Raw genomic sequence first — 46,265 nt, 5'->3', positions numbered from 1 at the left:
GGGCGCCCGGGGGGGGGGGGGGGGGGGTTTGTGGGGGGGGGGGGGGGGGGGGGGGGGGGGGGGGGGGGGGGGGGGGGGGGGGGGGGGGGGGGGGGGGGGGGGGGGCCCGGGCCCCCCGCCCCCCGCCCTCTCCGCTAGCGGGTGACCGTGACCCGGTCCCCCTGCGTGACGCCGTTGACCATCACCGTCAGCGTGACCGTCCCCGGCCGCAGCCCCGTCACCTCGCCGGTGGCCGGGTCGTACGCCGCGATGTCACTCCGGTCCGCCTCCCGCGGCGGGCCGATGTGCAGCCGGTCCGTACCGGACCAGTCCGCGCTGACCGGCCAGGCCACGGGCACCTGCCGTGTGCCCTGCGCGACCGCGGCCGTGGCCGCGGCCGAGCGGCCGACGCGCACCTCCTCGGGCGCGGTCACCGCCAGCCCGTCCACGTGCGGCCTGGTCTGCACGGACACCCAGTCGGGCAGTCCGCGGTACGGCGCGCGCCGCGCCTCCTGCTGCTCGCCGGCCGTCACCTGGTCGACGCCGATCAGCGACCAGCCGGAGAACCCGCCCTCGCCGGGCGGGGTGGCCGGGGCCTTCCCGGAGTTGCCGTTGATCAGGTACGGCACCCCGTCGACGTGCTCGGCGTGGAACGTGCCGACGTGCCCGCCGACGAACGCGGCGCCCTTGCCCGTACGGGCCCGGAAGTCCGCCAGCCAGTCCTCCAGCACCCGCGCCTCCTTGCGGTCACTGAGCTGGCTGGCGCGCTGCGCGGTCGGGTCGCGCGGCGGGACGTGCTGGATCACGGTCACCGAGCGCACCGACGGGTCCTCCGCCGCCGCCTCCAACTGCCGCTTCATCTCCGCGATCTGCGGGTAGCCGCCGCCGCGGAGGGTCAGCGAGGAGGTGTCGAGGGTGAGGAAGCGGGTGCCCTTGTGGTCGAACGTCCGCTGCGCGGGGCCGAATTCGGCGACGAAGTTGGCGACGGAGCCGCCCATCACCTCGTGGTTGCCCGGCACGTAGTACCAGGGCACGGCGTCGCCCAGCTCCTCCTCCAGTATCCCGCGGGCGAACGTCAGGTCCGCGGGCGAACCCTCGTCGACCAGGTCGCCGTTGATGACGAGGAAGTCCGGCCGGGCCGCCCTGATCTCCTGCAGCGTGCGCCGGGTCTGCCGGACGAGCGCGCTGTCCGGCTCGCGGGCGACGAACTGTGCGTCGGACATCACCGCGTACCGCCAGTCCCGGCCCGCCGTCCCGGCACCGGAGTCGATCAGCGGATCGCGGTGCGCCGCCGTGCGCGGCAGGTCGGCCTCGGGCGGGCTCTGCGCGGTCAGCTCGTCGATGACGACCTCGCTGCTGTACTGGCTGGCGGGCTTGGCCTCCGCGAGGTAGAAGCGGAAGACCGACAGCGGGTACTGCGTGCCCTCCGGCACCTGGAAGACCACCTGCTTCCAGCCCTGCCAGGTGACGTAGTCGCCGCGGAGTATCAGGTCGGCGCCCGCACCGTCCTTGAGCTGGAGCGACGGCCAGGCGCCCTTGCCGTCGCCCTTGATCCACAGCCCGAAGCTCAGCGGCTGGCCGGGGATCTCGATGCGCTGCGGCGGCGTGACGTAGGCGGCGCGGGTGGCGGTGGACTGGGAGAAGTCGTACGTGATCTTCATCCCGGCGCCCGTGTGGCCCGCGGGCTCCGGGGCGAGCGAGCCGGTGGCGCGGGCGGTGGAGAACTTCCAGTCGGCCGCGTTCCCGAAGTCCGCCAGCACGCTTTCGGTGAGGCCGACGGTGAGCGCGACGTGCGTGACCTTCCCCTGCACGGTCGCCTTGAGCACGCCGGAGGCCGTCGGCTCGGTGGTGCGGGCCCGTACGGTGAAGCCGCCGCTGCGTTCGTCCGGGGCGACGTCGAACAGTGTGCGGTCGTAGTCGAGGCGTACGTCGGCGGGGTCGACGGGGGCGCTGGCACCGTGGGCGTCGCGGCCGACGATGCCGAAGGCCGCCGCGTCCCCGGGGGCGGCCAGGCCGACGCGCTCGCTGGTGGGCGTGATCCGCTCCAGCCTGTCCAGGACGGTCAGTTCGATGCTCCCGGCCGCGCCGCCGCGCCGGGCGGTGACCTTCGCGGTGCCGCCGCGGCGGGCGGTGAACGTACCGTCGCCGTCGACGCCGCCGACGTCGCCCCGGTTGCTGGACCACGACGGGCGGCCGGGCGCGGGGCCGTACGTCTCGTCGTAGCCGGCGGCGTCGAGCTCGCGGGTCAGGCCCGGGAAGACCCGGTCGGGGTGGCCGCCGGGCACCGGGTCGACCCCGGGCGCGAGCGCGGGGTCCGCGGCGGTGGTGACGCGGAAGTCCTTGAGCGTGCCGCTGCCGCCGGGGGCGGTGAACGCCAGGCCGTTGGGGACCTCCCGCTCCTCGCCGTCGGACGGGGAGTTCTCCACGAACCGCTCGTCGGAGCCGGGCGCGCGGGCGACGAGGGTGGAGGAGCCGCCGCCGTCGAGGTTCAGCGCGTCGTACGCGCCGAGGGCGTCCATCATCTTCGCCAGCTGTGTGAGCGTGACGCCGCCGGCGTCCGCCTGGCGGCCGTCGACGGTCAGCACGTGCATGGTGCCGCCGTCCTTGGAGAAGCCGACCGCGGTGCGCGGGGCGGCGGTGTTGTTCGGCCGGCCCTCCCAGTCCTGCGGCACGCCGTCCTCGACGAGGACGCCGCGGCCGCCGACCGCGGTACGGGGCACGGAGCTGCCGTCGTCGGTGCGGACGTCGTACTCCACCTGCACCGCGTCGCCCGGCCGCAGTTGGGCGAGGATCTTGGCGCCGGTGTCGCGGCCGACGAGCACCGTGGTGCCTTCGGCTATCGCGCCCTTCCCCGGCCCGGCGGTCACCTCGGCGACCTTGCCGTCCCGCACGGCGGCCTCGGTGACCTCGGTGGCGCCGTCGACGGTCATGGCGCGGTCGGCCTCGCCCCACTGGGCGTTGTACGCGCCGATGCCGTCCGCGGGGACGTTGGCGGCGTTGTGGCCGCCGAGCGGGTGTGCGCCGTCCGGGAGGGTGAGGGTGCCGTCGAAGTAGAGGCCGAGCACGCGGCCCGCCTGGTCGGGGCCGACGCCGACCGCCTCGGAGACGCCCGGCGCGGGCGAGTGCGTCGGGCGGCCCTCCTCGACACCGGGGCCGAGGGGGGCGCCGGTCTCGTTGATGTCGAAGAAGTCGGCGTTGATGGCGGCCACGGTGGTGCGGCCGGGGCCGGGGTCGTGCTCGGCGGCGAGCTGGGAGACGGAGGCGCGCTCGGAGACCTTGCCGCCGAGGTAGTCGACGCGGGTGCCGGCCCCCAGGTCGACGCTGAGCGCGTCGGCCTTGAGCCACTTGTCGGTCTCCAGCCGCTCGAAGGAGGTCAGTTCCATGCCGGGGGCGACGGGCCGGGAGACGGAGGCGATGTCCATGCCCTCGCCTGCCGGTACGGACACCGCGCCGGCGGCCCCGGCCGGGGCGGCGGGCCGCTCCTGACCGACGGCCGCGGGGGCGCCGAGGAGCAACAGGGAAGCCGCCGCTGCCGCGACGGCCCTGGGTCGGAAGGGTTTACTGCGTACTCCCGCTCTGAGCACGTTTTCTCCTTGGAAGGACACGGGAACGCACGCTTCTTGCGCACGGCGGGCCACAGCCTGGCAGTGGAGAGTGGTCTACACCAGAGGGCGCGCGCAAACTCCGACCGAACAATTGCCGCCGCCGGTCCGTCATTTGAGATCGTGTCAGGAAGGTCCGTCCCAGGTGGGACGGTGGGCGGGCGTGTCGCGCGACACGCCCGCCGCGTGTCGTCCGGGTGTCAGCCGCGCCGCTTGGCCGCGGTCTTCTTCGCCGCCGCCTTCTTGGCGGGTGCCTTGGCGGACGCCGTCTTGGCAGCCGCCTTCTTGGCCGGCTTCTTGGCCGTCGTACGCCTGCGGGCCGGAGGCGAGTCGCTCACCCGGTCGCCCAGGATCTCCCGGAGGAACTTCCCCGTGTGGCTGGCCGGCACGGCCGCCACCTCCTCGGGCGAGCCCTCCGCGACGACCAGGCCGCCGCCGCTGCCGCCCTCGGGGCCGAGGTCGACGACCCAGTCGGCGGTCTTGATGACGTCGAGGTTGTGCTCGATGACGATCACCGTGTTGCCCTTGTCGACCAGGCCGGTCAGCACGCCGATCAGCTTCTTGATGTCCTCGAAGTGCAGCCCGGTCGTGGGCTCGTCCAGCACGTACACCGTGCGGCCCGTCGAGCGCTTCTGCAGCTCGCTCGAGAGCTTCACCCGCTGTGCCTCGCCGCCCGACAGCGTCGGCGCCGGCTGGCCCAGCCGCACGTACCCGAGTCCCACCTCGTTGAGCGTCCTGAGGTGGCGCGCGATCGCCGGCACCGCCTCGAAGAAGGACAGCGCCTCCTCGATCGGCATGTCCAGCACCTCGGCGATGGACTTGCCCTTGTAGTGCACGTCCAGGGTCTCGCGGTTGTACCGCGCGCCGTGGCAGACCTCGCACGGCACGTAGACGTCCGGGAGGAAGTTCATCTCGATCTTGATGGTGCCGTCACCGGAGCAGTTCTCGCAGCGACCGCCCTTGACGTTGAAGGAGAACCGGCCCGGCTGATAGCCGCGGACCTTCGCCTCCGTCGTCTCCGCGAACAGCTTGCGGACGTGGTCGAAGACGCCCGTGTACGTCGCGGGGTTGGAGCGCGGCGTGCGGCCGATGGGCGACTGGTCGACGTGCACCACCTTGTCGACCAGGTCGTCCCCGTCGACCCGGGTGTGCCGCCCGGGCACGCTCCGCGCGCCGTTCAGCTCGCGCGCCAGGTGCGTGTACAGGATGTCGTTGACCAGCGTCGACTTCCCGGAGCCCGAGACGCCCGTGACCGCCGTGAGCACCCCGAGCGGAAACGCCACGTCGATGTCCTGCAGATTGTTCTCCCGCGCGCCGCGGACGACGAGCTGCCGCCCGCCGTCGACGGGCCGCCGGATCTCCGGCGTCGGGATCTCCCTCTTCCCCGACAGATACTGCCCGGTGACCGACGCGTCGTTGTCCAGCAGCTCCTTGAGCGAGCCGCTGTGCACGACCGTGCCGCCGTGCTCGCCGGCGCCCGGGCCGATGTCGACGACCCAGTCGGAGGTCTTGATGGTGTCCTCGTCGTGCTCGACGACGATCAGCGTGTTCCCCAGGTCGCGGAGCCGGACCAGGGTCTCGATCAGCCGGTGGTTGTCCCGCTGGTGCAGCCCGATGGACGGCTCGTCCAGCACGTACAGCACGCCGACGAGGCCGGAGCCGATCTGCGTGGCGAGGCGGATGCGCTGGGCCTCGCCGCCGGAGAGGGTGCCCGCGGCGCGGTTGAGCGACAGGTAGTCCAGGCCCACGTCGACAAGGAACCGCAGCCGCTCGTTGACCTCCTTCAGCACGCGCTCGGCGATGGTCTTCTCCCGGTCGGTCAGCTCCATCGCACCGAGGAAGTCGGCGCAGTCGCTGATCGACATCGCGGAGATGTCGGCGATCGACCTGTCCTGCACGGTGACCGCGAGGACGACCGGCTTCAGCCGCGTCCCGTTGCAGGTCGGGCAGGGGACCTCCCGCATGTACCCCTCGAAGCGCTCGCGGCTGGCGTCGCTCTCCGCCTCCGCGTGCCGCCGCTTGACGAACGGCACGGCGCCCTCGAAGGAGGTGGTGTACGACCTCTCGCGCCCGTACCGGTTGCGGTAGCGCACCTCGATCTTCGTCCGGTGCCCCTGGAGCAGCGCCTTCTGCGCCCGCTGCGGCAGCCCGCCCCACGGGATGTCCGTACGGAACCCGAGGTCGTCGGCGAGCGCGCCGACGAGCCGGGCGAAGTAGTCCTTGGTGTGGCCGTGCGACCACGGGTGGATGGCGCCCTCGTCCAGCGACTTGTCCGGGTCGGGGACGATCAGCTCCGGGTCGACCTCCATCCGGCTGCCGATGCCCGTGCAGTCCGGGCAGGCGCCGAACGGCGAGTTGAACGAGAAGGAGCGCGGCTCCATCTCCTCGAAGGACAGGTCGTCGTACGGGCAGTAGAGATGCTCGGAGTACATCCGCTCGCGGTCCGGGTCGTCCGCGTCCAGGTCGACGAAGTCGAGGATGACCATGCCGCCGGAGAGCCCGAGGGCGGTCTCGACGGAGTCGGTCAGCCGGCGCTTGGCGCTCTCCTTGACCGTGAGGCGGTCGACGACCACCTCGATCGTGTGCTTCTCCTGCTTCTTCAGCTTGGGCGGGTCGGTCAGCGACGAGGTCTGCCCGTCGACCCGCGCCCGGCTGTACCCCTTCGACTGCAGGTCGGAGAAGAGGTCCACGAACTCGCCCTTGCGCTCGCGCACCAGCGGCGACAGCACCTGGAAGCGGCTGCCCTCGGGCAGCGCGAGCACCTTGTCCACGATCGCCTGCGGCGACTGCCGGGTGATCGGCCGGCCGCAGACCGGGCAGTGCGGCTTGCCGATACGGGCGAAGAGCAGCCGCAGGTAGTCGTAGACCTCGGTGATCGTGCCGACCGTGGACCGCGGGTTGCGCGAGGTGGACTTCTGGTCGATCGAGACGGCCGGCGACAGGCCCTCGATGAAGTCGACGTCCGGCTTGTCCATCTGACCGAGGAACTGCCGCGCGTAGCTGGACAGCGACTCGACGTAGCGGCGCTGGCCCTCGGCGAAGATCGTGTCGAACGCCAGGGACGACTTGCCGGACCCCGAGAGTCCCGTGAAGACGATGAGGGAGTCGCGGGGCAGGTCGAGCGAGACGTTCTTCAGATTGTGCTCGCGAGCGCCACGGACGAGGAGACGGTCGGCCACGCCGGTCGGACCTTTCGTGATGAGCGGCGGGGACCGTCCGGACGGGCGGCACCCCTTGTCAAGCGTATGGGGGTGGCCGCGGAGCTGTCCGCAGCTTTCTCCCATCGAGCCACACGCTAACGTCTGGGTCTGACAACGACGTCCGGCCCAGCATTCCCACCCGCTCGCCACCAGGGGATCCGATGACAGAAACCGCAGCTCACACGTACGACCCCGTACGGGACATGGCCACCCTACGAGCCGCCACCGACAGGCTCCTCGACAACGCCGCCCGGCTCGGGGACGACGCGGTACGGGCGCCGAGCGCGCTGCCCGGCTGGACCCGCGGCCACGTGCTCTCCCACCTCGCCCGCAACGCCGACGCCCTGGTCAACGTGCTCTCCGGCCGCCCCATGTACGCGAGCGCGGAAGCCCGCGACGCCGACATCGAGGCCGGCGCCCCCCGCCCGCTCGCCGAGCAGCTCGACGACGTACGGGCGACGGCGGACCGGCTTGCGGGGACGGCGGCGGACATCCCGGCGGACGGCTGGTCGGCCCGCTGCGAGCTGCGCAACGGCGTGACGGATGTCATGGCCCGGATCCCGTTCCGGCGGCTGGTGGAGGTGGAGCTGCACCACGTGGACCTGGACGCGGGCTACACCCTGGACCGGCTCCCCGAGGAGTTCGTGACCCGGGAGATCGACTTCCTCACCGCCCGCTTCGCGGGCGACGAGCGGGTGACGCCCCTGTCACTCTCCGCTCCCGACGGCAGCACCTGGACCACCGGCGCCCCGCCGTCGGGCGGTGATCCGGTGCGGGTCACCGGCGCCCCGTACGCCCTGATGGGCTGGCTCGCCGGCCGCACCACGGGTACGGGCGTACGCACGGAGAACGGCGCCGCGCTGCCGACCCTGCCTCCGCTCTGAGAAGCTGGCCCCATGTCGTACACGGGCAAGGTCACCGTCGGCGGCGCCGCCGACGTACACGAGCTGACGGACCTGATGATCTCCAAGGTCGCCGTCGGGCCGATGAACAACAACGCCTATCTGCTGCGCTGCCGCGCGACGGACGAGCAGGTGCTGATCGACGCCGCGAACGAGCCCCACACGCTGCTCACCCTCATCGGCCGCGACGGCATCACCTCCGCCGTCACCACCCACGGCCACGGCGACCACTGGCAGGCCCTGGCCCCGGTCGTCGCGGCCACGGGCGCCCGCACCTACGCGGGCCGCGCGGACGCCGCCGACATCGACGTCCCCACGGACGTCCTCGTGGACGACGGCGACACGATCACGGTGGGCCGCATCCCCCTCACCGCCCGCCACCTCGTCGGCCACACCCCGGGCTCCATCGCCCTGGTCTACGACGACCCGCACGGCCACCCCCACGTCTTCACGGGCGACTGCCTCTTCCCAGGCGGCGTGGGCAACACCTGGGGCGACGCGGCGCGCTTCACGTCACTGCTGCACGACGTGGAGACCAAGATCTTCGCCGCACTCCCCGACGAGACCTGGGTCTACCCGGGCCACGGCGACGACACCACCCTGGGCGCGGAGCGCCCGCACCTGGCGGAGTGGCGCGAACGCGGCTGGTGAGGGCGAAGACCTGAGCGGTCGGCCCCCTCGGACCGGCACCGCGCGGGGTCGCGGTGCTGCGCGACGGCCTGCGCAAGCTGGAGGCCGAGGTCGCGGACCGGGAATGGGACGGCCGCTGGACTCTGCCGGCGTTCTCCGTACCGGAGACGCGGCGTGCCGACCGTCACGCGCTTCGGACCCGGCTGGGGTGGGCCGGGTTCGCTCCCCTGCGCAGTGGGCTGTGGGTCTCGCCGGGTACGGCGGACGGCTGCCGCCCGCACTCCTGCCGCCGGAGTGGCCGGGTGTGCGGGCCCAGGAGATGTTCCGGACCTTGCGGGCCGAGCTGATCGGCCCCTCGGACGAACTCGCCGCGGCGTGGCTCGCGACCATCGCCGACGCGGGGGCACAGCACCCTTCGGCCAATGTTTGACACTTCATTGACGGGCGTTACGTAGATGCCTAACTTGATGCGTGCGGGGCCAGAACAGGAGGCAGCATGACTCGCATCAGAGCCGCACTGGCCGCCATCGCCAGCGGCTTACTGATCACCCTCGCCGGAATCGCCGCCCCGGCGTCGGCAACCGCGGCCCAACTCGTCGAGGTAACCGACTTCGGCGATAATCCCGGCAACCTGCGCATGCACATCTACGTTCCGGATTCCGCCCCCGCCAGCCCGGCGATCGTCGTCGCCATGCACGGCTGCGGGGGCTCGGGTCCGGGCTTCGCAGGTTCCAGCGAGTTCATCTCGCTGGCAGATCAGCACGGGTTCGTCGTCATCTACCCGACCGCGACGAAGCAGACGGCGATGGGCAACTGCTTCGACGTGTGGTCACCGGAGTCCAAGACGCACGGCGGCGGCAGCGATCCCGCGTCGATCGTCTCGATGGTCGGCTACGCGGAGCGGCAGTACGGCGGCGATCCCGCACGGGTCTTCGCCACCGGCAGTTCGTCCGGCGGAATGGAGACGCAAGCCCTGCTCGCCGTCTACCCGGACGTGTTCAAGGCCGGGGCGTCGTTCATGGGTGTCCCCTTCACCTGCTTCGCGAACGAGGCCGATTTCCCGCCCTGGACGAGCCAGTGCGTGAGCGGGAACTTGGACAGATCTCCGCAGCAGTGGGGCGACGCGGTCCGGGCCGCGTACCCGGGCTACACCGGTGACCGCCCCCGGGTACAGCTCTGGCACGGCACCGCAGACCCCCTCGTGCCGTACCAGCTTCATGGAGAAGCGGTCGATCAATGGACGAACGTCTTCGGGCTGAGCAGGACCCCGACCTCGACGGACCAGCCGCAGCCCGGCTGGACGCGGGACCGGTTCGCCGACTCAGGCGGGACGGTGCGGGTCGAGGCCATCGGAGTCCAAGGCGCCGGCCACAGCCTGCCCATGAGCGGCATGGCCCGCGCGGCCGTGTCGTTCTTCGGCATCGACGGAACCTGACCGCCTGCGGCCGGGCTTGACGGAGGGGAGCCGCCGGTGCGTCCCGCACTGACGGCTTCCCTTCGCCCTTCGGCGGAAGTGCGACTAGTGACAGCAGGGGCGGGGTGGCTTGGGGGTGGCGAATTCCGACTTCGTTGAGTAGTCGCACGATTACGCGAATAGCCTGATCGCGTCGACAACTGACGAGGGGTGACGCGTATGGGCGCGGGCGGCAGTGAGCAGGCAAGGCACCAGCGGAAAGCGGGAAAGCGCGTCAAGAAGGAGAAGGAGGCGCCGCCGCCGGCCTGGGTCGCGTACGGAAAGCTGGTCAAGCTCCACCGACAGCGTGCGGGCATGACACAGCCCCAACTCGCGGACCTGGTCGGTTACTCGGTGGACACGGTCGCCGCCATCGAGCAGGCCAAACGCCCGGCGAAGCTGGCCTTCACTCAGGGCGCGGAGCGGGAACTCGACGCCCAGGGGACGCTGATGGTGCTCCAGGAGGAGGTGGACCGGGCAAAGCTGCCGGAGTTCTTCCGGGACGTCGCGCTTCTGGAAGAGGAGGCACTGAGCCGGTACGGCTGGGATCCGCTGCTCGTGCCGGGGCTGTTGCAGACGGAGGACTACGCGCGGGCGCTGTTCTCGGCGCACTGCCCGCCACTGGCGGAGGACGAGATCGAGCAGAGTGTGGAAGCCCGCCTCGCGCGGCAGAGACTGCTCACGCGGAAGAAGCCGGTGGAGCTGTGCTTCGTCATCGGCGAGGCGGCGCTGCGTAACCCGGTGGGCGGGAAGCGGGTGCAGCGCGAGCAGTTGGAGGCGCTGCAGAAGCATGCGGATCTGCCGCACGTGGAGATCCAGGTGATGTCCTGGGCCTGCGGCTTCCACCCCGGCCTCAACGGGCCCATGGTCGTGATGGAGACGGCGGAGCACGAGGTGGTGGGGTACGTGGAGTCGCAAGGGGCCGGGTTCGTCGTCTCCGACGCGGACCGTGTCAGCTCGTTCACCCACCGGTATGGAAAGATGCGCTCACTGGCACTGAGCCCCGATGAATCGGCACGGTTCATCGACCGCCTGGCAGGAGACCTATGAGCGTGGAGCAGGCAGCGGACACCGGCAGTTCGCCTGAGTTGGCATGGGTGAAGAGCAGCTACAGCGGATCGGGCGGCGGCAACTGCGCAGAGGTGGCCGTCGCGTGGAAAAAGAGCAGCTACAGCGGGTCGGACGGCGGCAACTGCGTAGAGGTGGCCGTCGCGTGGAAAAAGAGCAGCTACAGCGGGTCGGACGGCGGCGACTGCGTAGAGGTGGCCGTCGCGCCCGAACGAGTGCACGTGCGCGACTCCAAGGACCCCTCCGGCCCCGTCCTCACGGTCTCGCCCGAGGCATGGGCCTCGTTCGTCGCCTTCGCGGCGACCCAGGAGCCCCGCTGACGCGGTAGCTCTACGTGCCCGGTCCCGGACGCCCTCCGGGACCGAACACGTAGAGGGTCTGTGTCAGTCGTCGCCCTTGCCCGGGTGGTGGCCGGCCTCCGCGGGCTCCTCTTCCTTGTCCTTCTGCTCCGCCTCCAGGCGGCGGGAGGCCCGCAGGCTCGTGATCGTCGTGATGACCAGGACGCCGCCGATCACGCTCAGCGAGATCGCCGTGCTGATCTCGGGGACGTGCACCCCGGACTCGTGCAGGGCGTGGAGCACCAGCTTCACGCCGATGAAGCCGAGGATGGCCGACAGCCCGTACGAGAGGTGGACCAGCTTCTTGAGCAGGCCGCCGATGAGGAAGTAGAGCTGCCGCAGGCCCATCAGCGCGAAGGCGTTGGCCGTGAACACGATGTACGGGTCCTGGGTGAGGCCGAAGATCGCGGGGATGGAGTCCAGCGCGAAGAGCAGGTCCGTGGTGCCGATCGCCAGCATGACGATCAGCATCGGCGTCATCAGCCGCTTGCCGTTCTCCGTGATGAACAGCTTCGTGCCATGGTACTTGTCCGTGGCGGCGAAGCGGCGCTCGACGGCCTTGAGCAGCCGGTTCTCCTCCCACTCCTCTTCCTCGTCGGCCGTGGCCTCCTGGATCAGCTTCCAGGCGGTGTAGATGAGGAACGCGCCGAAGATGTAGAAGACCCAGGAGAACGACGCGATCAGCGCGGCGCCCGCGGCGATGAAGGCCGCGCGCATCACCAGCGCGATGAGGACGCCGACCATGAGCACCCGGGCCTGGTACTGCGGGGGGACCGCGAACTTGCTCATGATGATGACGAAGATGAAGAGGTTGTCGACGCTCAGCGACTTCTCCGTGACATAGCCGGCGAAGAACTCGCCGGACGCCTGGCCGTCCCCCCAGATCAGCAGTCCGACACCGAAAAGCCCGGCGAGGACGATCCAGATGATCGTCCAGGTGCCGGCCTCCTTGAGGGTCACCTCATGGGGTTTCCGGCCGACGAGGAAGTCGGTGCCGATCAGGGCACACAGGCCCACGATCGTGAGCACCCACAGGGTCAGCGATACGTCCACTCGTCCTCCGCGGCAGTCCGGCATGTTCAGCGTGATGGTTGCCGGGCGTGCCTTCCACTCGTGGAACCGGAAGCTCACCCCCAACCGTCGACTGTATAGAACGAGCCAAGCAATGGCAAAGTTCCGACCAAGTGTGCAGGTCGGAGCCTATACAGGCCGGGACAGGCGGTACGCGGAACGGCCCGCAGGCGCAGTGCCTGCGGGCCGTACGTGATGCGGGACCGACCCGTCAGCGGCGCAGTGCCCTGCGGGCCGCCGCGACCTGGGCCAGCACCTGTTCCAGCACCCGGCTGCCCATCGGCGCGCGCGCCGGCTCGTACGTCCACGCGTGGCCGATCCAGGGGTCGGCCAGGTGGTCGTCCGGGGTGGGCGTGAGCCGCAGCATGCCGCGCCAGAACGGGTCCAGCAGCGGGCCGTAGCCCTTGGCGTCCTCCCGGTCGGCGACGACCAGCAGGTGCACGCCGACCGACGGGCCCTCGTCCGCGAGATACCGCAGTTGGTTGATGGCGCGGTCGTCGAAGCCGTGCGGGAAGTCGTTGACCACCAGGAGCTGCTGCGCCGGGTCCAGGTCCGGCGGCAGCGCGTCGGCCGCGCCGCTGCGCAGCGCCATCTGGACGAGGTCGATGCGCTGGGTCAGCCGGCTGAGGGTGTCGGTGACGGCCGCGGCACCCTTCGGCGGCGGCTCGGCGAGCACGCCGGAGTGGAGCAGCGGGGTGAGCGCCGTGGTGGCCGTGCCGCCCGGGTCGATGAAGTGCACGTTGAACTCGCCCGCCGGGTGCACCGACAGCAGCCGGGAGGCGTGCGCCACGGCGGTGTCGAGCGCCAGCGCGCGCCGCTCCGCGGAGTCCGGGAAGCCGTGCTCGGGGTCGCCCTCGAGCGCGCCGGGGCCGAGCGAGGAGGTGCCGCTGTCCACCCACAGGCCGCGCTGCAGCGGCAGCCGTACGAGCAGCGGAACGCGCAGCTCCGTGTGCTCGGGCAGGTGGAGGTCGCCGAGGCGCAGGGCCATCGGGGCGTCCTCGGGCACCTCGTACTCGTGCCACACGGGGCTCGCCCAGGAGGCGAACGCGGGCGGCAGCGCGGGCTCGACGACGCCGGCCTCGGCGACGAGCTGCCCGAGGTCGCGGTCGAGGACCTCGCGCGCCCGGTCCACCAGGGTGGAGTGGCGGGCGAGCACCTCGGCGCGCGCGGAGTCGGCGATGGAGCCCATGCGGGCGCGCGGGTCGGCCAGGAGCTGGTCGAGCTCGCGGTCCATCCGGGAGTCGGCGAAGTCGACGGCGCTGCGGTACGCCGCGACCGTACGGGCCAGATCCTCGAACATGCCCCAGACCTGGTTGTACAGCCGCTCCTCCATGCTCCAGCCGGGGGCGTCGCCCGCGACCGGCGCCGCGGGGCCCGACTGCGGGCGGCCGGACTGCGGCGGTACGCCGCCGGCGGCGCTGCCCGCGCCCGCGGCGGCGCCGGGACGCGCACCCGCTCCGGCGCCGGCCCCGACACCGGGGGGCGGGGGCGCCGCGGCGGACGCGGGGGCGCGCGGCGCACCGGACGCGCCCGGCGTACCCGGTCCGCCACTTGAGCCGCCCGACGCGCCCGCGGCACCCGCCGCGGCGCGGCGGGGGTGGCGGTAGTCGACGGGGCCCGCCTGGGTCTGCCGCTCCTCGGCGGCCTGCTGCGGCCGCCTGGCGCCGGGACCGGTCGGCTGGCCGGTGACCGGCGGCGGCGCCGGGGCGACGGCACGCGCCAGCCCTTCGGCCACGGCCCGTTCGATGTCGGCGGCGAGCTGCTGCGCCTCCGGCAGGCCCTGGTCCGCGAGCATGGCGGCGAGTCCGCCCGCGTACCCCTGGCCCACGGCCCGGATCTTCCACGCGTCGCCCCGCCGGTACAGCTCCACGGCGGTGACCGCCGACTCGCTGTCCAGACCGGTGATGACGAACCGCGCGATCGCCGTACCGTCGAGGCCCGTGACGGCCACAGAAGGCGGCGCGATGGCGCCGAAGTTCCGCGGCCCCGGCACGCCCGCGGGCAGCGCCAGCAGCACGTGCACGCGCTCCACGTCCGGCGGGACCGCGTCCAGGTCCACCGCCAGCCGGTGTTCCGCCGCGGCCTGGCCGGGCACTTCGAGGCCCGGGAGCTGCGTCGCACCGGGGTGCGCGATCCGGCCCGGGTCGCTGAGCCTGCCGTCCTGTCCCCCCAGCGTGGCACCCGGCGTCACCGGGCACCCCGCCGAAATCCTGATCTCCACCCGGGTCTGCGGCAGCAGATGGTTCTGCCCGCGGACCAACTCGGCCGTCATGCGGCCCTCCCCTGCACTCGCTGCGGCCGTCGACGTCGCGTCATGCCTCGGAAACCGGTCGTCCCTTCGCCCTTAGAGAAGCGGCTGGATCGACGGCATCAGGTCCTGGAAGGTACGGCCGTTGGCCGGCGAACCGAGGGCGGTCATGCCCCAGCCGGACCCCGTGCGGTGCACCTTCGCCATGATCTGGGCGGTGTACGTGCCGCCGCCGGTGAGCGTGTAGCGCGCCAGCTCCTGGCCGTTGCTCTCGTCCACGAGCCGGCAGAACGCGTTCTGCACTTCTTCGAAGGTCTGGCCGGTGAACGAGTTCACGGTGAAGATGATCTGGTCGATGTGCACCGGCACGCGCTGCAGGTCGACCAGGATCGACTCGTCGTCGCCGCCCTGTCCCGCGCCGCCGACGAGGTTGTCACCGGTGTGCCGCACGGAGCCGTCGTCGCTCACGAGGTGCTGGAAGAACACCACGTCGACCGGCTCCTTGTCGGCGAAGAGCACGGCGGAGGCATCGAGGTCGATCTCGCGCGTGCGCTTACCGAAGAGACCGCGCCGTTCGGCGGCCTGCCAGCCCAGCCCCATGCGGACCGCGCTGAGGCTGCCGCCATCGGACTTCTGCAGGCTGATGGCCTGACCCTTGGACAAGTTGATCGACACGCTGACGTTCCCCTCCTGCTCCGAACGCGCCATGACCGGCGCGCTGCCACGCACATTACGCAGGACAGCGGCCCTGTGCTCCCCCCGGAGGAGGATTTGTGGCGCTCCTGCTACACACCACCGGTTGTGCACTCCCGGACGGCCACGCTCCGCGTACGCCCGGGGGCGCTCCCACGCCCCGCACAACCCGGACCTACGACAGCCCTGCCTCCTTCATCTGCCGGAGCTCCTTCTTCATCTCCGCCACCTCGTCGCGCAGCCGGGCCGCGACCTCGAACTGGAGGTCCCCGGCGGCGGACCGCATCCGGGCGGTCATGTCCTCGATCTGCGCGGCGAGGTCGGCGGCGGGCGTCTCCGTGGGCGCCGCACCGGCCTCGGCCTCGCCGCGGCGGGCGGGCTTCGTCTTCTGCCGCAGCTCCGGCACCGGCGCCTTCGCCGCGGCGTCGGGCTTCGTGGACCGGTAGCCGGAGCCGAGCAGCGCCTCGGTGTCGACCTCCTCGCGGGCGATCTGCGCGACGATGTCGTTGATCTTCTTGCGCAGCGGCTGCGGGTCGATGCCGTGTTCCTCGTTGTACGCGATCTGCTTGGCGCGGCGCCGGTTGGTCTCGTCGATCGCCTTCTCCATGCCCGGCGTGATCTTGTCCGCGTACATGTGCACCTCGCCGGAGACGTTGCGCGCGGCGCGGCCGATGGTCTGGATCAGCGACGTGCCCGAGCGGAGGAAGCCCTCCTTGTCGGCGTCGAGGATGGCGACGAGGGAGACCTCGGGCAGGTCGAGACCCTCACGCAGCAGGTTGATGCCCACCAGGACGTCGTACTCCCCGGCGCGCAGCTCGCGCAGCAGCTCGACGCGGCGCAGCGTGTCGACGTCGCTGTGCAGGTAGCGCACCTGGATGCCCAGCTCCAGGAAGTAGTCCGTGAGGTCCTCGGCCATCTTCTTCGTCAGCGTGGTGACGAGGACGCGCTCGTCCTTCTCCGCGCGCGTGCGGATCTCGTGCACCAGGTCGTCGATCTGGCCCTCGGTCGGCTTGACGACGACCTCGGGGTCGACGAGCCCGGTGGGCCGGATGATCTGCTCCACGAAACCGTCGCCGCGGGACAGCTCGTACGGCCCGGGGGTGGCGGAGAGGTAGACCGTCTGGCCGATGCGCTCCAGGAACTCCTCCCACTTCAGCGGGCGGTTGTCCAGCGCGGACGGCAGCCGGAAGCCGTGGTCGACGAGGGTGCGCTTGCGGGAGGCGTCGCCCTCGTACATGGCGCCGATCTGCGGGACGGTGACGTGCGACTCGTCGATGACGAGGAGGAAGTCCTCCGGGAAGTAGTCCAGCAGGGTGTGCGGCGGGGAGCCGGTCTCGCGGCCGTCCATGTGCAGCGAGTAGTTCTCGACGCCGGAGCAGGTGCCGATCTGCTGGAGCATCTCCAGGTCGTACGTCGTCCGCATGCGCAGCCGCTGCGCCTCCAGCAGCTTGCCCTGCTTCTCCAGCGTCCCGAGCTGCTCGCCCAGCTCGGTCTCGATGCCGGTGACGGCCTTGGCCATGCGCTCGGGCCCCGCGATGTAGTGCGAGGCCGGGAAGACGTACAGACCGTCGTCCTCGCTCATGACCTCGCCGGTCAGCGGGTGGAGCGTGGACAGGGCCTCGATCTCGTCCCCGAACATCTCGATGCGGACGGCCAGTTCCTCGTAGACCGGGAAGATCTCGATGGTGTCACCGCGGACCCGGAACGTGCCGCGCGTGAACGCCTGGTCGTTGCGGGTGTACTGGATGTCGACGAAGCGGCGCAGCAACTGGTCCCGGTCGATCTCCTCGCCGACCTTCAGCGGCACCATCCGGTCGACGTACTCCTGCGGCGTGCCCAGACCGTAGATGCAGGAGACGGAGGCGACCACGATGACGTCGCGCCGGGTGAGCAGTGAGTTCGTCGCGGAGTGGCGCAGGCGCTCCACCTCCTCGTTGATCGAGGAGTCCTTCTCGATGTACGTGTCCGTCTGGGGGACGTACGCCTCGGGCTGGTAGTAGTCGTAGTACGAGACGAAGTACTCCACCGCGTTGTTCGGCAGGAGCTCGCGGAACTCGTTCGCCAACTGGGCGGCCAGCGTCTTGTTGGGCGCGAGGACCAGCGTGGGGCGCTGCAGGCGCTCGACCATCCAGGCCGTCGTGGCCGACTTGCCCGTGCCGGTCGCGCCGAGCAGCACGACGTCCCGCTCGCCCGCCCTGATCCGCCGTTCGAGCTCGTCGATGGCGGCGGGCTGGTCGCCGTTCGGCTGATAAGGGCTGACTACCTCGAAGGGCGCCATGGTGCGTTCGATGTCTGTGACGGGCCGCATGCCCCCACCGTACGACTCTCCACTGACAACGCGGCGCGCGTCGCCCCGGGCTCCTCGCTGACCTGGCCCAATACCGAACAACCCCGGCCCCCGGCCAGATCATTTCCAGCCAGATCGGAGGGGCCGAAAATAGCATAGCAAGCGCTTCCTCAAGCCTGCCACCTGCGCCGACCGGAACCGGCAGGCGTTCACCGCGCCGATATCGGCGTTCAATCTCTGGCCATCCGCGGCCTCGTACTCTGTCGCCTGCCACTGGGACCCTGCGGCGACAAGTGATCACCTCTAGTCGAGGAGACTGCATGCCCTCCCGCACGCTTACGCGCGCGTCCGGCGCTCTGACGGCGCTGGCCGGCCTCGTCCTCACCGCGGCCGCCACGTCCGCCACCGCGACCGCTGCCGAGCCCGCAGCCGACTCCGATTCCGCCGCACCGGTCGTGACCGTCGCGCACCGCGGCGCCTCCGCGTACGCCCCCGAGAACACCCTCGCCGCCGTCGACGCCGCCCGTGACATGGGGATCGACTGGGTCGAGAACGACGTGCAGCGCAGCAAGGACGGCGAGCTGGTCATCATGCACGACGACACGCTCGCCCGGACCACCAACGTGGAGGAGCTGTTCCCCGACCGCGCCCCCTGGAAGGTCTCCGACTTCACCTGGAAGGAGATCAGCACGCTCGACGCCGGGAGCTGGAAGGGCGAGGAGTGGGCCGGCACGCGGGTGCCGACCCTGGACCAGTACATGAAGCGGGTCACGCAGAACCGCCAGAAGCTGGTGCTGGAGATCAAGAAGCCCGAGCTGTACCCGGGGATCGAGAAGGAGATCCTCGCCGAGCTGCGCAAGAGCGGCTGGCTGAGCCGCGCGGCGGTGAAGCACAAGCTGGTCGTGCAGAGCTTCGGCGCGGACTCCATCAAGACCGTGCACGAGCTGCGGCCCGACGTGAAGACGGGCTTCCTCGGCGCCCCCGCGGTGGCGGACCTGCCCGAGTACGCCACCTTCTCTGATCAGATCAACTCCAACCACGGCACCATGTCCGCGGAGTACTACGCGGCCGTGCACGCCCTGAAGGGGCCGCACGGCAAGCAGTTGGAGAGCTACACGTGGACGGTCGACGACCCGGCGCGGGCCGTCCAGCTGGCCGAGTGGGGCGCGGACGGCATCATCACCAACAAGCCCGACCTGATCGCCGAGGCGCTGGCGGGCGCCGGCTTCGGAGTCGCCGCGGAGTAGCGGCCGCGGGCGGTCCCCCGGCACGGACCGGGGCGGCGGGTCGCGGTCAGACACCGCCCGGGCGGCGGCCGCCGCCCCGTTCGAAGTACGCCGCCGCTCCCGAGCCCGCGGGCTCGGGAGCGGCGGCGTCCCCGCCCACGATGCCCTCGTCGGCCACGGACACCCGCCACTCGTTCTCCAGCGGGTCCATGCCGACGAACAGCCCGACGAACACCAGCAGGAGCACGGGTCCGATGAGGATCGGCGCCAGGATCTCCGCCGGGCTCTTGCCGTCCGCCACCGTAGTGGCGGCGTGGGCGTGCACCTCCAGTGCCGCCATCCCCGTGTAGTGCATGCCGGAGACGGCCACGCCCATGATCAGCGCGGCGCCCACCGCCACGCCGAACCGCTTCACGGTCATCGACAGCCACAGCGCGGCGGTGGCGGCGACCACGGCGATGAGCACGGACAGCGCCACGACCGTGCCGTCGTAGACGAGCCGGCCCCTGTCCATCTTCATGCCCGCCATGCCCAGGTAGTGCATGGCGGCGACGCCGAGCCCGGTGACGATGCCGCCGGTGGTGAGGGCGAACGCGGTCCGGCCGAGGTAGCCGACGGTGAAGACACCGATGCCGACGACGACGATCGCCACACCGAGGCTCGCCAGCGTGATCGGCACGTCGTAGTTGATGTGGACGGAATCCGCCGTGAAGCCCATCATCGCGATGAAGTGCATGGTGAAGATGCCGGTGCCGATGGCGACCGCGCCGAGCAGCAGCCAGCCCGCCCGCCGCGCGGGCTCGACGGTCAGCGCGCGCATGGTGCAGCGCAGCCCCAGGGCACTGCCGACGGCGGCCATGACGAAGGCGGTGGCGGGGGTGAGCAGGCCATGCGTGAACCCGTCGACGGGCACGGGGGCAGCGAGCACGGAGTGACTCCCGGGGCGACTGATGGGTCTACGGATCTGTCGACAGATGTACAGGGCAACCAGAGTGAATCGTAGGTCTGTGCGAGTCGCGACCGAAATGTTTCCACCGCCCGCGGCGCAGCCGATACGCAATCGGTACGCGGCCGATTCGCCGCATGGGACCGGCACCGGGGCGGGGCGCGGACGCGGGCGGTTGTCACTGCCGTGTCCTACGCTCGCGGCATGGACGCCACCGATGCCATCGCACCCCGGCAGGGCCGCCGGGTGGTCGACTCGCCGATCGGCCCGCTGCTCCTGGCCGCCACGGACCGGGGGCTGGTCAAGGTCGGGTTCCACGCCGAGCCGGGCGCCGCGGGCCCGGCCGGCCGGGAGGAGCCTGCGGGTCCCGCGGCGCACATAGCGGCGGCCGAGCGGCAGTTGCGGGAGTATTTCGCGGGCGGGCTAAAGGAGTTCCGGCTGGAGCTGGACTGGTCGCTGTCCGACGGCTTCAACAGGCGGGTGCTGGAGGAGCTGGCGGCCGAGGTGCCGTTCGGCTCGGTGGTGAGCTATCAGTTCCTCGCCGGCCGGGTCGGGGAGCCCGGCGCCGCGCAGGCGGTCGGCCGGGCCATGGCGTCGAACCCGCTGCCGATCGTGGTCCCCTGCCACCGCGTCATCGAGAGCGACGGCGGCCTGGGCGGCTTCGGCGGCGGGCTCGACACGAAGCGGAGCCTGCTGGCGCTGGAGGGCGTGCTGCCGGAGCCGCTGTTCTGACGGTGCGAGGAGGACGGCCCGCGTCCGGCCGCGGTGCGCGGGCGGATCGGGCGGACGGGCAAGGGAGGCGCCGGGCGTGAGCAAGCAGATCGCCCTGCTGCGCGGCATCAACGTCGGCGGCAGGAACAAGGTCCCCATGGCCGGGCTGCGCACGGCGCTGACCGACCACGGCTTCGCGGGCGTCGCCACGTATGTGTCCAGCGGGAACGTCGTCTTCGACGATCCCGGCACGCCGCCGGAGAAGACCGCGGCGGCCGTCGAGGCGGTCGTGGCGGAGGAGTTCGGCCTGCGTATACCGGTCATCGCGCGCACGCGGGACGAGATCGCGGCCGTCGTCGCCGGCAACCCGCTGCCGGAGGGCGCCGCGGAACCGGCGCGGTTCCTCGCGGTGTTCCTCTCGGGCCCCGCGCCGGCCGGCGCGTGGTTCCGTACCGCCGACCCCGCGTCGTACGCGCCCGACAGGTTCGCGATCGGGGACCGCGTCGTCTACGTCTGGTGCCCCGGCGGCATCGGGCGGTCGAAGCTGGCGGCCGACTTCTCCGGCCGCAAGCTGGAGGTGACGGCGACGGCGCGCAACTGGAACACGGTCCTCAAGCTGCTGGAGATGGCGGACGGCTGACGCCGGGCCCGGGAGGGGCGGCGGGGGGCCGCGGCCCGTCACGGGCGGGTCTGGTCCCGTTCCCTGGCCCACGCCTCCAGCGCCACGAAGTCCTCCTCCACCAGCCCGCGCGTGGGGTCGATCCGCCGCAGCAGCGCCTCCCCCGCGTGGTGCTCCTCGATCCACGCCGTGTCCGCCGCGGTGATCTCGTCGTCCACCCAGGCGAACGTCCGCCCGGCGGTCCAGGCGGCGACCTGACGCGTCTTCCAGTACAGCCCGTCCGGGTCGTCGGTGGTGAACATCGACGGCCACTCGATGACCGGCAGCGGCGGCAGCCCCAGCACCCGGTCGCCGATGACGGTGTTGGCCTCGTGCATCCACGTCGTGGCCCACACCAGTTCGTACGGGAGCGACAGCAGCCGCTCCCCGTGCGCGGGCCGCAGCCACAGCCGGATGGGCCCCGCGGGCATGCCGGTGACCACGTACTCGCCGTAGCCGGGCGGCTGTACGCGCGCGGCGTACGGGTTGAGGGGCCCGTCGACGTCGAGCAGGAGGAGGGGACGGGCGGGGGCGTCAGGAGCGTCCGGGGCGGCGTCAGGGTCGGCAGCGCGGTCAACGTCGTCCATCCAACGACGGTAAAGGGCTGAGGCCCTCCGCGTATCCCCCCACGCGTCCTCCCGCTTGCCTCGGCGCGTGCGCCGCGCCCGCCGGCCAGGGCCCGGATACCGGTCGCCGCGGCCACCCCTTAGGGTCTGGGCCATGGCGATCCCTGAGGTCATCCCGATACGTCACGAGCCCGGCTACCGCACCGAGAACATCGGCCGTTACGACCACGGGCAGTTCCTCGCCTCGATCACCGCCGCGTACCCGCCCGACTACCGCATGGGCCCCGACTGGCTGGAGCACCGCCGCTGGTACGCCGTGCTGCACCGCTTCGACGCCGAAGGACACCACACCGGCTCCGACATCTGGACCCCGGGCCCCGGCGTGCCCGCCGACGGGCGGATGGACGCGAAGATGGAGGGCTGGCTCGACGAGCTGCCCGGGCTGGTCTTCGGTGACATCGCGATCAGGCCGTTCGAGGTCTCGGTGGACGGGATCCGCTTCGGGCTGGTCGCGGAGCGGCATGCGGAGCCGGCCGCGGGCGCCGGTGGGGACGAGCCGGACTGGGCGGAGTTGTACCCGGACCGGCTCGGGTTCCACGAGCCGTGGGACGGCCTGTACGACACGTAGGGGCTGATCACCGGGGTACGCACGGCACGTACCGTGGGCGCATGCACCTGACTGACGAGGTACGCGCCGCGCTCGCGGACCGGCGGCCGGTCGTCGCCCTGGAGTCGACGATCATCGCCCACGGCCTGCCCCGCCCCCGCAATCTGCAGGTGGCGGCCGAGCTGGAGGACATCGTCCGCTCCGCGGGCGCGGTGCCCGCCACCATCGCCGTCCTGGACGGCACGCCGCATGTCGGACTCGGCGGGGCCCAGTTGGAGCGGATCGCCTCCGACGACACCGTGCGCAAGCTGACCGTACGCGACCTCGCGCCGGCCGCCGCCCTCGGCGCGAGCGGTGCCACGACCGTCGCGGCCACGGCGTTCCTCGCGGCCCGCACCGGCATCGGCGTCTTCGCCACCGGCGGCCTCGGCGGGGTGCACCGGGAGTGGACCCAGTCCCAGGACGAGTCGGCCGACCTGCGGCTGCTGGCGGAGACGCGGATCGCGGTGGTGTGCGCGGGGGTGAAGTCGATCCTGGACGTGCCGGCGACACTGCAACGCCTGGAGACGCTGGGCGTGACGGTCCTCGGCTACGGCACGGCGGAGTTCCCGGGGTTCTACCTGCGGACGTCCGGGGAGCCGGTGGAGTGGACGGTCCGTACGCCCGCCGAGGTCGCGGCGGTGCTGCGCGCCCAGCGGGAGCTGGACGTGCCGCCGTCGGCGGTGATCGTGGCCAACCCGGTGCCGGCCGCCGAGCAGTTGGACCCGGCGGTGCACGACGCGGTGCTGGCGGACGCGTTGCGCGAGGCGGAACGGCGGGGGGTGAGCGGGCAGGCGATCACGCCGTTCCTGCTGGGGTATCTCACGGAGCACACCCGGGGGGCGTCGCTGGAGGCGAACCTCGCGGCGGTGCGGGGGAACGTGCGGCTGGCGGCGGAGATCGCGGTGGCGGGCGGCGCGTGAGGGGACGGGCGTGAGCGGGGGCGCGGGGGCGCACGGCCGTACGGAGTCACGGACACACGCGCCTACGGGACCGCGGCGCACCGGACCGCGGGCAGACGTGCGTACCGGGCCCCGCGGGGACGGTGCGCGTCGCGGGGTGCTGCTCGTGATCGGCGACGTCGTCACCGATGTCGTCGCCCGCCACTCCGCCCCGCTCGCCCCCGGCACCGACACCCCGGCCGACATCGCGATCCTGCCCGGGGGCGCCGGCGCGAACGTCGCCGCGTGGGCGGCGCATTGTGGCGCGCGGGTGCGTCTGCTGGCGCGCGCGGGCCGGGACGCCGCCGACTGGCATCGCGCCACGCTCGTACGCGCCGGGGTCGACGCCCACGTCCGCGTCGACCCCGAGGAGCCCACCGGCAAGGTCGTCGCCCTGGTCGACGGCGGCGGCGAGCGGTCGTTCCTGGCGGACAACGGGGCGTCGTTCCGGCTGGGCCCGGACGACTGGACGCCGGGGCTGCTGACCGGCGTCACCCACGTCCACCTCTCCGGCTACCTGTTCTTCACCGCCCCCGGCCGCGCCCTCGCCGCGCTCGCCACCGCCGAGGCACACGCGCGCGGGGCGACGGTCAGCGTGGATCCCGCGTCGGCCGGCTTCCTCGCGGAGTCGGGGGTACGGGACTTTCTCGACGCGGTCGCCGACACCGACACCCTGTTCCCCAACTCCGCGGAGGCCGCGCTGCTCTCCGGCCTCCCCTCCCCCGCCGCCGCGGCGGCGGCCCTGGCCACCGCGCTCGACGCCACCGCCGTGGTCACCGCCGGGGACGACGGCGCGCATCTCGCCACCCCCGGGGCGCCCGCGGTGCACATTCCGGCGACGCCGGTCGTCCCCCTCGACACCACGGGCGCGGGCGACGCCTTCACGGGCGCCTATCTGGCGGCGGCGCAGTCCGGCGGCGACCCGCGCGCCGCCGCGGCGGCGGGCTGCGCCACGGCGGCGACGGCGGTCCGTACCCCCGGCGGACGGCCGGGGCAAGGGGCGTAGCGGAGCGCGGTGGCGGGGGCCCGGGAGACTCCGCGCCTCAGGACACGCGCCTGCGCCACGGGCGCGCGCGCAGCCGGTCCCGCGCCGGGCCGTGCGGGCCCGCGGCGAGGGCGTCGCGGACGGCGGCGGTGAAGGCGTCCGGTTCGCGGAACAACTGACGCGGTGTGGTGTGGACGAGGTGCAGGCCCAGGGATTCGAGGGCGTTGTGGTGTTCCACGGTGCCGTCGTCGTGGCGGTACGGCGGCTCGGTGAGGTGGAGGAGGACGCCTGTGCGGGGCCAGTGGGCGTGCGGGGTGGTGAGCCAGTAGCCGTCGAGGTGCAGGGGGATGTGCCAGAGCGGGGGCGGCAGTTCCGCGGTGCGGAGCAGGGTGCGGGCGCGGGTCTCGGCGGGTGGCCGGGCGGCGGGCCCGAGGGTGGCGAGGACGGCGGCGACGTCGGGGCGGGTGTGCAGGCCGGCGGCGCGTAACGCGGTGGCCGCGGTGGCGGGCGGGGTGGCGCGGGTGTCGAGGAGTTCGCGGATGAGGGCGGCGGTCCTGTCGTGGTCGAGTACGTCGCGCAGGGCGTCGGCGGCGGCGCGGACCGGCGGGGCGGCGGGGAGTCCGGGCGGCAGGCGGACGGGCGGGGGCAGGCGGCGTAGCGCGTGGTGGACGCGGATCCCGGGCGGCGCGGTGAAGCGGCGGCGGGGCGGTACGAGCACGTCGACCACGCGCACGTCCGCGGCGGCGGGCACGCTGCGGAACCCGTAGAGCGCCAGCGCCGCCACCCCCGTCAGCAGTGCCTCGCCGCGCCCCGCGCCCCGCTCCAGGGCGGCGCGGTAGCGCGCCTCCCAGCCGCCGGAGGCCCCACGGGTGCCGTTCGCGTACGTCATGGGTGCGCCATGCCCGCCGTCGCACCCCGCTACGGCGTTCCGGCGGCGGACTTCACCGGGTCGGGCGGGGCCCGGGGCCGGGAGTTGACCCGTGGGCGCTACGCCGCGTGGACGGCGCTGTCCGCGGGGGCCTCGGGATCGGGTGCGGCGCAGGTGTCGGCCAGGGCGTCGAGGGAGACGCCGAGGGCGCTGGCGAGGGCGGCGATCGTGAAGAAGGCCGGGGTGGGGGCGCGGCCGGTCTCGATCTTGCGGAGCGTCTCGGCGGAGATGCCGGCCGCCGCGGCGACGTCGGTCATGCTGCGCTCGCCTCGGGCGGCGCGCAGCAGGGCGCCGAAGCGCTCGCCGCGGCGGCGTTCCTCGGGGGTCAGTGGAGTACGAACCATGAGCGTGATACTAATACCGGTATAGTAATTGGGAGGCCGAGGGAGAGCCGCATCATGGTCGAGATCAAGAACGACGCCGCGCTGGACGCCATGCGGGAGGCCGGCCGCGTCGTCGCCCAGGCCCTCGCCGCCGCGCGGGACGCGGCCGGTGTCGGCGTCAGCCTGCTGGAGCTGGACGAGGTCGCGCGGGAGGTGCTGGACAAGGCGGGAGCGGGCTCGCCGTTCCTCGGCTACCGGCCGTCGTTCGCCTCCACGCCCTTCCCCGCGGTCCTCTGCACCTCCGTCAACGACGCGATCGTGCACGGCATCCCCACCGCGTACCGGCTGCGCGACGGCGACCTCGTGTCCCTCGACTTCGGCGCGGAACTGGACGGCTGGACGGGCGACGCGGCGATCAGCTTCACCGTGGGCACGCCGCGCCCCCAGGACACCGCGCTGATCGCCGCCACGCAGCGCGCGATCGACGCCGGCGTCGCGGCCGCGGTCGCGGGCGGGCGGCTGGGCGACATCTCGGCGGCCGTGGGGCACGTGGCCGCGGAGGCGGGCTGCGGGATGCCGGCGGACTTCGGCGGGCACGGCATCGGGCGGCGGATGCACGAGGACCCGCATGTGCCCAACCGGGGGCGCGCGGGGCGGGGTTTCAGGCTGCGGCACGGGCTGACGCTCGCGATCGAGCCGATGCTGCTGTCGGGCGGCTCCGACGACTACGAGGTGGACGGCGACGGCTGGACGCTGCGGACGACGGACGGCAGCAGGGCGGCGCACATCGAGCACACGATCGCGGTGACGGACGACGGGCCGCGGGTGCTGACGGCGTTGTGAGGGCCGGGTCCCGTACGCGGCCGCGGTGTCAGCGCCAGCCGTAGCGCAGGCGCAGGCGGTGCTCGACGAGGTGGAACCGCCGGCGGTCGAGCGAGCACGCCTCGCGGCGCATGCCGCCGTCGTGGAGGCGCAGCACACGGTCCAGGTCGACCCACGACTCGCGGCCCTCGCGGTCCCAGGGGCCGGCGCCGATGCGCACCCAGTCGTGGTCGTCGTCGCGGCGCCTGCTGGACAGTTGGACGGCGAGGACCGTACCGGCGGTCTCGCGGGCGACGACGAGGACGGGGCGGTCCTTGCCGCGGCCGTCGTTCTCCTCGTACGGGACCCAGGTCCAGACGATCTCGCCGGGATCCGGGTCGCCGTCGGGGTCGGGCGCGTAGGAGGTGCGTACGACGCCGGCGGCGCGCGGGTCTATCTCGGTGGTGGCGGTGGGGCCGTGCTGGCCGGGCAGGCTCGCGTGGCCGTTCTCGTCGGTCGGCGTGGTCACGGCAGGCACCGTAGCAACCGCGGGCGGGCGGGCTGAGCGGCGGGCGCCGGGGCGGGCAGGCGCCAGGCGGGCGCAGCGGGGCGTCTGCGGCAGGGTGTCATATGCCGGGGGAAATGGGGCGCTGAGGGCGGTCGGGGCGGGCGTTGTCAGTGGAGGGCTGTAGCTTCCAGGGCATGGACTACCACGACGTTGTCGACGAGCTGGAATCGGCGGAGCAGGAGCTCGGCCTGGCCGCGTGCGACGTGGACGAGACCGAGGGCGCCGGGCTGGACCTGGCGGGCATGGCCGCCGAGCTGGCGGAGCGTGCGGAGCCGACCGGCGCGGGGCGGCCCGGTGCCCCGCCCGCGGAGGCGTGGGACGGGGCCGACGCCGCGGTGTGGTCCGCCCGCAGGGCGGACGGGCTGGCGGACGCCGAGCGCGCCGAGGGGCTGCCGGAGGCGGACTGGCAGCAGGGTCGCCGGATATCCCTGGCGCGCTGCGCGCAGTAGGGGGTCGCACGCGCAGCGTGCCTGGTTGGACCTCGGCCCCGGACAGTCGGATGCTGGAGGTAGGAGGTGCTAGGCATGAGGCTGATCCGCTCCGGCGACGAGCCCGTGCACGCCCGCTCTCCGCTGCGCATGCGCTTCTGGCTGGCGCTGTGGGGAACGCTCTGGATGATCGCGGGCACGGTGTTCTTCGTCGCCGTCGACCAACCGGTGTGGGCCGGGGTGACCGCGGCTCTCGCCCTGATCACGGCCATCGACATCGCGGTGGTGATCCGGCACATCAGACAGGGCTCGCGTTTCCAGCCGGGCCCGGGAGTGCCGCCGTACGAGCCGACGGGTGAGGACGAGGAACCGCGCGAGCCGATACGCGGAGACGGGGATCCGCACGAGCCGATACGTGACACCCGGGAACTCCACGAGCCGAGGCGGTGGCGCTGACGGTGGCGGGGGTCTCCGGGGAGGACCGGTGCGGGGCCGCGATGGAGCGTGGGCAGGCCGGACGGCTTCCGGCGGCCGTCGGCTACGGCCGCTCGGGGCGCCAGGCCGGGCGGCGCGGGTCGTCGAGGCGGACGAGCACGTCGGCGGAGGCCGCGGGGTCGGCTTCTTCCTCGTAGCGGGCGAAGGCGGGCAGTGTCCAGCGCTCCTGCTCCGGTGTGCGCCGGGCGAGGGCCGCGGCGGAGAGACGGAGGTGGACGACGAAGTCGAAGGGGAACCAGCGGCCGAGCAGCAGCGGCCCGTGCAGCAGCACGACGCCGCCGGGCGGGAGCCGGACGTACGGGCTGCGCGTGGCGCGGTCGGTGGCGGGGTCCCAGAGGTCGGGCAGGACGCGGCCGTCGCCGCCGGGCTCCAGCGGGCCGAAGACCTCGCGCCAGAGCGCGCCGGTGTCGAGCCAGATGTCGTAGTACGCGTCGGGGTCCTCGCGCCCGAACTCGTAGCGCAGCGAGGCGGCCCGCAAAAATCCGCCCGTGTCCAGGACGAGCGCTTCACGCCCGCGCACCCGGAGCGCGTCACCCACCCGGGCGGCGAGCGCCCCGGGCCCGGCCGCGGGGGGGGCCGTCCACGGCGACACGCAGCCGCAGGCTGCCGTCCGCCGCCTTCGTCTCGGCGATGCGCTCGGCCAGCGCCTCGGTGAGCCGTTCCCAGGAGATCGGTTCCAACTGCACGGTCCCATGATGCCGCGCGGCGAGGGGCGGTCGCCCGAGTCCGGAGGGGCGGTACGGCGACCGCGGGGAGTTCTCGGTGCGTGTACGTCACCGGAAGGCGGGCCCCTCCGCGTGGGGCCCGCGCGCCGCCACTCGCCGGCGGCCGGGTGATCCGGGCGGCGGGTGGCCCGGTGGCTCGGTGGCTCGGTGGCTCGGCGCGGGCGGCTCTCCCGAGCGCCCGGGGGTCTTCCGCACGGCGCCCCCGCGGTCCACCTCGCCGCGGGCGGGCCGGTGATCCCGCGGGCTGCCCGACCGGACGGCCGGCGGGGGTGGTTGAGTACGGGGCAGCGGATGTGAGCAGGCGTACCGCGGTCGACGCCGCAGGCAGGGGGCACACACGTGGGACCGGACGAGCTGAGCCCACCCGAGCGGCGGCTGTGGGAAGCTTTCCCCACCGCCGGGCACGTCGATCTCCGTACCGGCGACCCCGCCGCGGACGACCCGGTCAGGGGCGCCGCCTGGGGCCCGGAGCGGGTCGTGCGCGCGGAGGTCGTCGCCGCGCTGCTGCTCGGCGCGCGCGACGGCGAGTCCGGGCACACCGCCGCGGTCCAGCTCACCGGCGCCCGGATCACCGGCCGCCTCGCGCTCGACCACGCCGACGTCCAGCACCATCTGCGGCTCCAGGACTGCTCGTTCGAGGAGTCCGCCGACCTCTACGGCGCCCGTACGCGCCAGCTCAGCTTCAACGGCTCGCACCTGCCGGGCCTGCTCGCCTCCCATCTCTGGGCCGAGGGCAGCCTCCGCTTCACCGGTTGCACGACCAGCGGCAAGATCCGGCTCGTCGCCACCCGCATAGCCGGGACCCTCATCCTCAACGGCGCCCGGCTCCACGACCCCGGTGGCGAGGTGCTCAACGCCACCCGTCTGCAAGTCGACAACGACATCCTCATGCGCGACGACTTCTCCGCGCAGGGCACGGTCGTGCTGCGCAGCGCCCGCATCGGCGGCAGCCTCGACCTGCGCACCGCCCGCCTCGACGCCGGCTCCGGTGAGGCCGCGCTCGACGCCGCCCGGGTGCAGGTCGACGGCGATTTCTCCGCCTACCGGCTGTCGGCCACCGGCAGACTCGGCCTCCGGAACGCCACCGTCGCCGGCGCGACCTTCCTGCGCTCCGCCTCCCTCGACAACCCCGACGGACGCACCCTGGACGCCCCGGGCATGCACGTCGGCTCCGACGTCGTGCTCGACAAGCACTTCCGGTCCCACGGCCAGATTCGGCTGGCCGACGCGACCGTCGGCGGCCGGCTGGTGATGAGCGGGGCCACGCTGCGGGCCGAGGCGGACGACGCGGCACTCGACGCGTACGGGATCCAGATCGGCGCCGACGCCGTGCTCGACCACGTGACGGCCACCGGTCTGGTCCGGCTGTCAGGCGCGCAGATCACCGGCCGCATCGAGGCCGACGGCAGCCGCATCATCGGCCACACCCCCGGCGCCACCGCGCTCAGCCTGCGCCGCACCACCGCCCGCGAGGCCGACATGCGCACCACACGCCTCGACGGCGCCCTCGACATGCGCTACTCCGCGCTCGGCGTGCTGCACGACGCGGCCGCCACCTGGCCGCCCCGCGTCCGCCTCGACGGCGCGGTGTACGAACAGCTCCACGACCCGCTCGCCGCCGCCGAGCGGCTGCCCTGGCTGAGCCGGGGCGACAGCGCATACGTTCCGCAGCCCTACGAGCAGTTGGCCGCCGTGTACCGCCACCTGGGGCACGAGGACGACGCCCGCCGCGTCCTGCTCGCCAAGCAGCGCGCCCGCCGCCGCCAACTGCCCTGGTACGCCCGCGTCTGGGGCGCCGTCCAGGACGCCGTCGTCGGCTACGGCTACCGTCCCGAGCGCGCCGTCGCCTGGCTGGCCGGGCTGCTGGCGCTGGGTTCGCTGCTCTTCTCGGCGAAGGAGCCGCGGCCGCTGGAGCCCGGCAAGGAGATCGAGTTCAACCCGTTCGTCTACACGCTCGACACGCTGCTGCCGGTCGTCGACTTCGGCCAGGGCAACGCGTTCGCGCCCGGCGGCGGCGCGCAGTGGGTGGCGTACGTGCTCGCCGCCGCCGGGTGGATCCTCGCCACCGCCGTGGCCGCCGGCGCGGCGCGGGCGCTCAACCGGGCGTAGCGGGGCGGTCGTGAGAAGGAAGGGCTACGCCGGGTCCGCGGCGGGGCGGCTGCGGCCCGAGCGGCAGCGGCCGTCGACGGGGGCCGGGAGAGCCCGCCGAGGGGGCCGCTGCCGCCGCGCCGGGACCCGCGAGCACCCGCCCGGGTGCGGGTCCGCCCCGGTGCGTCCCCCGCCCGGGAACGCACCGGAAGGACCGGATACGCCGTGGGTGGCGTCGGTGCCCTGAGCAGCGGGACCGGCAGCGCTTCAGTAGCGCAGCGCCGCCAGGTACTCGTAGCTGTTGCGCGCCGTTGCGAAGGGGTCGGACGGGTTGTCGTGCTCGACGAGCCACTGCTTGACCCCGCCGCTCTCCGCCCCCTGGAACATCTCCGGGAAGTCCAGCACGCCGGAGCCGACGTCGGCGAAGTCGCCGTTCGGCGCCATGTCCTTGACGTGCAGGGCGGGGAAGCGGCCGGGGTGCCGGCGGAAGTACGTGAGCGGGTCGGCACCGCCGCGCACCCCCCAGTACACGTCGAACTCGAAGGCGACCAGGTGGGGATCGGTCTCGTTGACGAGGATGTCGAACAGCACCTCGCCGTCGACGGTGGCGTGGTCGTTGCCGTGGTTGTGGAAGAGCACCTGCTGCAGGCCGGCGTCGCGGCAGGCGCGGCCCGCCGCGTTGAGCTTGCGCGCGGCCTCGCGGAAGCCGGCCGGCGTGTGCATCGCGCCGGGCAGGCTGGGGACGACGACCCACTTGCCGCCCAGGGTGTGGACGTCCTCGATCGCCTTCGGCAGCCCGCTGCCGGAGACGATGTCCCACCCGACGTGCTCCAGCACGGCCGAGAGCCCGGCGTCGTCGATCATGCCGCGGATCTGCTGCGCGTTGTGACCGTGCCGGCCGCTGACGCCGACGGTGGCGTAGCCGATGTCCGACAACCGCTGGAGCGTCCCGGCGAAGTCGGTGGCCAGCGGCCCGCGCATGGTGTAGAGGTGCATGCCGATGCCGCCCGGCGGGATACGCCGCTTGCCCGGCAGGCCGCCGCCGCACGCGTCCGCCTCGGCCGCCGCCGCGGGTCCTGCCGCGCCGCCGAGGGCGGCGGCCGTACCGGCGCCGAGCGCCGCGGTGAGCAGAGCGCGCCTTCCCAGCCCGCTGTTCGCCGGCCGCCGGGACCTGCCCGTCCCGTCGGCTCCCTGGTCCGTTTCGTGCCTGCCGTTCATGCGCACAACCGCCTCTCCCGCGTCTGACCAGTCCCGCCTAGAAAGCGCTTTCTGGCATGCGCGCATCAGAGTAAGCGGCCCGCGTCACGCGGTCAACGGTTCTGTGCACGGCGGCGGCTTCTGCGGCACCCGCGGCCCGAACAGGCGCACGTCGGCGCACCCCGGCGCGCACCCGCGCTGCTCACGCCGGCGTGCCCGGCTTGCCCGGCGTGTGCGGCACGCCCCGGCGCCTCAGAGCCGGATCAGCACGTCGTCCAGTTCCTTGCGCCGGATGTCCGGCACCCGCGCTCCGTCCGCCGGGTAGCCGACCGGGATCACGTACGCCGCCCGCTCCTCCGGCGGCCGCTCGCACACCTCGCCGAGGAACCGCATCGGGCTCGGCGTGTGCGTGAGTGTCGCGAGCCCCGCCTGGTGCAGCGAGGCGAGCAGGAAGCCGACGGCGATGCCGACCGACTCCTTCGTGTAATACGGCCGCGGGCTCTGCGGCCCCTTGTGCACCTCGAAGACGACGATCACCGCGGGCGCGGACTCCAGGAACGGCTTGTGCCAGTCCGTGCCCAGCGGCGCCAGCGCCGCCAGCCACTCCGGCGACGCCCGCCGCGCGTAGAACTCCCGCTCCGCCTGCTCCGCAGCCTCCCGCAGCCGCCGCTTGCGGTCCTGGTCGGTGACGACGACGAAGCGCCAGGGCTGCACGTTGGCGCCGCTCGGCGCGGTGGCCGCGGTGCGGATCGCCCACTCCAGGACGCCGTCCGGGATCGGGCGCGGCGAGAAGTCCCGTACGGTACGGCGGCGGGTCATCGCCTCGTGGAAGGCCCGGCTGCGCACCTCCGCGTCGGACGCCGGCACGCCGAGGGGCTCGTACGGGACGGTGGGATACGGGGCCGGATACGGCTGCGAGGTCGTCATCAGCCCAGCAGAACACGCCCCGCGACCTTGGCCCAGACCTGATACGAGCCGAACGCCCGCGGCCGTGCCCGCCCCCGCGGCCCGCCCGCCGCAGTCCCCTACTCCTCGAAGCCCGCCGCGTCCACGAAATCCGGCCGCGGGTCCAGGGCCGCCGCCAGCCGGAAGTGCCGGCGCACCTCGTCCGGGTCGCCCCCCGCCCGCTCCAGCGTGCGGGCCAGGGCGAAGTGCGCGTAGGCGTTGTCCGGCTCGCGGTCGATGACCGTGCGGAAGTCGGCCTCGGCCGGGCCGAGGCGGGCGCTCATGAAGTACGCGCGGGCGCGCAGCAGCCGCGGCGAGACCTTCTCGGGATGGGCCTCGACCAGCGGGTCGAGCAGTTGGACCGCGCCGCGCGGATCACGGGCGGCGAGCAACTGCTCGGCCGCCCGGTAGTCGACGACGTCGGTCTCCGGGCTGCGCTCGGCCACGGCGGACTCCTTCCTCGTCTGCTGCGTCTTTCCGTCTCCCGCCTTCCCGCTTCCGCGCCGGGAGACCGCCGGGAGGCGATTCGCCTCCCAACACGGGATCATGCCCCGCTGTTCCGCCCCCTGACCCCCTTGCGTGCCACCAGTTCCTCCCAGACCTTCCGTACCCGCTCCGCCAGCTCCTCCGGCGTCCCGTCGTTCTCCACGACGATGTCGGCGATCGCCAGCCGCTCCTCGCGCGTGGCCTGCGCCGCCATCCGGGCGCGCGCCTCGTCCGCCGCCATGCCGCGCAGCCGCACCAGCCGGTCGAGCTGGGTGGCAGGCGAGGCGTCGACGACCACGACGACGTCGTACAGCCCGGCGAGATCGTTCTCGGCCAGCAACGGCACGTCGTTCACGACGATCGCGTCCGGGCCCGCGGCCTCCTGCAGCGCGGCGGAGCGCTCGCGGACCAGGGGGTGGACGATGGCGTTCAGCGCCCGGCGCCGGTCGGCGTCGGCGAAGACGATGCTTCCGAGCTTCGCCCGGTCCAGGCTGCCGTCCGCGGCGACGACGCCGTCACCGAACTCCGCGACGACCGCGGCAAGACCCGGGGTGCCGGGCTCCACCACCTCGCGGGCGATCTTGTCGGAGTCGACGAGCACCGCCCCGTACGAGACCAGCAGCCGCGACACCGCGCTCTTGCCGGCGCCGATCCCGCCGGTCAGTCCCACCGTCAGCATGGGTCCAGCGTAGGCCGCGAACGCGCGGAGGGCGGGCGCCGGAGCGGACGGCTCGCGCTCCGGCGCCCGCCCCCGCGCGGCCCGCGCCTCAGTCGCCCTCCTCGCGCTCCGCGAGGAACCGCTCGAAGGCGTTGCCCAGCTCGTCCGCCGAGGGCAGCTCGGCGGACTCCGCCATCAGGTTCTCCCGGTCGTCGCCGCCGGCCAGCGCGTCGTACTGGTGCTCAAGCCCGCGGACCATGCCCACCAGTTCCTCGTCGCCCTCGTCGACCTGGCGCTCGATCTCGTTCTGCACCTTCAGCGCCTCAGAGCGCAGCGCGTGCGCCACGCCCGGCAGGACGAGGCCCGTCGCGGAGGTGATCGACTCCAGGACGGTCAGCGCCGCGTCGGGGTACGGGGTGCGGGCCAGGTAGTGCGGCACGTGCGCGGCGACGCCCAGCACGTCGTGACCGGCCTCCCCGAGCCGGTACTCCAGCAGCGCGTCGGCGCTGCCGGGGACCTGCGCCTCGTCGAAGACGCCGCGATGGCCCGGCACCAGGTCGACACGGTTGCCGTGCGGCGTGAGGCCCACCGGGCGGGTGTGCGGCACGCCCATGGGGACGCCGTGGAAGTTGACTGCCAGGCGCACGTTCAGCCGCTCCACGATCTCGCGGACGGCCTCGGCGAAGCGCTCCCACTCCACGTCTGGCTCGGGGCCCGTCATCAGCAGGAACGGACTCGCGGTCGCGTCGCGTACGAGGTGGAGTTCGAGTTTGGGGACTTCGTACGCGGCCCAGTGGTCGCGACGGAAGGTCATGAGGGGCCGGCGGGCGCGGTAGTCGACGAGCCGGTCGTGGTCGAAGCGGGCGACGACCTCGTGCGGAAGGTCGTCGAGAAGCCGCTCGTTGATCTGGGCGCCGGTCTCGCCCGCGTCCATGAAGCCTTCGAGGTGGTAGAGCAGGGTCAGCCCCGCCGAGTCGTGCTCCAGCACCGCGTCGACGGCCGCGAGCCCGCTGGGGTCCCATTCGTACATGCTCATGGGGGTGTAACACCCCGCGTGCCCGCGGTGATTCCCGGTGACGCGGACGGATTCCGCGGGCGGCGGCCGCGGCGTCCGCAGACCAGGTCAGCTCCTCTCCCCCGCACCGGATCCGGCCCCTCGACTGGCTGGATCATGACCTACGGCGGCGGAACCTCGCCGCGGCGTATAGCGTCCTTCTTCGCAGAAGGAGGGGGTCGTCGTGCCTGAGGAGGGGCCGGGAGGAGAAGTCCCGGGCGGGCGCGGTGGGTTGCGGGAGCCGCTACGGCCCCGCCGAGGGGGGCGGCGCCGCATGTCGCGCTCCCTCACGCTCGCCGCCATCGGTGCCTGCATCCTCGTGATCGCGAGCATCGTCGTGTCCGCATGGCCCGGCGGCAGCGGGCTGAGACCGCCGGGGACGCCGTCGCCCGACGCCACCACGGCCGCCGCCTTCACCGGCGTGTACCGCATCGGCGCCCTCGGCGACGCCGACCCGGGCGGCGGGCAGGACGCCGTGCTGAACCGCAGCGTGGCCCGGGCGCTCTCCGACCACGGGAACGGCAGCGGCGGCGGCAACGGCGGCGTGGCGACACCCCCGCTGGCCGTCTCCGACCTCACCGCCTACAAGGAGTCCACCGAGCCCGCGAACCGCCGGCTCATAGCCCGCTGGCTGGAGATGGAGCCGGGCCTGACCGGGGTCGTCGGCGGCGACCCCGCGCTCAAGCTGCCGGAGAGCGGCCTGACGTCCTTCCGCCTCCCCGTCGTACGGGCCTGCCGCCACGACGGCGCCGGCCTCAACCCCGAGCCGCGCTACGCCGACACCAACGAGCTGCGCTCCTCCGCCTCCACCGCGGACATGGGCGTCGTCATGGCCCGCCACCTCGCCGCCGAGCCCGGGGTCCGCAAGGTCTACGTCCGCGGCGACACCGCCGCGGGCCCCACCCGGGCCCTGGTCGAGCGGCTGCGCGCGGACGGCGTCGCGGTGCGGACGGGCGACGCGGGGCAGCTCGCCGACGCCCTCGGCCGGTTCGAGCCCGACGCGGTGTTCCTGGAGGGAGGGGCGGCGAACCTGGCGGACTGGCTGGAGCAGGTCGAGGAGAGCGGGTTCGCCGGGGTGAAGGCGCTGTGGGACCCGACGGCGCCGACGTGCACCGGCCGCAACACCGCGGCCGACGAGGACTTCTCCGTCCCGGACGGCTGGCTCACCGTCCGCGGCCACTACGACGTCCGCCTGGACCCCGACGCCGGCCGCCGCGCCACCGTCCGCAAGGTCCTCGGCGACGACCTGGCCACCCGCCCGTACGCCGTCGAGACCTACGACGCCGCCAGCGCCATGCTCTCCGCCTGGGACACCGTCTCGGCGGAGGACCGCAACAGCAACGAGCCGGACATGGCCCGCGCGGCATTGGCCGAGGCGCTGCCGACGGTGCCGGTGCGGGGGACCCTGGGCGGCTGGTGGAAGGAGCTGTCGGAGGCCGAGGCGCACCCGGTGGTGTGGATCGACCGCCGGGAGGGCGGCGAGTGGCGGCAGGAGGCGGAGAAGCGCCGCTGAGCGCGGGGTTCCGCCCGGCGTGGCCGCATGCCTTGCCGTACGCGCACGGGCCCGCCCGTACGGCCGTGGCCGCAGCCCTGGCCGTACGGGCGGGCCGCCGCGCGCCCGGCGGTCGCCGGTGCCCTACGAGACGCCGACCCCTCGCTGCCCGGACCGCTCTCCCTCCTCGTGCCCCACGGGCCCCTCGGGACGCTCCAGCGCCACCCGCGGCAGCTTCCTGGCCAGCGGTCCGGGCAGCCACCAGGCGTGCCGGCCGAGCAACTGCATCACCGCCGGCACGATCAGGCAGCGGATCACCAGCGCGTCCAGCAGGATCGCCACCGCGAGCCCCAGGCCGAACTGCTGGAGCATCCGGCTCGGGCTCAGGATGAAGGCCGCGAACACCACGATCATGATCAGCGCCGCCGCCGTGATCACCTGACCGGTGACGGCCAGGCCCTCGCGTACCGCGAGCCCGGCGTTCTTCGTGCGCTCCCACTCCTCGTGCATCCGGGAGACGAGGAAGACCTCGTAGTCCATGGAGAGCCCGAAGACGATCGCGAAGATCATCACGGGGATGAACGCCTCGATGGGCCCCTGCTCCACGCCGAACCAGCCCTCCTGGAAGACCAGCGTGATCACGCCGAGCGCGGCGCCGATGGAGAGCAGGTTCAGCACCGCCGCCTTGAGGGGGATCCACAGGGAGCGGAACACCACCATCAGCAGCAGCGTCGAGAGGCCGACGACGAGGGCGACGAAGAGCGGCATCCGGTCGGCGACGGTGTCGGAGAAGTCCTGCGTACCGGCGGTGGCGCCGCCGACCAGGTACTCCGCGCCGGTCTCCGCCGCCAGCGGCGGCAGCACGTCGTCGCGCAGGTCGTGCACGAGGTCCGCGGTCGCCTCGTCCTGCGGCGCCGACTCGGGGAAGACGAGGACGGTGGAGACCTCACCGTCCTCGGACGGCAGCGGCGGGGTCGTCGCGGCGACGCCGTCGGCCTCCGCGATCCGGGCCTGCGCCTGCTCCCCCGCCTCGGCGGCACCGGCCCCGGCGTCTCCCTGCGCCACGACGACGAGCGGGCCGTTGAAACCGGGCCCGAAGCCCTCGGCGAGCAGGTCGTACGCCTTCCTGCTGGTGCTGGAGGGGGCGTCGTTCCCGGCGTCGGCGAAGCCGAGCCGCATGCCGAGGACGGGCGCGGAGAGGGCCACCAGCGCGACCAGGGCCGCGACCAGCGCGGGCAGCGGACGGCGCTGTACGGCGCCCGCCAGGGCGCGCCAGCGGCTGCCCTCGACCTTGCCCTTGGCCGCCGCCTTCTCGGCGCGCTTGAGGACGTGGCGCTGGATGCGCCGGCCGAGCACGGCCAGCAGCGCGGGCAGCAGCACCAGCGACGCGGCCATCGTGACCAGTACGGTCAGCGCCACCGAGAGCGCCACGCCCTGCAGCGAGCCGAGGCCGAGGGCGACGAGGCCGAGGAGGGCGACGATGACGGTGCAGCCGGCGAAGAAGACCGTGCGGCCGGCGGCGTCGAGCGCGATACGGACTGCGGTGTCCCGGTCGGCGCCGCGGATCAGCTCGTGGCGGTACCGGTAGAAGATGAGCAGCGCGTAGTCGACGCCGACGCCCAGGCCGACGAGCATCATGATCGGCGGGGTGAAGTCGGCGACGGTGAAGAAGTGCCCGGCCAGGGTGATCAGGCCGACGGCGGTACCGACCGCGAACAGCGCGGTGACCAGCGGCACCGCGGCGGCCACCAGCGAGCCGAAGAGCAGTACGAGGATCACCAGTGCCGCGAGCATGCCCGCGCCCTCGGCGCCGCCGCCTCCCTCCTCCTCGGCGCCGCGCACGGCCTCGCCGCCCAGCTCGATCTGGAGCGCGTCGGTACGTGCGTCCTGCGCGGTGTCGATGATCTTCTCGACGTCCGCCTTGGGCACGGTCTCCGCCTTGCCGTCGAGGGTGACGGTGGCGTACGCGACGTCGCCGCCCTCGGAGACGGCCGCGCCGCCGTCGGCGTACGGGCTGCGCACGTCCACGACGCTCGGCAGCCCGCGCACCTGCTCCAGCAGGCGCTCGACGTCCTGCTCGGTGCCCGCGGCGCGCAGCCCCCGCTCGTCCTTGAACACGATCTCCACGCTGTCGCCCGCCTGCGCCGAGCCGTGCTTCTCCAGCAGGTCGGTGGCGGCCTGGGAGCCGGTGCCGGGGAGGGAGAAGTCGTTGCGCCAGTTGCTTCCGGCGCCCTGGGAGGCGGCGGTGACGCCGAGGAGGACGACGATCCAGAGGAGGATCGCCAGTCGTCGGCGGCGGCGCGACCAGTCGGCGAGCCGTGCGAAGAGGCCGGGGCGGGTGGCGGGGGCGGTGGGCGGCGGATCAGCGCGGTGTGCGGACATGATGCCAGCGTGGGTGGCCGGATGCGGCGGGCACGTCGGCCGGGCGCGGACACCGCCACTACCCCGCTGGTTGCGCCCGTCGCCGGTCCCGTACTACCCGGGTTGCGCCCGCCCCCGTAACGCCGCCGCGTCCCCTAGGGGGCGCGGGCGGATCCCCTACGGCCCGGCACCGGCGCCCTCGGCGCGGCGGGGGTCGGGCGGAGGGCGGCGGGGTCGTGAGGGTCCGGGGGACGGGTCGTTGTCGGCGGGGCGGCCTACCCTTGGGCGGGTGCGTGGGGGACGTGGGGCTGGCGCGTGAATGCGGGGGCGTCGGGACGGGCGTGCGGAGTCGGCGACGTGTGGATCGGGCGCGCGGAATCAGGCACCCCAGACCGGGCGCGTGGAGTCGGGTGCGTGGCGACGGGCACGTGACACCGCCGGCCGGCGTCGGGACGCGCGGTGCGGTCAGGGCGCCAGCCAGCCGGGGCGGACCATCCCCGACTCGTACGCCAGCACCACCATCTGCGCCCGGTCGCGCACTCCCAGCTTCGTCATGATCCGGCTCACGTGCGTCTTCGCCGTCGCCGGGCTCAGCACCAGCCGCGCCGCGATCTCGTCGTTCGTCAGCCCTGCCGCCACCAGTTGCATCACCTCGGCCTCCCGCTCCGTCAGCGCGTTCAGCCGCGGGCTCGGCTCCGGCGCCTTCACCCGGCCGGCGAACTCGGCGATCAGCCGCCGCGTCACCGACGGGCTGATCAGGGCGTCGCCGCGGGCCGCCACCCGCACCGCGTGGATCAGCTCCTCCGGCTCGGTGTCCTTGACCAGGAACCCGGCGGCGCCGGCGCGCAGCGCCCCGTACACGTAGTCGTCGAGGTCGAACGTCGTCAGGATGACGACCCGGACGTCCGCCAGCCACTCGTCCGCGGCGATCCGCCGGGCGGCCTCCAGGCCGTCGGTGCCCGGCATCCGGATGTCCATCAGGACGACGTCGGGGCGCAGTTCGCGGCACGCGGCCACCGCCTCGGCGCCGTCGCTCGCCTCCCCGACCACGTCGAGGTCGTCCTCGTCCGCCAGGATCGAGCGGAAGCCGGCGCGCACCAGCTTCTGGTCGTCCGCGAGCAGAATCCTGATCATGCCTGGGCGTGCTCCGTTCCGTAGGGCAGCCGGGCGGTGACGGCGAAGCCGGCGCCTCCGGGCCGGGGGCCCGCGGCCAGTTCCCCGCCGACCGCCCGCGCCCGCTCCCGCATCCCGTCGATGCCGCTGCCGCCGCCGGCCGCGGCGGTCCCGGGTCCGGCGCCGGCTCCGCCCCCGGCGCGGGCCTCGGCAGCCGCAGCCCGGCCGTCGTCCTCCACCGCCAGCCGCAGTTCCCGCTCACCGTAGTCCAGCCGTACGGTCACGGATGTGGCCCCCCGCGCATGCCGCGCGACGTTCGTCAGCGACTCCTGCACCACCCGGTACGCGGTCAGGTCCAGTTCCGCGGGGAGCGTCCGCTCCGCGCCCGCCACCACCGTCTTCACCCGCAGCCCCGCCGTGTCCGCCGCCCGCTCCGTCAGCTCACCCAGGCGCGCCAGCCCCGGCGCGGGCGCCGTCGGCGCCTCGTCGTCGACCTGCCGGAGCACCCCCAGCGTGGTGCGCAGCTCGCGCAGCGTCTCGCGGCTGGTCTCCTTGATGGTGGCCAGCGCGTCGGCGGCGGCCGGGTCGGGAGCGTCGCTCTTCTTCAGCCGGTGCAGGGCGGCGCCGGACTGGACGTTGATCAGCGAGATGTTGTGCCCGATGACATCGTGCAACTCGCGTGCGATACGCAGCCGTTGCTCGGTCGCGCGCCGGCGTACCTCGCCCTCGACGTGCGCGCGCCGGCCGTGCCACATCGCGCCCAGCGCCACCACGGCGACCACCCAGCCGGTGAGCATGAACAGCGCGATGCCGTTGACGTCGTCGTTGCCCGAGAGCGTCCCGGCCGCGGTGCCGGTGACGACGAGCGCGCCCAGCGCCGCCGCCGCGCGCAGCCGCCCGGCGGCGGCCACGCAGTACAGCGCGATGACGAGCACGACGAACAGCGGGCCGTCGTACGCGCTGGCCACGTAGTAGACGCCGACGGCCGGGATGACGAACGCGCCCACGGCGACCGGATGACGGCGGGCGAAGTACAGCGCCCCGCAGGCCAGCACGATGAGCGCCCAGCCCAGCGCCGTCGTCGCCCACGGCTCCCGGCGCTGGCCGATGAACGCCTGCACCGTGCCGAGCGCCACCAGCGCACCCGTCCCGGCCGCGAGGGCGGTGTCCGCCGCGCGGCCCTGGGGCAGGCGGAGCTGACGTACGGGCAGGGGCATGACCCCAGCGTACGTGCCCGGGCGCATGCCCCGGAGCGAAGGCGCCGGGGTCCCGCGAGCCCCGGCCGTACAGCCCGCGGAGGGCACGCACGGCGGAAGCCCGCCGCCCCCCGGAGGGGACGACGGGCTTCCGTCCGTCGTGCTGCGTACTGCTACCCGGGCCGCCGGCCCGCGATCAGCTCTGGCCGCCGGCCAGCTTCTCGCGGAGGGCCGCCAGCGCCTCGTCCGAGGCCAGCGCGCCGGAGTCGTCCGCACCCTCGGAGGAGTACGAACCGCCGCCGGACGGTGCCGGCGCCGAGTCGCCCGCCTCGGCCGCCGCCTGGGCGTCGGCCTCGCGGGACTTGACGACCTGCGCCTGGTGCTGCTCGAAGCGGGCGTGGGCCTCGGCGTACTGGCCCTCCCACTCCTCGCGCTGCTTCTCGTACCCGTCGAGCCACTCGTTGGTCTCGGGGTCGAAGCCCTCGGGGTAGATGTAGTTGCCCTGGTCGTCGTACGACGCCGCCATGCCGTAGAGCGTCGGGTCGAAGTCGACGGCCATCGGGTCGGGCCCAAAGGTCTCGTTCGCCTGCTTCAGCGAGAGGCTGATGCGGCGGCGCTCCAGGTCGATGTCGATGACCTTGACGAAGATCTCGTCCCCGACCTGGACGACCTGCTCCGGGATCTCCACGTGGCGCTCGGCCAGCTCGGAGATGTGGACCAGGCCCTCGATGCCCTCGTCGACGCGGACGAACGCGCCGAACGGCACCAGCTTCGTGACCTTGCCGGGCACGACCTGACCGATCTGGTGCGTCCGCGCGAACTGCTGCCACGGGTCTTCCTGGGTCGCCTTCAGGGACAGCGAGACGCGCTCGCGGTCCATGTCGACGTCCAGGACCTCGACCGTGACCTCCTGGCCGACCTCGACGACCTCGGACGGGTGGTCGATGTGCTTCCAGGACAGCTCGGACACGTGCACCAGGCCGTCCACGCCGCCCAGGTCCACGAAGGCGCCGAAGTTGACGATCGAGGAGACCACACCCGACCGCACCTGGCCCTTCTGGAGGGTGGTGAGGAAGGTCTGGCGGACCTCGGACTGGGTCTGCTCGAGCCAGGCACGGCGGGACAGAACCACGTTGTTCCGGTTCTTGTCCAGCTCGATGATCTTGGCTTCGAGCTCCTTGCCGACATAGGGCTGGAGGTCGCGTACGCGGCGCATCTCGACCAGCGACGCGGGGAGGAAGCCCCGCAAGCCGATGTCGAGGATGAGACCGCCCTTGACGACCTCGATGACGGTACCGGTGACGATGCCGTCCTCTTCCTTGATCTTCTCGATGGTGCCCCACGCACGCTCGTACTGCGCGCGCTTCTTCGAGAGGATCAGCCGGCCTTCCTTGTCCTCCTTCTGGAGCACAAGGGCCTCGATCTCGTCGCCGACGGCGACGACCTCGTTCGGGTCGACGTCGTGCTTGATCGAGAGTTCCCGGGAAGGGATGACACCCTCGGTCTTGTAGCCGATGTCGAGCAGGACCTCGTCCCGGTCGACCTTCACGATGACGCCGTCGACGATGTCGCCGTCGTTGAAGTACTTGATCGTCTCGTCGATCGCGGCGAGGAAGGCTTCCTCGGAACCGATGTCGTTGACCGCGACCTGCGTCGTGGCGGCCGCGGTGTTCTCGGTGCTGCTCGTCATGTGGGATTGGGCTCCGGTACGGGCAAGTTGAGTCGTCGTCACTCCACGCCGAGAGCCCTGTGATCGCACCGCCGAAGCCGGACAGCCTAAGAGGCGCTTTCCCGACTCCACTCGGAAGTCCGGCAGCGCCTCGTGAACCGAGGGGACATACAACAGATGCGAGCGCGGCCTGCTCCGTCCGAGGCGCGCAGGCCCGCAGCGCAACTTGTAGCATACGGGGGCAGCCGGGCATGGTCAATGCGCGAAGAGTGCACCTGGGGCATGCCGCCCTATACCCGGCAGTAGTGGCGCTCCGTCACTCTCGCGCGTGGCAGGAAGGTACGACGACGGTCCGGCCGATGATCCACGAGTACGAAAACGGTACGGACGGTGCCGGCGGTGCCGCTGACGCGGATGTTCCGGCAGAGGCTACCCGACGGCCCGTCCCCGCGCGGGAAACCCGGCAAGCGAGCCGTGGTTGGTGGGACCGCAACGCCGACGACTACCAGCGCGAGCACGGCGGCTTCCTCGGCGGCGCGGACGGCGCCCGTTTCATCTGGGGCCCCGAAGGGCTGGACGAGGCCGAGGCCCGGCTGCTCGGTCCCGCGGACTCGCTGACCGGACAGGCGGTGCTGGAGGTGGGCGCGGGCGCCGCGCAGTGCTCGCGCTGGCTCGCCGAGCAGGGGGCGCGGCCCGTAGCACTCGACCTCTCGCACCGTCAGTTGCAGCACGCGCGCCGCCTGGCCCTCGAAGCGCCGGAAGGGGCTGCGCCGTTCCCGCTGCTCCAGGCGGACGCGACGGCGCTGCCGTTCCGCGACGGGGCATTCGACCTGGCGTGCTCCGCGTACGGCGCCGTGCCGTTCGTCGCCGCACCGGTCGCGGTGATGCGGGAGGTCAGGCGGGTGCTGCGGCCCGGCGGGCGGTGGGTCTTCTCGGTCACCCACCCCGTGCGATGGGCGTTCCCGGACGAACCGGGGCCCGAGGGGCTCTCCGTCGCCGCCTCGTACTTCGACCGCACGCCGTACGTCGAGCAGGACGACGAGGGGCGCGCGCTGTACGTCGAGCACCACCGGACGCTCGGCGACCGGGTGCGCGACGTGGTCGCGGGCGGGTTCCGGCTGCTGGACCTGGTGGAGCCCGAGTGGCCGCAGTGGCACGACCAGGAGTGGGGCGGCTGGTCGCCGCTGCGCGGGCACCTCATCCCCGGCACGGCGATCTTCGTCTGCGAAGCGGCCTGAACCCGCGGCGGGCAGAGACCCCGCGGCCGCCGGGGCACGGTCCGTAGCACACTGGCGTCCGTGGCCCTCCGCTCCGACGCACTCGACGCCCTGCCCGTACGGCACGCGCTGCCCGCCCTGCGCGCGGCCCTCGAAGAACCCGGCGTCGCCGTACTCGGGGCACCGCCCGGCACCGGCAAGACCACGCTCGTACCACTGGCCCTCGCCGGACTCGTCCCCGGCGCCGGCGACCCGCCGCGCCGGGTGCTCGTCGCCGAACCCCGGCGCATGGCGGCGCGGGCCGCCGCCCGCCGCATGGCGTGGCTGCTCGGCGAGGAGACCGGCGACCGGGTCGGGTTCACCGTCCGCGGCGAGCGCCGCGCCGGGCCCCGCACCCGGGTCGAGGTCGTCACCACCGGCGTCCTCCTGCAACGCCTCCAGCGCGACCCCGAGTTGGCCGGCGTGGACGCCGTACTCCTCGACGAGTGCCACGAACGGCACCTCGACGCCGACACCGCGCTCGCCTTCCTCGTCGACGTACGCGCCACCCTCCGCCCCGAACTGCGGCTCGTCGCCGCCTCCGCCACCTCCGACACCGCCGCCTGGGCCCGCCTCCTCACCGCGCCCGACACCGCCGCGCCCGCCCCCGTCGTACGCGGGGAGGGCACGATGCACGCCGTCGCGATCGGCTACCGCCCCCCGCCCGCCGGCGTACGCCCCGCCCACGGCACCCGCGTCGACCCGGCGCTGCTGGCCCACATCGCCGACGTCGTACGCGAAGGGCTGCGCCGGCCGGACGGCGACGTGCTCTGCTTCCTGCCGGGCGTCGGCGAGATCGCCCGGGTCGCCGGCCTGCTGACGGACACGGCCGCAGACGTCCTGCAGCTGCACGGGCAGGCACCTGCCGAGGTGCAGAACGCCGTACTGCGCGGCAGCGCCCCCGGCGAACGGCGCGTGATCCTCTCGACCGCGGTGGCCGAATCCAGCCTGACCGTGCCGGGCGTGCGGATCGTCGTCGACGGCGGTCTCGCCCGCGAGCCGCGCATGGACCACGCCCGCGGGCTCGGCGCCCTCACGACCGTACGGGTATCCGCCGCCACCGCCACCCAGCGGCTGGGCCGGGCCGGGCGCGAAGGCCCAGGGCTGGCGCTGCGCTGCTGGTCGGAGGCCGAGGACGGGCGGCTACCGCGCTACCCGTCGCCGGAGATCGCCGTCGCCGACCTGGCCGGCTTCGCCCTGCAGGCCGCTTGCTGGGGCGACCCCGACGCCACCGGACTCGCCCTGCTCGACCTCCCGCCGCCGGGCGCGCTGGCCGCCGCCCGCGACGTCCTGCGGGCGGTCGGCGCCGTGGACACCGCCGGCCGCCCGACGCCCCGCGGCACCCGCCTCGCCGGCCTCGGCCTGCACCCCCGGCTCGGCCGCGCCCTGCTCGACGCCGCAGACGAAGCCGGCCCCGGCGCGGCGGCAGAGGCAGTGGCACTGCTCAGCGAGGAACCGCCGCGCATGTACGGCGACGACCTCGCCGCAGCCTGGCGCCGCGCCCGCCGCGGCGGCGACGCCTACGCCCCCCGCTGGCGCCGCGAGGCCCAGCGCCTGCGGCGCGCGCTGCGAGTACCGGCGGGCGACCGGAACCCCGCGAACGCACACCGGGACGACGAGCCCGGCGCCGCGTCGCAGGCACCGGGCGCGGGCGGAGGCGCAGGCCCGCCCGCGGAAGCCCCCGCTCCCGCCGACGACGCGGCCCGACGCGCCGCTCCGGCCCACGCACCCGCCCGCGACGGCGGCCGGCCCGGCGACGACGCCGTCGCCGGTCTCGTCGCCGCGCTCGCCTTCCCCGAACGCGTCGCCCGGGGACGCGGCGACGGGTCGTACCTCATGGCATCCGGCACCCGCGTAGAGGCCGGCGCCGAATCCGCCCTGCGCGGGCAGCCATGGCTCGCCGTCGCCGTCGCCGACCGGCCCGTCGGTGCCGCCGGCGCCCGGCTGCGGCTCGGCGCCCCCCTCGACGAGGCCACCGCGCTACGGGCCGCGGAAACCCTGCTCCGCACCGAGGACGAGGTCACCTGGTCCGCCGAGCGGCACGAAACCGTCGCCCGCCGCGTCACCCGCCTCGGCGCCGTCGAACTCCGCGCCCGGCCCCTCCCCCGCCCCGACCCCGCGCGCCTGAGGGCCGCCCGCCTCGACGGGCTGCGCCGCGAAGGCACCGAGCTGCTGCGCTGGTCCGAGCACGCCCGCGCGCTACGCCGCCGGCTGGCGTTCCTGCACGGCGCACTCGGCGACCCTTGGCCCGACGTGTCCGACGACGCACTCCTCGCCCGCGCCGGAGACTGGCTGGACGACGACCCGCACCGCATCGACGCCGGCCGCGTAC

General features: G+C 73.5%; 39 protein-coding genes and 2 pseudogenes (1 of these 41 only partly in view). 20 read left to right on the top strand and 21 right to left on the bottom strand.

The genetic code is table 11. The features are described 5' to 3' along the window. Positions 1-134: 134 nt before the first annotated feature. Both FB457_RS15460 and uvrA read right to left on the bottom strand, forming a co-directional pair. The gene (locus FB457_RS15460; RefSeq protein ID WP_145782253.1) at positions 135-3,401 is read right to left on the bottom strand and encodes a phosphodiester glycosidase family protein; all 3,267 of its coding nucleotides are present in this window, start codon (positions 3,399-3,401) and stop codon (positions 135-137) included. A 380-nt stretch (positions 3,402-3,781) separates the two neighbouring features. Then, positions 3,782-6,760, bottom strand: a complete 2,979-nt coding sequence (gene uvrA / locus FB457_RS15455) for an excinuclease ABC subunit UvrA (RefSeq protein WP_047015136.1) — start codon at positions 6,758-6,760, stop codon at positions 3,782-3,784. Between the two features lie 224 nt (positions 6,761-6,984). On the opposite strand from uvrA, the gene FB457_RS15450 reads away from it, so the two are divergent. The 7 genes and pseudogenes from FB457_RS15450 to FB457_RS15425 all read left to right on the top strand — a co-directional run bounded on the left by FB457_RS15450 (position 6,985) and on the right by FB457_RS15425 (position 11,154). Continuing rightward, entirely contained in the window at positions 6,985-7,665 is a 681-nt protein-coding gene (locus FB457_RS15450) for a maleylpyruvate isomerase family mycothiol-dependent enzyme (protein WP_047015137.1), read from the top strand. A gap of 12 nt (positions 7,666-7,677) precedes the next feature. Then, positions 7,678-8,334: an MBL fold metallo-hydrolase gene (locus FB457_RS15445; protein ID WP_047015138.1), complete on the top strand. Its 657-nt coding sequence runs from the start codon at positions 7,678-7,680 to the stop codon at positions 8,332-8,334. A gap of 53 nt (positions 8,335-8,387) precedes the next feature. Beyond that, positions 8,388-8,513: pseudogene (locus FB457_RS36150) on the top strand (PaaX family transcriptional regulator C-terminal domain-containing protein); the annotation flags it as partial. Positions 8,514-8,554: 41 nt separating this feature from the next. Further along, a complete protein-coding gene (locus tag FB457_RS35665; protein ID WP_216725703.1) occupies positions 8,555-8,743 on the top strand; it encodes a PaaX family transcriptional regulator C-terminal domain-containing protein in 189 nt (62 codons plus the stop codon). Positions 8,744-8,809: 66 nt separating this feature from the next. Beyond that, positions 8,810-9,748 (top strand): extracellular catalytic domain type 1 short-chain-length polyhydroxyalkanoate depolymerase, encoded by a 939-nt coding sequence (locus FB457_RS15435; RefSeq protein ID WP_047015139.1) that lies wholly within the window; start codon positions 8,810-8,812, stop codon positions 9,746-9,748. A gap of 198 nt (positions 9,749-9,946) precedes the next feature. Continuing rightward, positions 9,947-10,816 carry a helix-turn-helix domain-containing protein gene (locus FB457_RS15430; RefSeq protein WP_047015140.1) on the top strand — a complete coding sequence of 290 codons (870 nt, stop codon included), beginning with the start codon at positions 9,947-9,949 and terminating at the stop codon, positions 10,814-10,816. Next, positions 10,813-11,154 (top strand): DUF397 domain-containing protein, encoded by a 342-nt coding sequence (locus tag FB457_RS15425; protein WP_047015141.1) that lies wholly within the window; start codon positions 10,813-10,815, stop codon positions 11,152-11,154. The genes FB457_RS15430 and FB457_RS15425 overlap by 4 nt, the downstream gene beginning before the upstream one ends. Positions 11,155-11,217: 63 nt before the next feature. On the opposite strand, the gene FB457_RS15420 is transcribed toward FB457_RS15425, so the two are convergent. From FB457_RS15420 to uvrB, 4 genes are all read right to left on the bottom strand, one after another. Beyond that, positions 11,218-12,225 (bottom strand): TerC family protein, encoded by a 1,008-nt coding sequence (locus tag FB457_RS15420; RefSeq protein WP_047015142.1) that lies wholly within the window; start codon positions 12,223-12,225, stop codon positions 11,218-11,220. 229 nt (positions 12,226-12,454) lie between these two features. After that, positions 12,455-14,515: a TerD family protein gene (locus FB457_RS15415; RefSeq protein ID WP_047015143.1), complete on the bottom strand. Its 2,061-nt coding sequence runs from the start codon at positions 14,513-14,515 to the stop codon at positions 12,455-12,457. Between the two features lie 72 nt (positions 14,516-14,587). Then, positions 14,588-15,199: a TerD family protein gene (locus FB457_RS15410; RefSeq protein ID WP_486589035.1), complete on the bottom strand. Its 612-nt coding sequence runs from the start codon at positions 15,197-15,199 to the stop codon at positions 14,588-14,590. Between the two features lie 160 nt (positions 15,200-15,359). Then, positions 15,360-17,492: an excinuclease ABC subunit UvrB gene (gene uvrB / locus FB457_RS15405; protein ID WP_047015144.1), complete on the bottom strand. Its 2,133-nt coding sequence runs from the start codon at positions 17,490-17,492 to the stop codon at positions 15,360-15,362. A 299-nt stretch (positions 17,493-17,791) separates the two neighbouring features. On the opposite strand from uvrB, the gene FB457_RS15400 reads away from it, so the two are divergent. Beyond that, a complete protein-coding gene (locus tag FB457_RS15400) occupies positions 17,792-18,718 on the top strand; it encodes a glycerophosphodiester phosphodiesterase (protein WP_047015145.1) in 927 nt (308 codons plus the stop codon). 46 nt (positions 18,719-18,764) lie between these two features. On the opposite strand, the gene FB457_RS15395 is transcribed toward FB457_RS15400, so the two are convergent. After that, positions 18,765-19,610 (bottom strand): MHYT domain-containing protein, encoded by an 846-nt coding sequence (locus FB457_RS15395; RefSeq protein WP_047019810.1) that lies wholly within the window; start codon positions 19,608-19,610, stop codon positions 18,765-18,767. A 237-nt stretch (positions 19,611-19,847) separates the two neighbouring features. Here FB457_RS15395 and FB457_RS15390 point away from each other — a divergent pair, with 237 nt between their 5' ends. Both FB457_RS15390 and FB457_RS15385 read left to right on the top strand, forming a co-directional pair. Then, positions 19,848-20,375 (top strand): methylated-DNA--[protein]-cysteine S-methyltransferase, encoded by a 528-nt coding sequence (locus tag FB457_RS15390; RefSeq protein ID WP_047015146.1) that lies wholly within the window; start codon positions 19,848-19,850, stop codon positions 20,373-20,375. Between the two features lie 76 nt (positions 20,376-20,451). Then, positions 20,452-20,994: a DUF1697 domain-containing protein gene (locus tag FB457_RS15385; protein ID WP_047015147.1), complete on the top strand. Its 543-nt coding sequence runs from the start codon at positions 20,452-20,454 to the stop codon at positions 20,992-20,994. Positions 20,995-21,032: 38 nt separating this feature from the next. On the opposite strand, the gene FB457_RS15380 is transcribed toward FB457_RS15385, so the two are convergent. Beyond that, positions 21,033-21,599, bottom strand: coding sequence for an HAD domain-containing protein (locus tag FB457_RS15380; protein WP_047015148.1), 567 nt, complete (start codon positions 21,597-21,599; stop codon positions 21,033-21,035). 133 nt (positions 21,600-21,732) lie between these two features. Between FB457_RS15380 and FB457_RS15375 the strand changes: the two genes are divergently transcribed. From FB457_RS15375 to FB457_RS15365, 3 genes are all read left to right on the top strand, one after another. Continuing rightward, complete coding sequence (locus tag FB457_RS15375; protein ID WP_047015149.1) at positions 21,733-22,206, top strand: hypothetical protein; 474 nt, start codon at positions 21,733-21,735, stop codon at positions 22,204-22,206. A 41-nt stretch (positions 22,207-22,247) separates the two neighbouring features. After that, positions 22,248-23,147: a pseudouridine-5'-phosphate glycosidase gene (locus tag FB457_RS15370; protein WP_047015150.1), complete on the top strand. Its 900-nt coding sequence runs from the start codon at positions 22,248-22,250 to the stop codon at positions 23,145-23,147. A 136-nt stretch (positions 23,148-23,283) separates the two neighbouring features. After that, positions 23,284-24,171, top strand: coding sequence for a carbohydrate kinase family protein (locus FB457_RS15365; protein WP_047015151.1), 888 nt, complete (start codon positions 23,284-23,286; stop codon positions 24,169-24,171). 37 nt (positions 24,172-24,208) lie between these two features. Here FB457_RS15365 and FB457_RS15360 read toward each other — a convergent pair whose 3' ends face one another. Together FB457_RS15360 and FB457_RS15355 are read right to left on the bottom strand one after the other, a co-directional pair. After that, positions 24,209-25,039 carry a hypothetical protein gene (locus FB457_RS15360; RefSeq protein WP_047015152.1) on the bottom strand — a complete coding sequence of 277 codons (831 nt, stop codon included), beginning with the start codon at positions 25,037-25,039 and terminating at the stop codon, positions 24,209-24,211. Positions 25,040-25,137: 98 nt separating this feature from the next. Continuing rightward, positions 25,138-25,422, bottom strand: coding sequence for a helix-turn-helix domain-containing protein (locus FB457_RS15355; RefSeq protein WP_047015153.1), 285 nt, complete (start codon positions 25,420-25,422; stop codon positions 25,138-25,140). 54 nt (positions 25,423-25,476) lie between these two features. On the opposite strand from FB457_RS15355, the gene map reads away from it, so the two are divergent. Next, positions 25,477-26,244, top strand: coding sequence for a type I methionyl aminopeptidase (gene map, locus FB457_RS15350; protein ID WP_047015154.1), 768 nt, complete (start codon positions 25,477-25,479; stop codon positions 26,242-26,244). 28 nt (positions 26,245-26,272) lie between these two features. On the opposite strand, the gene FB457_RS15345 is transcribed toward map, so the two are convergent. Beyond that, complete coding sequence (locus FB457_RS15345; protein WP_047015155.1) at positions 26,273-26,731, bottom strand: type II toxin-antitoxin system PemK/MazF family toxin; 459 nt, start codon at positions 26,729-26,731, stop codon at positions 26,273-26,275. 173 nt (positions 26,732-26,904) lie between these two features. Between FB457_RS15345 and FB457_RS15340 the strand changes: the two genes are divergently transcribed. Both FB457_RS15340 and FB457_RS15335 read left to right on the top strand, forming a co-directional pair. After that, positions 26,905-27,219: a hypothetical protein gene (locus FB457_RS15340; protein WP_125934271.1), complete on the top strand. Its 315-nt coding sequence runs from the start codon at positions 26,905-26,907 to the stop codon at positions 27,217-27,219. A gap of 75 nt (positions 27,220-27,294) precedes the next feature. Then, positions 27,295-27,654, top strand: a complete 360-nt coding sequence (locus tag FB457_RS15335; protein ID WP_222439503.1) for a DUF6343 family protein — start codon at positions 27,295-27,297, stop codon at positions 27,652-27,654. A gap of 82 nt (positions 27,655-27,736) precedes the next feature. Here FB457_RS15335 and FB457_RS15330 read toward each other — a convergent pair. Continuing rightward, positions 27,737-28,379, bottom strand: a pseudogene (locus FB457_RS15330) (nucleoside/nucleotide kinase family protein). Between the two features lie 378 nt (positions 28,380-28,757). On the opposite strand from FB457_RS15330, the gene FB457_RS15325 reads away from it, so the two are divergent. Continuing rightward, positions 28,758-30,527 carry a hypothetical protein gene (locus tag FB457_RS15325; RefSeq protein WP_145782209.1) on the top strand — a complete coding sequence of 590 codons (1,770 nt, stop codon included), beginning with the start codon at positions 28,758-28,760 and terminating at the stop codon, positions 30,525-30,527. A gap of 246 nt (positions 30,528-30,773) precedes the next feature. Here FB457_RS15325 and FB457_RS15320 read toward each other — a convergent pair whose 3' ends face one another. From FB457_RS15320 to FB457_RS15300, 5 genes are all read right to left on the bottom strand, one after another. Further along, positions 30,774-31,652 (bottom strand): sugar phosphate isomerase/epimerase family protein, encoded by an 879-nt coding sequence (locus FB457_RS15320; protein WP_047019812.1) that lies wholly within the window; start codon positions 31,650-31,652, stop codon positions 30,774-30,776. Positions 31,653-31,955: 303 nt separating this feature from the next. After that, positions 31,956-32,630 (bottom strand): nitroreductase family protein, encoded by a 675-nt coding sequence (locus FB457_RS15315; protein WP_047015159.1) that lies wholly within the window; start codon positions 32,628-32,630, stop codon positions 31,956-31,958. A 98-nt stretch (positions 32,631-32,728) separates the two neighbouring features. Further along, on the bottom strand, positions 32,729-33,094 hold the full coding sequence (locus tag FB457_RS15310; RefSeq protein ID WP_047015160.1) for a tetratricopeptide repeat protein: 366 nt from the start codon (positions 33,092-33,094) through the stop codon (positions 32,729-32,731). A gap of 98 nt (positions 33,095-33,192) precedes the next feature. Further along, a complete protein-coding gene (gene coaE, locus FB457_RS15305) occupies positions 33,193-33,813 on the bottom strand; it encodes a dephospho-CoA kinase (protein ID WP_145782208.1) in 621 nt (206 codons plus the stop codon). An 88-nt stretch (positions 33,814-33,901) separates the two neighbouring features. Next, positions 33,902-34,828 (bottom strand): PAC2 family protein, encoded by a 927-nt coding sequence (locus FB457_RS15300; protein ID WP_145782207.1) that lies wholly within the window; start codon positions 34,826-34,828, stop codon positions 33,902-33,904. Positions 34,829-35,120: 292 nt separating this feature from the next. On the opposite strand from FB457_RS15300, the gene FB457_RS15295 reads away from it, so the two are divergent. Beyond that, entirely contained in the window at positions 35,121-36,359 is a 1,239-nt protein-coding gene (locus FB457_RS15295; RefSeq protein WP_047015163.1) for a type 1 periplasmic-binding domain-containing protein, read from the top strand. 123 nt (positions 36,360-36,482) lie between these two features. Here the strand turns inward: FB457_RS15295 and FB457_RS15290 are convergent, their stop codons facing one another. The 4 genes from FB457_RS15290 to rpsA form a co-directional block, all read right to left on the bottom strand. Then, positions 36,483-38,720, bottom strand: a complete 2,238-nt coding sequence (locus FB457_RS15290; protein ID WP_047015164.1) for an MMPL family transporter — start codon at positions 38,718-38,720, stop codon at positions 36,483-36,485. A gap of 444 nt (positions 38,721-39,164) precedes the next feature. After that, positions 39,165-39,833: a response regulator transcription factor gene (locus tag FB457_RS15285; protein WP_145782206.1), complete on the bottom strand. Its 669-nt coding sequence runs from the start codon at positions 39,831-39,833 to the stop codon at positions 39,165-39,167. Then, positions 39,830-41,029, bottom strand: a complete 1,200-nt coding sequence (locus tag FB457_RS15280) for a sensor histidine kinase (RefSeq protein WP_047019813.1) — start codon at positions 41,027-41,029, stop codon at positions 39,830-39,832. Before FB457_RS15280 ends, FB457_RS15285 begins: the two co-directional genes overlap by 4 nt. 175 nt (positions 41,030-41,204) lie before the next feature. Next, positions 41,205-42,698, bottom strand: coding sequence for a 30S ribosomal protein S1 (gene rpsA, locus FB457_RS15275; RefSeq protein WP_047015166.1), 1,494 nt, complete (start codon positions 42,696-42,698; stop codon positions 41,205-41,207). A 338-nt stretch (positions 42,699-43,036) separates the two neighbouring features. On the opposite strand from rpsA, the gene FB457_RS15270 reads away from it, so the two are divergent. Then, the gene (locus FB457_RS15270; RefSeq protein WP_047015167.1) at positions 43,037-43,915 is read left to right on the top strand and encodes a class I SAM-dependent methyltransferase; all 879 of its coding nucleotides are present in this window, start codon (positions 43,037-43,039) and stop codon (positions 43,913-43,915) included. Between the two features lie 60 nt (positions 43,916-43,975). Continuing rightward, positions 43,976-46,265 carry the 5' portion of an ATP-dependent helicase C-terminal domain-containing protein gene (locus FB457_RS15265; RefSeq protein WP_145782204.1) on the top strand. 389 nt of this gene lie beyond the right edge of the window, so the window shows 2,290 of its 2,679 coding nt (coding positions 1-2,290); the start codon lies at positions 43,976-43,978; its stop codon lies beyond the right edge, outside the window.

This window comes from Streptomyces sp. CNZ287 (assembly GCF_007827615.1).
Note: the sequence above shows the minus strand (reverse complement) of the source record. Positions and strands in the feature narration are given on the sequence as shown.

Excerpts from the sequence above, each read along its gene's own strand:
- coaE (WP_145782208.1), bottom strand. The coding sequence starts at position 33,813 with ATGCTGACGGTGGGACTGACCGGCGGGATCGGCGCCGGCAAGAGCGCG.
- FB457_RS15435 (WP_047015139.1), top strand. The coding sequence starts at position 8,810 with ATGACTCGCATCAGAGCCGCACTGGCCGCCATCGCCAGCGGCTTACTG.
- FB457_RS15410 (WP_486589035.1), bottom strand. The coding sequence starts at position 15,199 with ATGGCGCGTTCGGAGCAGGAGGGGAACGTCAGCGTGTCGATCAACTTG.
- FB457_RS15280 (WP_047019813.1), bottom strand. The coding sequence starts at position 41,029 with ATGCCCCTGCCCGTACGTCAGCTCCGCCTGCCCCAGGGCCGCGCGGCG.
- FB457_RS15270 (WP_047015167.1), top strand. The coding sequence starts at position 43,037 with ATGATCCACGAGTACGAAAACGGTACGGACGGTGCCGGCGGTGCCGCT.
- uvrB (WP_047015144.1), bottom strand. The coding sequence starts at position 17,492 with ATGCGGCCCGTCACAGACATCGAACGCACCATGGCGCCCTTCGAGGTA.
- map (WP_047015154.1), top strand. The coding sequence starts at position 25,477 with ATGGTCGAGATCAAGAACGACGCCGCGCTGGACGCCATGCGGGAGGCC.
- FB457_RS15285 (WP_145782206.1), bottom strand. The coding sequence starts at position 39,833 with ATGATCAGGATTCTGCTCGCGGACGACCAGAAGCTGGTGCGCGCCGGC.
- FB457_RS15400 (WP_047015145.1), top strand. The coding sequence starts at position 17,792 with ATGCCCTCCCGCACGCTTACGCGCGCGTCCGGCGCTCTGACGGCGCTG.
- FB457_RS15390 (WP_047015146.1), top strand. The coding sequence starts at position 19,848 with ATGGACGCCACCGATGCCATCGCACCCCGGCAGGGCCGCCGGGTGGTC.
- FB457_RS15335 (WP_222439503.1), top strand. The coding sequence starts at position 27,295 with ATGAGGCTGATCCGCTCCGGCGACGAGCCCGTGCACGCCCGCTCTCCG.
- FB457_RS15445 (WP_047015138.1), top strand. The coding sequence starts at position 7,678 with ATGTCGTACACGGGCAAGGTCACCGTCGGCGGCGCCGCCGACGTACAC.
- rpsA (WP_047015166.1), bottom strand. The coding sequence starts at position 42,698 with ATGACGAGCAGCACCGAGAACACCGCGGCCGCCACGACGCAGGTCGCG.
- FB457_RS15300 (WP_145782207.1), bottom strand. The coding sequence starts at position 34,828 with ATGAGCATGTACGAATGGGACCCCAGCGGGCTCGCGGCCGTCGACGCG.
- FB457_RS15375 (WP_047015149.1), top strand. The coding sequence starts at position 21,733 with ATGGCGATCCCTGAGGTCATCCCGATACGTCACGAGCCCGGCTACCGC.
- FB457_RS15290 (WP_047015164.1), bottom strand. The coding sequence starts at position 38,720 with ATGTCCGCACACCGCGCTGATCCGCCGCCCACCGCCCCCGCCACCCGC.
- FB457_RS15450 (WP_047015137.1), top strand. The coding sequence starts at position 6,985 with ATGGCCACCCTACGAGCCGCCACCGACAGGCTCCTCGACAACGCCGCC.
- FB457_RS15460 (WP_145782253.1), bottom strand. The coding sequence starts at position 3,401 with ATGGACATCGCCTCCGTCTCCCGGCCCGTCGCCCCCGGCATGGAACTG.
- FB457_RS15425 (WP_047015141.1), top strand. The coding sequence starts at position 10,813 with ATGAGCGTGGAGCAGGCAGCGGACACCGGCAGTTCGCCTGAGTTGGCA.
- FB457_RS15370 (WP_047015150.1), top strand. The coding sequence starts at position 22,248 with ATGCACCTGACTGACGAGGTACGCGCCGCGCTCGCGGACCGGCGGCCG.
- FB457_RS15355 (WP_047015153.1), bottom strand. The coding sequence starts at position 25,422 with ATGGTTCGTACTCCACTGACCCCCGAGGAACGCCGCCGCGGCGAGCGC.
- FB457_RS15360 (WP_047015152.1), bottom strand. The coding sequence starts at position 25,039 with ATGACGTACGCGAACGGCACCCGTGGGGCCTCCGGCGGCTGGGAGGCG.
- FB457_RS15315 (WP_047015159.1), bottom strand. The coding sequence starts at position 32,630 with ATGACGACCTCGCAGCCGTATCCGGCCCCGTATCCCACCGTCCCGTAC.
- FB457_RS15295 (WP_047015163.1), top strand. The coding sequence starts at position 35,121 with ATGTCGCGCTCCCTCACGCTCGCCGCCATCGGTGCCTGCATCCTCGTG.
- FB457_RS15380 (WP_047015148.1), bottom strand. The coding sequence starts at position 21,599 with ATGGACGACGTTGACCGCGCTGCCGACCCTGACGCCGCCCCGGACGCT.
- FB457_RS15340 (WP_125934271.1), top strand. The coding sequence starts at position 26,905 with ATGGACTACCACGACGTTGTCGACGAGCTGGAATCGGCGGAGCAGGAG.
- FB457_RS15415 (WP_047015143.1), bottom strand. The coding sequence starts at position 14,515 with ATGACGGCCGAGTTGGTCCGCGGGCAGAACCATCTGCTGCCGCAGACC.
- FB457_RS15430 (WP_047015140.1), top strand. The coding sequence starts at position 9,947 with ATGGGCGCGGGCGGCAGTGAGCAGGCAAGGCACCAGCGGAAAGCGGGA.